54 protein-coding genes and 1 tRNA gene (2 of these 55 only partly in view) are annotated in these 56642 nt (G+C 75.5%); 19 read left to right on the top strand and 36 right to left on the bottom strand.

Annotated elements, in window-relative coordinates; genetic code table 11:
- The 22 genes from trpA to GWJ10_RS11215 form a co-directional block, all read right to left on the bottom strand.
- Positions 1-92, bottom strand: partial view of a tryptophan synthase subunit alpha gene (trpA, locus tag GWJ10_RS11320; protein ID WP_241005780.1) — the 5' end (the start) only. 739 nt of this gene lie to the left of the window's left edge; 92 of the gene's 831 nt are visible here — the first part of the coding sequence; the start codon lies at positions 90-92; its stop codon lies off the left edge, out of view.
- A 68-nt stretch (positions 93-160) separates the two neighbouring features.
- Positions 161-1417, bottom strand: a complete 1257-nt coding sequence (gene trpB / locus GWJ10_RS11315) for a tryptophan synthase subunit beta (RefSeq protein ID WP_144683841.1) — start codon at positions 1415-1417, stop codon at positions 161-163.
- Between the two features lie 139 nt (positions 1418-1556).
- A complete protein-coding gene (trpC, locus tag GWJ10_RS11310) occupies positions 1557-2369 on the bottom strand; it encodes an indole-3-glycerol phosphate synthase TrpC (RefSeq protein ID WP_043651188.1) in 813 nt (270 codons plus the stop codon).
- A gap of 186 nt (positions 2370-2555) precedes the next feature.
- A complete protein-coding gene (locus GWJ10_RS11305) occupies positions 2556-2987 on the bottom strand; it encodes a DUF2752 domain-containing protein (protein ID WP_163187504.1) in 432 nt (143 codons plus the stop codon).
- Positions 2988-2999: 12 nt separating this feature from the next.
- Positions 3000-3524, bottom strand: coding sequence for a DUF4190 domain-containing protein (locus GWJ10_RS11300; protein WP_163187502.1), 525 nt, complete (start codon positions 3522-3524; stop codon positions 3000-3002).
- Positions 3521-3796 carry an HGxxPAAW family protein gene (locus GWJ10_RS11295; RefSeq protein ID WP_228075274.1) on the bottom strand — a complete coding sequence of 92 codons (276 nt, stop codon included), beginning with the start codon at positions 3794-3796 and terminating at the stop codon, positions 3521-3523. Before GWJ10_RS11295 ends, GWJ10_RS11300 begins: the two co-directional genes overlap by 4 nt.
- Positions 3797-3882: 86 nt before the next feature.
- Complete coding sequence (locus GWJ10_RS11290; protein WP_083711766.1) at positions 3883-4524, bottom strand: Trp biosynthesis-associated membrane protein; 642 nt, start codon at positions 4522-4524, stop codon at positions 3883-3885.
- Complete coding sequence (locus tag GWJ10_RS11285; protein ID WP_163187500.1) at positions 4521-6098, bottom strand: anthranilate synthase component I; 1578 nt, start codon at positions 6096-6098, stop codon at positions 4521-4523. The genes GWJ10_RS11290 and GWJ10_RS11285 overlap by 4 nt, the downstream gene beginning before the upstream one ends.
- Positions 6095-6562, bottom strand: a complete 468-nt coding sequence (hisI, locus tag GWJ10_RS11280) for a phosphoribosyl-AMP cyclohydrolase (protein WP_076404777.1) — start codon at positions 6560-6562, stop codon at positions 6095-6097. The genes GWJ10_RS11285 and hisI overlap by 4 nt, the downstream gene beginning before the upstream one ends.
- 85 nt (positions 6563-6647) lie before the next feature.
- Positions 6648-8537, bottom strand: coding sequence for an ABC transporter ATP-binding protein (locus GWJ10_RS11275; RefSeq protein WP_163187498.1), 1890 nt, complete (start codon positions 8535-8537; stop codon positions 6648-6650).
- Entirely contained in the window at positions 8534-10441 is a 1908-nt protein-coding gene (locus GWJ10_RS11270; protein ID WP_163187681.1) for an ABC transporter ATP-binding protein, read from the bottom strand. The genes GWJ10_RS11275 and GWJ10_RS11270 overlap by 4 nt, the downstream gene beginning before the upstream one ends.
- Positions 10442-10693: 252 nt before the next feature.
- On the bottom strand, positions 10694-11464 hold the full coding sequence (gene hisF, locus GWJ10_RS11265; protein WP_061267737.1) for an imidazole glycerol phosphate synthase subunit HisF: 771 nt from the start codon (positions 11462-11464) through the stop codon (positions 10694-10696).
- A complete protein-coding gene (locus GWJ10_RS11260; RefSeq protein ID WP_240696589.1) occupies positions 11461-12531 on the bottom strand; it encodes an FKBP-type peptidyl-prolyl cis-trans isomerase in 1071 nt (356 codons plus the stop codon). Before GWJ10_RS11260 ends, hisF begins: the two co-directional genes overlap by 4 nt.
- Positions 12532-12544: 13 nt before the next feature.
- Entirely contained in the window at positions 12545-13906 is a 1362-nt protein-coding gene (gene pafA / locus GWJ10_RS11255; RefSeq protein WP_021479769.1) for a Pup--protein ligase, read from the bottom strand.
- A 6-nt stretch (positions 13907-13912) separates the two neighbouring features.
- Entirely contained in the window at positions 13913-14689 is a 777-nt protein-coding gene (gene prcA, locus GWJ10_RS11250) for a proteasome subunit alpha (protein WP_082774449.1), read from the bottom strand.
- Positions 14686-15609, bottom strand: a complete 924-nt coding sequence (gene prcB, locus GWJ10_RS11245; protein ID WP_082774448.1) for a proteasome subunit beta — start codon at positions 15607-15609, stop codon at positions 14686-14688. The genes prcA and prcB overlap by 4 nt, the downstream gene beginning before the upstream one ends.
- A 19-nt stretch (positions 15610-15628) precedes the next feature.
- Positions 15629-15829, bottom strand: a complete 201-nt coding sequence (locus GWJ10_RS11240) for a ubiquitin-like protein Pup (protein WP_021479766.1) — start codon at positions 15827-15829, stop codon at positions 15629-15631.
- Positions 15830-15979: 150 nt separating this feature from the next.
- Positions 15980-17617, bottom strand: coding sequence for a depupylase/deamidase Dop (gene dop / locus GWJ10_RS11235; protein ID WP_114552772.1), 1638 nt, complete (start codon positions 17615-17617; stop codon positions 15980-15982).
- 87 nt (positions 17618-17704) lie between these two features.
- The gene (gene arc, locus GWJ10_RS11230) at positions 17705-19363 is read right to left on the bottom strand and encodes a proteasome ATPase (protein WP_021479740.1); all 1659 of its coding nucleotides are present in this window, start codon (positions 19361-19363) and stop codon (positions 17705-17707) included.
- Positions 19364-19543: 180 nt separating this feature from the next.
- Entirely contained in the window at positions 19544-20575 is a 1032-nt protein-coding gene (locus GWJ10_RS11225; RefSeq protein WP_241005779.1) for a tRNA (adenine-N1)-methyltransferase, read from the bottom strand.
- 206 nt (positions 20576-20781) lie between these two features.
- Positions 20782-21960, bottom strand: a complete 1179-nt coding sequence (locus GWJ10_RS11220) for a site-2 protease family protein (RefSeq protein ID WP_241005764.1) — start codon at positions 21958-21960, stop codon at positions 20782-20784.
- Between the two features lie 72 nt (positions 21961-22032).
- Positions 22033-22713, bottom strand: a complete 681-nt coding sequence (locus tag GWJ10_RS11215) for an HAD family phosphatase (RefSeq protein WP_277394951.1) — start codon at positions 22711-22713, stop codon at positions 22033-22035.
- Positions 22714-22996: 283 nt separating this feature from the next.
- Here GWJ10_RS11215 and GWJ10_RS11210 point away from each other — a divergent pair, with 283 nt between their 5' ends.
- Together GWJ10_RS11210 and GWJ10_RS11205 are read left to right on the top strand one after the other, a co-directional pair.
- Entirely contained in the window at positions 22997-24919 is a 1923-nt protein-coding gene (locus GWJ10_RS11210; RefSeq protein WP_163187492.1) for an alpha/beta hydrolase domain-containing protein, read from the top strand.
- A 63-nt stretch (positions 24920-24982) separates the two neighbouring features.
- The gene (locus tag GWJ10_RS11205; RefSeq protein ID WP_021482086.1) at positions 24983-25849 is read left to right on the top strand and encodes a PAC2 family protein; all 867 of its coding nucleotides are present in this window, start codon (positions 24983-24985) and stop codon (positions 25847-25849) included.
- A gap of 46 nt (positions 25850-25895) precedes the next feature.
- On the opposite strand, the gene mshC is transcribed toward GWJ10_RS11205, so the two are convergent.
- On the bottom strand, positions 25896-27170 hold the full coding sequence (gene mshC / locus GWJ10_RS11200) for a cysteine--1-D-myo-inosityl 2-amino-2-deoxy-alpha-D-glucopyranoside ligase (RefSeq protein WP_085387864.1): 1275 nt from the start codon (positions 27168-27170) through the stop codon (positions 25896-25898).
- Between the two features lie 119 nt (positions 27171-27289).
- On the opposite strand from mshC, the gene GWJ10_RS11195 reads away from it, so the two are divergent.
- Complete coding sequence (locus tag GWJ10_RS11195; RefSeq protein ID WP_163187490.1) at positions 27290-28354, top strand: CorA family divalent cation transporter; 1065 nt, start codon at positions 27290-27292, stop codon at positions 28352-28354.
- Between the two features lie 16 nt (positions 28355-28370).
- On the opposite strand, the gene GWJ10_RS11190 is transcribed toward GWJ10_RS11195, so the two are convergent.
- On the bottom strand, positions 28371-29246 hold the full coding sequence (locus tag GWJ10_RS11190; RefSeq protein ID WP_061267730.1) for an undecaprenyl-diphosphate phosphatase: 876 nt from the start codon (positions 29244-29246) through the stop codon (positions 28371-28373).
- Between the two features lie 141 nt (positions 29247-29387).
- Between GWJ10_RS11190 and GWJ10_RS11185 the strand changes: the two genes are divergently transcribed.
- A complete protein-coding gene (locus tag GWJ10_RS11185) occupies positions 29388-30356 on the top strand; it encodes an aldo/keto reductase (RefSeq protein ID WP_061267729.1) in 969 nt (322 codons plus the stop codon).
- Between the two features lie 31 nt (positions 30357-30387).
- On the opposite strand, the gene GWJ10_RS11180 is transcribed toward GWJ10_RS11185, so the two are convergent.
- Positions 30388-30699 carry a hypothetical protein gene (locus GWJ10_RS11180; RefSeq protein ID WP_034651396.1) on the bottom strand — a complete coding sequence of 104 codons (312 nt, stop codon included), beginning with the start codon at positions 30697-30699 and terminating at the stop codon, positions 30388-30390.
- 101 nt (positions 30700-30800) lie between these two features.
- Between GWJ10_RS11180 and GWJ10_RS11175 the strand changes: the two genes are divergently transcribed.
- Both GWJ10_RS11175 and GWJ10_RS11170 read left to right on the top strand, forming a co-directional pair.
- Positions 30801-31034 (top strand): DUF5703 family protein, encoded by a 234-nt coding sequence (locus tag GWJ10_RS11175; RefSeq protein ID WP_009861400.1) that lies wholly within the window; start codon positions 30801-30803, stop codon positions 31032-31034.
- 24 nt (positions 31035-31058) lie between these two features.
- On the top strand, positions 31059-31907 hold the full coding sequence (locus GWJ10_RS11170; protein ID WP_061267728.1) for a fructosamine kinase family protein: 849 nt from the start codon (positions 31059-31061) through the stop codon (positions 31905-31907).
- An 18-nt stretch (positions 31908-31925) separates the two neighbouring features.
- On the opposite strand, the gene GWJ10_RS11165 is transcribed toward GWJ10_RS11170, so the two are convergent.
- From GWJ10_RS11165 to GWJ10_RS11155, 3 genes are all read right to left on the bottom strand, one after another.
- Positions 31926-33305 (bottom strand): M20/M25/M40 family metallo-hydrolase, encoded by a 1380-nt coding sequence (locus GWJ10_RS11165; RefSeq protein ID WP_163187488.1) that lies wholly within the window; start codon positions 33303-33305, stop codon positions 31926-31928.
- A 142-nt stretch (positions 33306-33447) separates the two neighbouring features.
- Complete coding sequence (locus GWJ10_RS11160) at positions 33448-35157, bottom strand: multicopper oxidase domain-containing protein (RefSeq protein WP_163187486.1); 1710 nt, start codon at positions 35155-35157, stop codon at positions 33448-33450.
- 241 nt (positions 35158-35398) lie between these two features.
- Positions 35399-35818 carry a hypothetical protein gene (locus GWJ10_RS11155; RefSeq protein WP_163187484.1) on the bottom strand — a complete coding sequence of 140 codons (420 nt, stop codon included), beginning with the start codon at positions 35816-35818 and terminating at the stop codon, positions 35399-35401.
- A gap of 166 nt (positions 35819-35984) precedes the next feature.
- Here GWJ10_RS11155 and GWJ10_RS11150 point away from each other — a divergent pair, with 166 nt between their 5' ends.
- Both GWJ10_RS11150 and GWJ10_RS11145 read left to right on the top strand, forming a co-directional pair.
- Positions 35985-37313 (top strand): histidine kinase, encoded by a 1329-nt coding sequence (locus GWJ10_RS11150; RefSeq protein ID WP_206158396.1) that lies wholly within the window; start codon positions 35985-35987, stop codon positions 37311-37313.
- Complete coding sequence (locus GWJ10_RS11145) at positions 37310-38029, top strand: response regulator transcription factor (protein ID WP_163187481.1); 720 nt, start codon at positions 37310-37312, stop codon at positions 38027-38029. Before GWJ10_RS11150 ends, GWJ10_RS11145 begins: the two co-directional genes overlap by 4 nt.
- A 90-nt stretch (positions 38030-38119) precedes the next feature.
- On the opposite strand, the gene GWJ10_RS11140 is transcribed toward GWJ10_RS11145, so the two are convergent.
- The 3 genes from GWJ10_RS11140 to ald form a co-directional block, all read right to left on the bottom strand.
- On the bottom strand, positions 38120-40261 hold the full coding sequence (locus tag GWJ10_RS11140) for a M3 family metallopeptidase (RefSeq protein WP_163187479.1): 2142 nt from the start codon (positions 40259-40261) through the stop codon (positions 38120-38122).
- A gap of 77 nt (positions 40262-40338) precedes the next feature.
- Positions 40339-40974 carry a GNAT family protein gene (locus GWJ10_RS11135; RefSeq protein WP_163187477.1) on the bottom strand — a complete coding sequence of 212 codons (636 nt, stop codon included), beginning with the start codon at positions 40972-40974 and terminating at the stop codon, positions 40339-40341.
- 101 nt (positions 40975-41075) lie between these two features.
- Complete coding sequence (gene ald / locus GWJ10_RS11130) at positions 41076-42191, bottom strand: alanine dehydrogenase (protein ID WP_163187475.1); 1116 nt, start codon at positions 42189-42191, stop codon at positions 41076-41078.
- 108 nt (positions 42192-42299) lie between these two features.
- Here ald and GWJ10_RS11125 point away from each other — a divergent pair, with 108 nt between their 5' ends.
- Both GWJ10_RS11125 and GWJ10_RS11120 read left to right on the top strand, forming a co-directional pair.
- Positions 42300-43682, top strand: coding sequence for an amino acid permease (locus GWJ10_RS11125; RefSeq protein WP_163187473.1), 1383 nt, complete (start codon positions 42300-42302; stop codon positions 43680-43682).
- 68 nt (positions 43683-43750) lie between these two features.
- On the top strand, positions 43751-44053 hold the full coding sequence (locus GWJ10_RS11120; protein ID WP_076404766.1) for a DUF1905 domain-containing protein: 303 nt from the start codon (positions 43751-43753) through the stop codon (positions 44051-44053).
- A 77-nt stretch (positions 44054-44130) separates the two neighbouring features.
- On the opposite strand, the gene GWJ10_RS11115 is transcribed toward GWJ10_RS11120, so the two are convergent.
- Positions 44131-45426, bottom strand: coding sequence for an AI-2E family transporter (locus GWJ10_RS11115; protein ID WP_241005763.1), 1296 nt, complete (start codon positions 45424-45426; stop codon positions 44131-44133).
- A gap of 218 nt (positions 45427-45644) precedes the next feature.
- On the opposite strand from GWJ10_RS11115, the gene GWJ10_RS11110 reads away from it, so the two are divergent.
- Positions 45645-45732 (top strand) — tRNA-Leu (locus tag GWJ10_RS11110).
- Positions 45733-45819: 87 nt separating this feature from the next.
- Here GWJ10_RS11110 and GWJ10_RS11105 read toward each other — a convergent pair.
- From GWJ10_RS11105 to GWJ10_RS11090, 4 genes are all read right to left on the bottom strand, one after another.
- The gene (locus GWJ10_RS11105; protein WP_163187471.1) at positions 45820-46311 is read right to left on the bottom strand and encodes a hypothetical protein; all 492 of its coding nucleotides are present in this window, start codon (positions 46309-46311) and stop codon (positions 45820-45822) included.
- Positions 46312-46458: 147 nt separating this feature from the next.
- Positions 46459-47313, bottom strand: coding sequence for an SDR family NAD(P)-dependent oxidoreductase (locus GWJ10_RS11100; RefSeq protein ID WP_061267720.1), 855 nt, complete (start codon positions 47311-47313; stop codon positions 46459-46461).
- Positions 47314-47411: 98 nt separating this feature from the next.
- Positions 47412-48101: a YoaK family protein gene (locus GWJ10_RS11095; protein WP_163187469.1), complete on the bottom strand. Its 690-nt coding sequence runs from the start codon at positions 48099-48101 to the stop codon at positions 47412-47414.
- Between the two features lie 69 nt (positions 48102-48170).
- A complete protein-coding gene (locus GWJ10_RS11090) occupies positions 48171-49436 on the bottom strand; it encodes an MFS transporter (RefSeq protein ID WP_163187467.1) in 1266 nt (421 codons plus the stop codon).
- Positions 49437-49511: 75 nt separating this feature from the next.
- On the opposite strand from GWJ10_RS11090, the gene GWJ10_RS11085 reads away from it, so the two are divergent.
- The 8 genes from GWJ10_RS11085 to GWJ10_RS11050 all read left to right on the top strand — a co-directional run.
- On the top strand, positions 49512-50189 hold the full coding sequence (locus GWJ10_RS11085; RefSeq protein ID WP_163187465.1) for a GntR family transcriptional regulator: 678 nt from the start codon (positions 49512-49514) through the stop codon (positions 50187-50189).
- Positions 50190-50365: 176 nt separating this feature from the next.
- Positions 50366-50956 (top strand): hypothetical protein, encoded by a 591-nt coding sequence (locus tag GWJ10_RS11080; RefSeq protein WP_163187463.1) that lies wholly within the window; start codon positions 50366-50368, stop codon positions 50954-50956.
- A gap of 201 nt (positions 50957-51157) precedes the next feature.
- Positions 51158-51916 (top strand): ATP-binding cassette domain-containing protein, encoded by a 759-nt coding sequence (locus GWJ10_RS11075; RefSeq protein ID WP_061267715.1) that lies wholly within the window; start codon positions 51158-51160, stop codon positions 51914-51916.
- The gene (locus GWJ10_RS11070; protein ID WP_163187461.1) at positions 51913-52794 is read left to right on the top strand and encodes an ABC transporter permease subunit; all 882 of its coding nucleotides are present in this window, start codon (positions 51913-51915) and stop codon (positions 52792-52794) included. The genes GWJ10_RS11075 and GWJ10_RS11070 overlap by 4 nt, the downstream gene beginning before the upstream one ends.
- A gap of 1 nt (position 52795) precedes the next feature.
- Positions 52796-53638, top strand: coding sequence for a hypothetical protein (locus GWJ10_RS11065; protein WP_241005762.1), 843 nt, complete (start codon positions 52796-52798; stop codon positions 53636-53638).
- Between the two features lie 34 nt (positions 53639-53672).
- Positions 53673-55133: a histidine kinase gene (locus GWJ10_RS11060; protein ID WP_241005761.1), complete on the top strand. Its 1461-nt coding sequence runs from the start codon at positions 53673-53675 to the stop codon at positions 55131-55133.
- Positions 55130-55804 carry a response regulator transcription factor gene (locus GWJ10_RS11055; protein WP_163187457.1) on the top strand — a complete coding sequence of 225 codons (675 nt, stop codon included), beginning with the start codon at positions 55130-55132 and terminating at the stop codon, positions 55802-55804. Before GWJ10_RS11060 ends, GWJ10_RS11055 begins: the two co-directional genes overlap by 4 nt.
- A 147-nt stretch (positions 55805-55951) precedes the next feature.
- Positions 55952-56642 carry the 5' portion of an HAD-IC family P-type ATPase gene (locus GWJ10_RS11050; protein WP_163187455.1) on the top strand. 2021 nt of this gene lie beyond the right edge of the window, so 691 of the gene's 2712 nt are visible here — the first part of the coding sequence; the start codon lies at positions 55952-55954; its stop codon lies beyond the right edge, outside the window.

The raw sequence follows: 56642 nt of genomic DNA, 5'->3' as shown, positions 1-56642 counted from the left end.
AGCGCCGCCTCGACGGAGCGGTCGACCGTCGGGAAGCCGACCGGCAGGTAGCCGACGAGCCCCGCGCGACCCTCCGCGCGCAGCTCGAGCAGGCGGCGTGCGGTGGCCGACGCCGTCCCCGGCGTCGACGCCCCGGGTGCGTCCTGGGTCTGGGCGGCGCTCACAGCTGTCCCTCCGTGCCCGTCGCCGTCTCGGCGATCGCGTCGTCGTCCACGAGGTCGAACCACCGGGCGGCGGTCGCCACGTCCTTGTCCCCGCGCCCCGAGAGGTTCACGAGGATCACGTGGTCGGTGCGGCCCGCGGCCGCGGCCTCGCGCCCGACCCGCAGCGCGCCCGCGAGGGCGTGGGCCGACTCGATCGCCGGGATGATCCCCTCGGTGCGGCACAGCAGCCGGAACGCGTCCATCGCCTCGGCGTCGGTCACGGGCAGGTACGTCGCGCGGCCGAGGTCGTGGAGCCACGAGTGGGCGGGCCCGACGCTCGGGTAGTCGAGACCTGCGGACACCGAGTGGCTCGGCAGGGTCTGGCCGTCCTCGTCCTGGAGGAGGTACGAGCGCGCGCCGTGCAGGACGCCCGGCGCGCCGCCGCTGAAGCGGGCCGCGTGGCGGCCCGTCTCGATGCCCTCGCCCCCCGCCTCGAAGCCGAAGAGCTCGACGCCCTCGTCGTCGAGGAAGGCGTTGAAGAGCCCGAGCGCGTTCGAGCCGCCGCCCACGCACGCGGCGAGCGCGTCGGGCAGGCGCCCGATGCGGTCGAGGATCTGCGTGCGCGCCTCCTCGCCGATGACGCGGTGGAACTCGCGCACCATCTCGGGGAACGGGTGGGGCCCGGTCACGGTGCCGAGCAGGTAGTGCGTCGTGTCGACGTTGGCGACCCAGTCGCGCAGCGCCTCGTTGATCGCGTCCTTGAGGGTGCGCTGGCCGATCGTCACGGGGACGACCTCGGCGCCGAGGAGGCGCATGCGCGCGACGTTCAGCGCCTGGCGCCGCGTGTCCTCCTCGCCCATGTACACGACGCACTCGAGGTCGAGCAGGGCCGCGGCCGTCGCCGTCGCGACGCCGTGCTGGCCGGCGCCCGTCTCGGCGATCACGCGCTTCTTGCCCATGCGCTTGACGAGCAGCGCCTGGCCGAGGACGTTGTTGATCTTGTGCGAGCCGGTGTGGTTGAGGTCCTCGCGCTTGAGGAACACGCGCGAGGCGCCGGCGTGCTCCGCGAAGCGGGGCACCTCCGTGAGCGGGCTCGGGCGGCCGGTGTACTCGCGCTGCAGGCGCGCGAGCTCGGTCACGAACGCCGGGTCGTCGAGCGCCTTGCGGTACTCGGTCTCGAGCTCGTCGAGCGCGGCGACGAGCGCCTCGGGCACGTAGCGCCCGCCGAACTCGCCGAAGTAGGGGCCCTCCTGGGTCGCGAGGGAGCGCGTCAGGTCGGCGCGGACGGAGTGCGCGCCGCTCGGAGGGGTGGTCGATGGTGTCGAGTCGGGCACGGGGCCGGTCCTCCTGCGTGGTGGGGTGTGCTGGGCCGGGGCGCGGCGCCTGCGACGTGACGGACGGTGCCGTCGTGCCTCAGGGCCGCACGGACCACAGCGACGGGTGCGACCCGGCCGCGACGAGGTCGGCGACGGACGAGCGCGGCGCGTCGTCGGTCACGAGCGCCTCGCCGACCAGCACGGCGTGCGCGCCGGAGCGGGCGTAGTCCATGACGTCGTGCGGCCCGCGCACGCCGGACTCGGCTACGCGGACGACCTCGTCGGGGATCGCGGGCGCCAGGCGCGCGAAGGTCGTGCGGTCGACGTCGAGCGTCTTGAGGTCGCGCGAGTTCACGCCGACGACCCGCGCCCCGGCGTCGAGCGCGCGCGTGACCTCGTCGAGCGTGTGGACCTCGACGAGCGCGGTCATGCCGAGCGAGTGCACGCGCTCGACGAGCGACGTGAGCACCGTCTGCTCGAGCGCCGCGACGATGAGGAGCACGATGTCCGCGCCGTGGGCGCGCGCCTCCCACACCTGGTACGGCGTCACGACGAAGTCCTTGCGGAGCACGGGGACGTCGACCCGCGCCCGGACGGCGTCGAGGTCGGCGAGGCTCCCGTTGAACCGCCGCTGCTCGGTGAGCACCGAGATCGCGGCCGCGCCGCCCTTCTCGTACTCCCCCGCGAGCTCGGCCGGGTCGGAGATGGACGCGAGCGCGCCCTTGCTGGGGCTCGACCGCTTCACCTCGGCGATGACGGCCACGGCGTCGTCCGCCTTGAGGCGGCTCACGCACTCGAGCGCACCGGGGACGCGGGCGGCTCGTTCCTTGAGCTCGTCGAGCGAGGTCGTCGCCTGGCGTGCCGCGAGGTCCTCGCGCACACCCGCGACGATGTCGTCCAGCACCGTCATCGTCCCACCACTCCCCGTGTCGTCCCGCCCCCTGCCGGGCCGGTCGGCCGGCGTGCACCCACAGGTTCGGGCCGACCCGTTGACAGGGAGGTACCTGCCATCGTAGAGCCGCCCCCGAGTGACGATGACCACGGCCCAGCCCCCGAGACGCGCGCGGCGCGGCCGGTCGCAGTCACGGCCGCCGGCTCAGGCGGCCACCGGGCCGAGCCACGGGACCAGAGCGGGCACGTTGCGCAGCACCCCGAAGAGCACGAGCACGGCGAGCGACGTCCACGCCACCCCCGCGGGCACACGCGGCGCGGGGCGGCCGCGCCACGCACGGGCGAGCCACAGGCCCCACAGCACGACGAGCAGGGGGGCGACGACGACCCACAGCGGGTTCATGGACCAGGCCGCGGCCAGGTCGAGGTGCACGAGGGCGTGCGTGGCGCGCAGGCCTCCGCACCCGGGGCACGCGAGGCCCGTCAGGGCGAGCAGCGGGCACGTGACGTAGTGGCCCGGGCGGTTCGGGTCGACTGCGCCCACGTACGCCGTCGCGGCCGCGACGAGCGCACCGACGGCGAGCGGCGCCACGGCCTCGCGCGGCACCAGCCGTCGGCGCACCGCCTCGGACGTCACGTGACCGCCCCGTCAGTACTGGTCGGGGATCGTGCCGACCCAGGCGAGGACCGCGGGGAAGAACACCAGCAGTAGCAGCAGACCGATCGCGGACAGGCCGATCGCGACCCAGCCGAGGATGATCCCCGCCGTCGCCATGCCGTCGTTGTCCGCCTGGCCCTCCGCGACGGCACGCTTCGCCGCGTTGCCCACGATGACCGCGGGGATGCCCGTGAAGAAGCCGCAGCTGAGCACGAACGCGGCGATGCCCAGGACGAGGGACCAGATCGCGAGGTTGTTCTTCGGGTAGTACGGCGGCGGCGCGTAGGCGCCTGCCGGGTACTGCTGACCCGGGTACTGCTGGCCGGGGTACGGCTGCCCGGGGTACTGCTGGCCCGGGTACGGGTGACCGGGCTGCTGCTGCCCGGCGTAGCCCTGGTCCGGGTCCTGCGGGCCGGGGTGCTGCGCGCCGCCGGGCACCGACGAGCCGTACGGCGCCTGCGACCCGTCCTGCGGGGGCGTGCCGTCGTGCGGGCCCGGTCCCGGCGGCTGCGTCACCGCGCGTCCTGCTTCTTCTGCCCGTAGCCCATGTTGCGGAGCACGAGGCCGCCGACGAGCGCCACGGCCACGACGCCCATGCCGACCCAGAACAGCCAGACGGCGGCGACCACGACACCGATCGCGGCCACGAGGGCGCCGACCATGATGCCGATCATGGTGAACCACGCGGCGACGGTGTGGCCGTGGTTCGTGGGCGGTGCCGCGGGCGGCAGGTAGGCGATTTCGGTGGTCTGCTGGTTCTCGGCCATGAGGGTCGTGCCTTTCGTCAAGATGTGGTCAGAGCCTATCGGACCGGGCCGGGGCCCGTCCCGTCGCGGGACGTCGGCGGACGTCGCGTGGGACACGTCCGCGCTGCTCAGCGGTCCGTGGGGTCCTCGCCGCGGGAGAGCGCGTCCCACGCGTCGTGGTCGGAGACGTCCTCGGCGTCGGCGGGGCCGGCCGCGCCCTTGGCCTCGGGCGTCCCGTCCGCGGGCGTGCCGGCTGCCGTCGCGGGCGCCGCCCCGGCCCGCTCGTGCCGCGTCGAGGCGCTCGCCCACGACCGCGCGCCGCGCGCCACCCACACCACCACGAGCACGGTGAGCACGCCGAGCACGGCCGCCACCCAGGGCGCCGCGGTGAGCTCGACCGGTGCGATCAGCTCCGTCACGCCCGTCGCCTCGGCCACCGCCGACCGGGCGGTCGGTTCCGGGTCGATCGCGACGCTCAGCGCCGACACCGTCGCGACGACGCCGCTCGCCGCCGCGACCGCCAGAACGACCCACCGGCCGACACGTCCCACGAGGCCGAGCGCGAGCGCGGCCGCGACGAGCACGAGCGCGGCCGCGCTCACGCCGGGTGCGGCCGACGTGCCGGCCACCGCGACGTCGACCTGCGGGTCGAGCGCGGTGGCCCCCGTCGTGCGCAGCCACGTGGGCACGGCCGCCGCGAGGGTCGCGCCCCCGAGGAGCAGCAGGACCCAGATGGCCGTGCGGCGGGCCGGGCCGCCCGGGCGGCTCACGCGAGCCCCCGCAGCCGCGCCGCGACCTGCACGGCGCGGACCGCCGCGGCCGCCTTGTTGCGCGACTCCGCGTACTCGAGCGCCGGCACGGAGTCGGCGACGATCCCGCCCCCGGCCTGGACGCTCGCGCGCCCGTCGCGGATCAGCGCCGTGCGGATGGCGATCGCCATGTCCATGTTCCCGTCGAAGTCGAAGTACCCGGCCGTCCCACCGTAGATCCCGCGCGAGGCGGGCTCGAGCTCGTCGATGAGGGCGATCGCGCGCGGCTTGGGCGCGCCCGAGAGCGTCCCCGCGGGGAACGTGGCCCGGAAGGCGTCGAGCGCGGTCGCGCCGTCGCGCAGCGTGCCGACGACCGTCGAGCACAGGTGCATGATGTGGCTGAACCGCTTGGTCGCCATGAACTCCACGACCTCGACCGACGTCGGCTCGCAGACCTTGACGAGGTCGTTGCGCGAGAGGTCGACGAGCATGATGTGCTCCGCGAGCTCCTTGGGGTCCTCGCGCAGCTCCTCCCCGAGCGCGACGTCCTCCTCGGGCGTGGCGCCGCGCGGCCGCGAGCCCGCGATGGGGAACGTCGTGACCCGCCCGTCCTCGACCTTGACCAGCGTCTCCGGGCTCGACCCGACGACCGCGAAGTCGCGCCCGTCCGCGTCCGTGAGCTGGAAGTAGTACATGTACGGGCTCGGGTTGATCGTGCGCAGCGCCCGGTAGACGTCCAGCGGGTCCGCCGGGCAGTCGAGGTCCAGGCGCTGCGAGAGGACGACCTGGAAGACCTCGCCCTCGCGGATCGCGTCCTTGCCCGCCACGACGGACGCCTCGAACTCGTCGCGCGTCGAGCGGAACTCGAGCTCCGGCTCGACGGCGTCGGCGGCCACGACCGACGCGACGTGCGCACCGCCGGCGACGAGGCGCGCCTGCATCGCGTCCAGGCGCCGCACCGCGTCGGCGTACGCCTCGTCGACCCGCTCGTCCGTGTCGTCGAAGTTGATCGCGTTCGCCACGAGCCACACGCTGCCCTCCGCGTGGTCGACGACCGCGAGGTCCGTCGCGAGGCACAGCGTGAGCTCCGGGACGCCCAGCTCGTCGGGCGCGTGCGCGGGCAGCGTCGGCTCCCAGTGCCGGATGACGTCCCACCCGATCGCCCCGGCGAGCCCGCCAGTCAGCGGCGGGAGGCCGTCGACCGCGGGCGTGCGCAGCACGTCGAGCGTCGCCTCCAGCACGTCGACCACGTCGCCCTCGCGCGGGACGCCCGCGGGCACGTCGCCCGACCACACCGCCCGGCCGTCGCGCGCCGTGAGGGTCGCGCGGGACGCGACGCCGACGAACGAGTAGCGGGCCCAGCGCCCGTCCGACTCCGCGGACTCCAGCACGAAGGTGCCCGGCCGCCCCTGCGCGAGGGTGCGGTAGAGCCCGACGGGCGTGACGTCGTCGGCCAGGAGGCGCCGCACGACCGGGACGACCCGGCGGGAGCGGGCGAGCGCGCGGAAGCCGTCGAGCACGGGCCACGTCGTGCCCCACGCGGGCCCGCCCGCGGGAACGGTGGTGGTTCCGGCCGGGTCGACGGTCGTGCTCACTGGTTCTCCTCCTCGGGGTCCGGTCCGACGGCGGGCGCGGCCCCGGCGTCCGGGGCACCCGGCGCGGACGGCAGCTCGCCGACGACGGCGCCCAGGTCTCCGCCGGCCTCGAAGCACGTGCGGGTGCCCGTGTGGCACGCGGCGCCGACCTGGTGCACGCGCACGAGGAGCGCGTCGCCGTCGCAGTCGAGCGCGACCGAGCGCACCACCTGGACGTGGCCCGACGTGTCGCCCTTGCGCCAGTACTCCTGGCGCGACCGGCTCCAGAACGTCACCCGCCCGGTGGTCAGGGTGCGGTGGAGCGCCTCGTCGTCCATCCAGCCGAGCATGAGCACCTCGCCCGTGTCGTGCTGCTGGACGATCGCGGCGACCAGTCCGGCGTCGTCGCGCTTGAGCCGCGCGGCGACCTCGGGGTCGAGCGCGGACGGGGTCGTGGTCTGCGGGCCGGTCGTGGAGTCGGGCACCCGAGAATCCTGCCAGACGCCGGGCCGCCGCCGGTCCCCCGTCTCGCCCGACCCGGCGTGACGTCGGTCGCCCGGCCCGGGCGGGTCAGCGGGTCTGGGAGACCCACGCGTCGTGCATGCGGGCGTAGACCCCGCCCGCGCGGGCGAGGTCGTCGTGGTGGCCCACCTCCACGACGTGCCCGGCGTCGACGACGACGACGAGGTCGGCCGCCTCGGCCGTGGAGAGGCGGTGCGCGATCGTCAGCGTCGACCGGCCCGCGGTGAGCGACGCGAGCGCCCGCGCGATCCGGACCTCGGTCGCCGGGTCGACGGCGGACGTCGCCTCGTCGAGGACGAGCAGGTCCGCCTCGGCCAGGTAGGCCCGGACGAGCGCGACGAGCTGCCGCTCGCCCGCGGAGAGGGACTCGCCCCGCTGGCCGACCGAGGAGTCGAGCCCGTCCGGCAGGTCCGCGACCCAGTCGGTGAGGCCGAGCCGCTCGACGGCCGCCTCGATCCGGGCGCGACGCGCGGCGGCCGGCTCCTCCTCGGCGGCGCCCTGGAGCCCGTAGGCGACGTTGTCGGCGAGCGTCCCGTCGAACAGGAAGCCCTCCTGGGGCACGAGCACGACGCGCTCGCGCAGGGACGCCACGGACAGGTCGCGCAGGTCCGTGCCGTCCAGGAGCACGCGCCCGCCCGTCGGGTCCATGAGCCGCGTGACGAGCTTCGCGATCGTCGTCTTGCCCGAGCCGGTCGCGCCGACGACGGCGACCGAGGCACGCGCCGGCAGGTCGAGGTCGACGCCATGCAGCACCTCGGGCCCGTCGGGGTAGGCGAACCGGACGCCCTCGAGGCGTACGTGGGCCGGGCCGCGCAGGCTGCGCACGCCGTCGGGGCCCTTGTCGACGACCTCGACCGGCGTCTCCAGGACCGCAAGGACGCGGCGCCAGCCCGCCACGGCGTTCTGCAGCTCGTTGAGGATCTCCGTCGCCATCTGGACGGGGCCGGTGAAGAGCTGGACGAGGAACAGGAAGGCGAGGAGCTGCCCCACCGAGATGTCGCCCGCCACGCCGAGCAGCGACCCGACGACCACGACGACCGCGAGCACGAGGTTCGCCACGAGCACGCCGCTCGAGAACACGACGGCGACGAGCTTCTGCGCCCGGACCATCGCGCGCCGCGTCGCGTCGACCGCGGCGTCGATGCGGCGGGCCGTCCGGGCCCCGGCGCCGTACGCGCGGATGGTCTCCGCGCCGACGACGGACTCCGAGATCGCGCCGAGCATCGCGCCGACCCGCGCGCGGACCTGGGTGTACGCGTCGTTGACCCGCGCCTGCGCGGGGCGCAGGACGAGGAACAGCGGCACGAAGCACGCCCACACCACGAGCGTGAGCTGCCACGAGTAGACCGCCATGAGCACCGTCGCGACGCCGATCTGCAGCACCGAGACGAGCAGCATGATGCCGCCCCACTGCACGAACAGGGAGATCGTGTCGACGTCGCTCGTGACGCGCGAGACGAGCGACCCGCGCCGCTCGGAGTTCTGGGTGAGCACCGACAGGTCGTGCACGTGCCGGAACGCGCGCACGCGCAGCGCGGCGAGGCCCGCCTCGGTCGACCGGAACAGGCGCACGTTGACGAGGGCCGAGCACAGCCCGGCGAGGACGAGGATCCCGGCGGCGACGCCCACGAGCACCGCGACGCGCGTCGTGTCCGGACCGCCGTCGGCGAGCACGCCCGTGTCGATGGTCTGCTGCACGGTCACGGGCACGACGACCCGGCCCAGCGCCGCGGCGACGGCGAGGCCGAGGGTCACCCAGATGCCGGCGAGGATCTGCGGCGACACCTGCACGCCGCGACGCAGCGTCGCGAGGACGCCCAGGGAGCTCGCCGAGGCGATGCGCGCGTCGCCGGTGCGGACGTCCGCGCCGCCGTCGACGGCGGGACCCGCGCCCCGGCGGGGCGACCGTCCGGGTCGTTCGGTCGTGGTCCGGGTCATTCCTCCAGCGCCCCCGTCTCGACGTGCCGCACGACGTCGTCCTCCTCCGTCTCCTCCTGGCGCGCGAGGTCGTCGTCCCGGTGACCGTCGCGGACCTGCTCGTCCTCGCCCGCCTCGCGCACGGAGTCGTCCGTCGCGTCGGCGCGCTCGTTCTCCCGGCGCTCCGCCTCGCGCGCGTACGCGGTCGCGAGCTCGCGGTACCCCGGGTCGCGGGCGAGCAGCTCGTCGTGCGTCCCGACGTCCACCACCCGCCCGGACTCCACGTGCACGACGACGTCCGCGAGCGCGACGCTCGACATGCGGTAGGCGACCATCACGACCGTCGGGCGGTCGTCGCCGCCCCGCGCGACGCCCGCGAGGATCTCCTGCTCGACCCGCGGGTCGACGGCCGAGGTCGCGTCGTCGAGGACGAGGAGGCGAGGACGCCGGACGAGCGCGCGCGCGATCGCGAGACGCTGGCGCTGGCCACCGGACAGGTTGGCCCCCCGCTCCCCGAGCGGGGCGTCGAGGCCCTCCGGGAGCCGCTCGACGACGTCGTCCACGCGCGCGAGCCGCAGGGCCGCCCAGACCTCCGCGTCGTCCGGGCCGGGGTCGCCGTCGTCGACGAGCGTGACGTTCGCGCGCACGGTGTCCTCGAACACGAACGCCTGCTGCGCGACGAGGGCGACCTGCGTCGTGAGGTCCGCCTCGCGCACGTCGCGCACGTCGGTGCCGTCGAGGAGCACGCGCCCGCGCGTCGGGTCCGAGAGCCGCGCGAGGAGCGAGACGAGCGTCGTCTTGCCGGCGCCCGTCGGGCCCACGACGGCGACCGTCGTCCCCGGCGCCACGGTGAGGTCCACGCCGTCGAGCAGCGTGAGCTCGCGGCCGCCCGCCCGGACGTCGACACCGACGCCCTCGAGCCGCACGCCCAGCCCGGCACCCGTCCCGCTCAGGGCCGACGTCCCGGGACGCAGCACGCCCCCGGCGTCGACAACGCGGCTGATGCGCTCGTACCCGACGAGCGCGCGCGGGAGCTCGCCGAGGACCCAGCCGAACGCGCGGACCGGCACGGCCATGACGGTCAGGAGGTACGCGGCGGTGATGATGTCGCCGGGCGCGACGTCGCCCGCGGTGAGGCGCACGGTCCCGACGCCCAGCACGAGGAGCGTGCCGAGCGACGGCAGGAGCTCGATGACGGGGTCGAAGAACGCGCGCACGACGCCGACCCGCACGTTCGCGGCGCGCAGCTCGTCGGTGCGCTGGGCGAAGCGGCGCTCCTCGCGGTCCGCGGTGCCGAGCGACGTGACGAGGAGCGCGGCCTCGAAGCTCTCGTGCGCGACGTCGGACACCTCGGCGCGCAGCTGCTGCGCCCGCGTGATGGCGGGCGACATGTAGCGCTGGAACACGATGTTCACGGCGACGGCGACCGGGATGACCACGAGCGCCGCGCACGCGAGCCAGACGTCCACCCGGAAGAGCATCACGGCGGCGACGCCGATCATGACGACGACGCCCAGCGCGAACGGCAGCGGGTTGAAGACGCCCGTCGCGGCCTCGACGTCGGAGTTCGCGTTCGACAGGAGCTGCCCGGCCGGGTGCGAGCGGTGCCACGACATCGGCAGGCGCAGGTACTGGCGGGTCACCGCGGTGCGGTGGCGTGCCTGCAGCGCGGCGTACCCGTTGCCCGCGAAGATGCGCCGCGCGGCGACGCTCACCGCGAGCGAGAGCGCGATCCCGGCGAGCACGAGGCCCGCGACCCAGATGCGGCCGCGCGCAGCCTCGTCGCCCGCGAGCGCGGGCACCACGACGTCGTCGGTGACCTGGCCGACCGCGCTGCTCACGGCGACGGTCAGCGCGCCGAACAGCGCGGAGGACCCGATCGCCAGCACGTAGGTGCGCGGCTCGTCGCGGATGCCGCGCCCCATGAGCGCGAGCGAGCGGCGGACCCGGGAGCCGGTGAGCGCGTGCGGTCGGCGGACCGACGGCTCGGCGGGGAGCCGGTCGCGGGAGCGGTCGTGCCGGGCGGCGGTGGCCGGCGGGTCGGTCGGGGCGGGCGGGGCGTCGGCGCCGGTGGGGCGCGTCCTGCTGCCGGGCACGGGACGGTCCTCGTCTTTCGTTCAGGGGGTGGCCCGATCCTCTCACGGGCTCCCGACACCGCCGCCGGGCGTCCGCGCCGGTCAGCGCACCCGCACGCCCTCGGCCCGCATCGCGTCCTTCACCTGGCCGACGGTGAGGGCGCCGAAGTGGAAGACGCTCGCGGCGAGCACCGCGTCCGCCCCGGCGCGCGCCGCCGCCACGAAGTGCTCGGGCGCGCCCGCCCCGCCGCTCGCGATCAGCGGCACACGCACCTCGGAGCGCACCGCGGCGAGCATCTCGAGGTCGAAACCGGCGGTCGTGCCGTCCGCGTCCATCGAGTTGAGCAGGATCTCGCCCGCGCCCAGCCCCGCTGCGCGCGACGCCCACTCCACGGCGTCGATCCCCGTGCCGCGACGCCCGCCGTGGGTCGTCACCTCGTAGCCGGACTCCGTCCGCACGTCGCCGGTCGTGCGGCGCGCGTCCACCGAGAGCACGAGCACCTGGCTGCCGAAACGGTCCGCGATCTCCGCGATGAGCTCCGGACGGGCGATCGCCGCCGTGTTCACGCCGACCTTGTCCGCGCCCGCGCGCAGGAGACGGTCCACGTCGTCCGCCGAGCGGACCCCGCCACCGACGGTGAGCGGGACGAAGACCTGCTCGGCGGTCCGCCGCACGACGTCGTACGTCGTCTCCCGGTTGCCGGACGACGCCGAGACGTCGAGGAACGTCAGCTCGTCGGCGCCCTCGGTGTCGTAGCGGGCGGCGAGCTCGACGGGGTCGCCCGCGTCGCGCAGGTTCTCGAAGTTCACGCCCTTGACGACGCGTCCCGCGTCGACGTCGAGGCACGGGATCACGCGGATCGCGACGGTCATGGGGAGTCTCCTCGGTCGGCCGGCGCTCCGCCGGTCGTGTCGGTGCCGGCCGTGCCGGTCGTGTCGGTGCCGGTGTCGGTGCCGGCTGTGTCGTCGGCCGTTCCGGTGTCGCCCGCGCTCTCCTCGGTCACGGGGAACTGGGCGTCGAGGATGTCGACGACGTAGACGAGCGTCTCGCCGGCCAGCGGGTTGGCGGTCGCGCCGTAGGCCAGGTCGGGCGGCACGACGAGGAGCACCTGGCTCCCCACCGACTGCTCGAGGAGCCCCTGCTCCCACCCCTCGATGACCTCGCCGATGCCGATCATCACCGACAGGGGCGCCGCGCCGTCCGTCCACGTCGAGTCGAAGACCTCGCCGTCGGACCAGCGCACGCCCGAGTACCGGACGGTGACCACCTGACCGACCTCGACCTGGCGCCCGTCGCCGCGGACGAGCGGCTGCACCACGAGGCCCGCGGGCGCCGCGGCCTCCGACGGGACGGTGACGCTCGGTGCGCCCTGCTCGTCGAGCGTCACCGTGGGCAGGCCGTCGACCGGCTCGACCGGCTCCCCGGACGCACGCGTCGGCAGGACGTCGACGACCAGGGCGACGGGGACGCCGTCGTCCACCTCGAGGCGCAGCAGGCGCGCCCCCACGCGCTGGCCCCGCAGAAGGTCACGCAGCTCGCGGCCGACGGACTCGTCGGTCAGCGTGCGCCAGCGCGGCGCGTCCGTGTACGTGTTCTGCAGGACGGTGCCGTCGCGCAGGTCCTCCGCGTAGAGGTTGAGCAGCAGCGGGCCGCCGTCGACGAGCTCCGCCCCGGCGCCCGGCCACACCACCTCCGACCGCGCGTCCGGCACGTCGAGCGGCGCGCGGTACTCCAGCGCCGGCGGGGCGCCGGACGACCCGGCGACCGTGAGGTCGGTGTTGAGCGGCGTCTCCGTCGCGTCCTCCGGCTCCGTGCACGCACCGAGCACGAGCGCCGCGAGGAGCGCCACGAGCAGCACGAGCGCGGCCCGGGACGCGGGCGCACGACGAGCGCGCCGGACGCCCCGAGGGCGCCCGGCCGCGAGGGCCAGGTTCGTCACATCACGTCCTGCATCACATCGACTCGATGAGGCGCTCCACGCGCTCGTCGACGTTCCGGAACGGGTCCTTGCACAGCACGGTGCGCTGCGCCTGGTCGTTGAGCTTGAGGTGCACCCAGTCCACCGTGTAGTCCCGGCGGGCCTCCTGGGCGGCGCGCACGAAGTCGCCGCGCAGCTTCGCGCGCGTGGTCTGCGGCGGGACGGCCGTCGACTCGAACACCTCGAGGTCCGTGGTCACCCGCTCGACCATGCCGCGCGCCGCGAGCAGGTTGTACAGCCCCTCGGTGCGCGAGATGTCGTGGTAGGCGAGGTCGAGGCGCGCGATCCGCGGGTCGTCGAGCTCGAGACCGTGCTTGGCCTGGTAGCGCTGGATCAGGCGGTACTTGATGACCCAGTCCAGCTCGCGGTCGACGAGCGAGAGGTCGCCCGTCTCGAGGGCGCGCAGCCCGCGCTCCCACAGGTCGAGCACCTGCTTGACGACGGGCGTCGGCGCGACGTCCTGCTCGACGAACTCGCGCACGCGCTGCAGGTACTCGCCCTGGAGGTCGATCGCGGTGACCGTCCGGCCGCTCGCGAGCTGGACGGGCTGCTTGCCCGTCATGTCGTGGCTGATCTCGCGGATCGACCGGATGGGGTTCTCGAGCGCCAGGTCCCGCATGGGGACCCCCGCCTCGACCATGCGCAGGATGAGGTCGGTCGAGCCGACCTTGAGCATGGTCGTCGTCTCCGCCATCGAGGAGTCCCCGACGATGACGTGCAGGCGCCGATAGCTCTCGGCGTCGGCGTGCGGCTCGTCGCGCGTGTTGATGATCGGGCGCGACCTGGTCGTCGCGCTCGACACCGCCTCCCAGATGTGATCGGCGCGCTGGGACAGGCAGTACACGGCGCCGCGCGGCGTCGCGAGGACCTTGCCGGCGCCAGTGAGGACCTGGCGCGTGATGAGGAACGGCACGAGGACGTCCGACAGGCGAGCGAAGTCGCCCTGGCGTCGCACGAGGTAGTTCTCGTGGCAGCCGTACGAGTTGCCCGCCGAGTCGGTGTTGTTCTTGAACAGGTGGATCCGGCCGGGCAGTCCCTCGTGCTCGAGCCGCTGCTGCGCGTCCGCGACGAGGCCCTCGAGGATCCGCTCGCCGCCACGGTCGTACGCGACGAGCTGACGGACGTCGTCGCACTCCGCCGTCGCGTACTCGGGGTGCGAGCCGACGTCCAGGTACAGCCGGGAGCCGTTGCGCAGGAACACGTTCGACGAGCGGCCCCAGGCGACCACCTTGCGGAAGAGGTACCGCGCGACCTCGTCCGCCGAGAGCCCGCGCCCGTCGTCGGACGCGCACGTCACGCCGTACTCGGTCTCCAGCCCGAAGATCCTGCGGTCCATGCGGCGCTACCCCTCGTCCGTCGGGCCGGTGCCCGTCGTGTCGTCGGGCGCGCCCTCGGCGGTCCCGTCGGTGGTGGTCGCCGCGTCGTCGTCCGCGAGGAGGCCCTCGAGGACGGAGCCCGTGAGACGGCGGAACGCGCGTCGGGGCCGCGTGCGGTCCAGGACGGCCACCTCGAGCTGCGCGGCCGGGATGGTGCGGGCGTCGTCCGCCTCGCCGCCGGACGCGAGCGCGTGCACCGCCAGGCGCAGCACCTCGGCGAGCCCGAGACCGGGCCGCCACGCGTCCTGGAGCACTCGACCGAGCTGGTCGGCCTGGCCGCCCATGACGACCACGCCCTGCTCGTCGGCGACGGAGCCGTCGTAGGAGATGCGGTAGAGCTGGTCCTGCTCCGCCGTGCGACCGACCTCCGCGACGACGAGCTCGACCTCGAGCGGCTTCGACTCCGTGGTGAACACCGTGCCGAGCGTCTGCGCGTACGCGTTCGCGAGACCGCGCGCGTTGACGTCCGTGCGGTCGTAGGAGTAGCCGCGCAGGTCGGCGTACCGCACCCCGGCGACGCGCAGGTTCTCGAACTCGTTGTACTTGCCCACCGCGGCGAACGCGATGCGGTCGTAGATCTCCGAGATCTTGTGCAGCGCGCGCGACGGGTTCTCCGTCGCGAACGCGATGCCGTCCTCGTAGGCGAGGACCACGACCGACCGGCCGCGCGCGATGCCCTTGCGCGCGAAGTCCGCCCGGTCCTTCATCAGCTGCTCGGGCGAGACGTAGAAAGGCATGTTCACGCGTCGTCACCTCCGGTCGGGCCGTCCTGCGGGCGGTCGTGCGGGACGGCCTCGGCGTTCGTCACCGGGGGACGGCCGCGCTCCACGCCCGCCCCGGAGCGCTCCGCCACGATCTGCTCGACGACCGCCGCGAGCTCGTCGTCCGGCACGCGCTCGTAGCCGTCGGCCGTGACGACCGCGACCACCGGCCAGATCCGGCGGACCGGGTCCGGGCCGCCGGTGGCCGAGTCGTCGTCCGCCGCGTCGTAGAGCGCCTCGACCGCGACGCGCACGGAGGCCGCCCGGTCGAGACCGGTGCGCCACAGCTTCTTCAGTGAGCCGCGCGCGAAGACCGAGCCCGATCCCACCGAGTGGTACGCCCGCTCCTCGTACCGCCCGCCCGTGACGTCGTACGAGAAGATCCGGCCGGCGCCGCGGTCGAGGTCGAACCCGGCGAAGAGCGGCACGACCGCGAGGCCCTGCATGGCGAGGCCGAGGTTCTGGCGGATCATCGTCGACAGGCGGTTCGCCTTGCCGTCGAGCGAGAGCAGCGCGCCCTCGATCTTCTCGTAGTGCTCGAGCTCGAGCTGGAACAGGCGCACGAGCTCGACGGCGATCCCCGCCGTCCCGGCGATACCCACGGCCGAGTACTCGTCGGCCGGGAAGACCTTCTCGATCTCCCGGTTCGCGATCATCGAGCCCATCGTCGCGCGGCGGTCCCCCGCCATCACGACGCCCGCGCCCACGCCCTCGGCGCCGAACGTCAGCGCCACGATCGTGGTGGCGTGCGGCGCGTCCGGAAGCGTGCCGGACGCCGCGTGCCCGGCCACGCGGTGCGACGGCAGCAGGTCGGGGGCGTGCCCGGACAGGAACTCCAGGAAGGACGACGACCCGGGGGTCGTGAACGCGTCGGGCAGGCGCCCGGGCTGGTCCGTGCTCATCGGGTTGCCGTCACCCTTCCTACTCGCCGCCCTTCTGCACGAAGCCCCGGACGAAGGACTCCGCGTTCGTCTCCAGGACCTCGTCGATCTCCTCGAGGAGCGCGTCCACCTCGGCGTCGCGCGACTGCGCCTGCGGCGCGACCGGGGTCGCCGGGGCCTCGGGCTCGTCGTCGGGACGCCGGTCCTCGTGCGACGCGTGCGTGCGTTCGGTACCCGCCATGGCTGCCTCCTCGTCCGTCGGCCGGCCTCGCGCCGACGCTCTGTCCGTTCCAACCCCGTCCGGGCTCGCGCCCTTCCCGGCTCTGCTCGCACGCGGCGCCCCTCCCACGGAGGGCGGGCGCCGTCGTGCGTCCAGCCTAGTCGCCGCCGGTCACGACGGGCCTGCCAGACCCGCCAGCAGCGCGGCGGCGTCCGGGCTCGCGTCGAGCAGCGCCCCGATGTGGGCGCGCGTCCCGCGCAGCGGGTCCATCATCGGGACGCGCTGGAGCGACGGCGCGCCCGGCACGTCGAAGATCACCGAGTCCCAGCTCGCCGCGGAGACCTCGTCGCCGTAGCGCGCCATGACCTCGCCGCGGAAGAACGCGCGCGTGTCCTCGGGCGCGTGGTGCACCGCCGCGCCGACCTCGCGCTCGGTGACCACGCGGTCCACGGCGTCGGCGGCGAGGAGGCGGTGGTAGATGCCGCGCTCGGGCCGCACGTCGGACCACTGGAGGTCCATCGCCGCGAGGCGCGAGTGGCCCCAGTCGAGACCGTCACGCTCGCGCAGGCGGTCGAGGAGCCGCAGCTTCGCGACCCACTCGACGTCGCGCCCGCACGCGTCGCGGTCGGTCGCCAGACGGTCGAGCACCGAGCGCCACCGCGCGAGCACGTCACGCGTCGGGGCGTCGACCCCGTCCGGTCCCGCGAGGCGCTCCGCCGCGTCGGCGGCGACCTCCAGGTACTCGCGCTGGATCTCGAGCGCCGTCAGCTCGCGCCCGTCGGCGAGGGCGAGACGACGCGTCAGGTCGAGGTCGCGGCTCACGCGCTGGACGTCCGCGACCGGGTCCGCGAGGCGCAGCCCGGCCAGGCGGGCGCGCACCTCCGGGCCGAGCTCTTCCAGGTGCTCGACGACGAAGAGCACGAGCGACGTCGTGCCCGTCTTGAGGTAGGTCGCGGTCTCGAACATGTTCGCGTCGCCGATGATGAGGTGCAGCCGGCGCCAGCGCTGCCGGTCCGCGTGCGGCTCGTCGCGCGTGTTGACGATAGGGCGGCGCAGCGTCGTCTCCAGCCCGACCTCCGCCTCGACGTAGTCGGCGCGCTGGGAGATCTGGAACCCGTGCTCCTCCCCCGCCGGGCCGAGCCCCACGCGCCCCGAGCCGGCGAACACCTGCCGGGTCACGAGGAACGGCGTGAGCATCTCCACGAGGACGCCGAACGGCACCTCGCGGTCGACGAGGAAGTTCTCGTGGGTCCCGTAGCTCGCGCCCTTGCCGTCGACGTTGTTCTTGTAGAGCACGACGCCGCCGCCCGGCACCTGGGCCAGCTCGCGCGACGCGGCGAGCATGACCCGCTCCCCCGCGACGTCCCAGCACACGACGTCGTGCGGCACCGTGACCTCGGGCGAGGAGTACTCGGGGTGCGCGTGGTCGACGTAGAGCCGGGCTCCGTTGGTGAGGATGACGTTCGCCGCGCTCGGGTCGTCGTACTCCTCCGTCGTCGGTCGCGCGACCTCTTGGAGGGAGGCCCCGGCGGCGCCGCCCTCCGCGGCCCGGTCGACCGGCCCCGACGGCGCGGGGCGCGACGGGTCGTCCGTCAGGAGGGACGGGTGCGCCGACGCGCGCGGCACGTGGAACCCCCGCGCGTCCTGCAGCGGGTCCTCGTCGTCGTAGTCCCAGCGCGCCCGACCCCGGGCGCCGTCGCTGCGCGCGGCGAGCGCCCGGTACGTGGTGACGACCTGGCTCGACATGAGCATCGGGTTCGCCATCGGTTTCCCCGGCTGCAGGACGCCGTACTCCGTCTCGATCCCCATGACCCGTCGTACGCTCACGCGCTCACCCTATGTCCGCCCTCCGACGCCGCGCCGCGCCGTCCACGGGGCGGCGCGACCACCCCCTGCTTACAGGTACTGGCCGGTGTTGGTGACCGTGTCGATGGTGCGCGGCGAGCCGCCCTCGCCCTTCTTCTGGACGATCGTGCGGATGAAGACGATGCGCTCGCCCTTCTTCCCGCTGATGCGCGCCCAGTCGTCGGGGTTGGTGGTGTTCGGCAGGTCCTCGTTCTCCTTGAACTCGTCGACGCACGCGGCGAGCAGATGGTCGACGCGGATGCCGCGCTGGCCCGTGGCCAGGAGGTCCTTGATCGCCGACTTCTTCGCGCGGTCCACGACGTTCTGGATCATCGCGCCCGAGTTGAAGTCCTTGAAGTACAGGATCTCCTTGTCGCCGCTGGCGTAGGTGACCTCGAGGAACTGGTTCTCCTCCTCCTCGGAGTACATGCGCTCCACGACCGAGCGGATCATCGCGTCGAGGGCCTCGCGCTGGTTGCCGCCGTGCTCGGCGAGGTCGGCCGCGTGGATCGGCAGGTCCTCCGTGAGGTACTTGGCGAAGATCTCCTTGGCGCCCTCGGCGTCGGGCCGCTCGATCTTGATCTTCACGTCGAGACGCCCGGGCCGCAGGATGGCAGGGTCGATCATGTCCTCGCGGTTCGACGCCCCGATGACGATGACGTTGTCCAGCCGCTCGACGCCGTCGATCTCGGCGAGGAGCTGGGGCACGATCGTCGTCTCGACGTCCGACGACAGGCCCGTCCCGCGGGTGCGGAACAGCGACTCCATCTCGTCGAAGAACACGACGACGGGCGTCCCCTGCGACGCCTTCTCCCGAGCGCGGGCGAAGATCAGCCGGATGTGCCGCTCGGTCTCGCCCACGTACTTGTTGAGCAGCTCGGGGCCCTTGACGTTGAGGAAGTAGCTGCGCGCCGCGCCCGAGCCGTCCTCCACCTGCTCGCCGCGCGCCCGCGCCACGGTGTGCGCGAGCGAGTTGGCGACGGCCTTGGCGATGAGCGTCTTGCCGCACCCGGGCGGCCCGTACAGCAGGACGCCCTTGGGCGGGTGCAGGCCGTGCTCGCGGAACAGGTCGGGGTGCGTGAACGGCAGCTCGACGGCGTCGCGGATCTGCTCGATCTGCGGGCCGAGACCGCCGATGTCCTCGTACTCGATGTCCGGGACCTCTTCGAGGACGAGCTCCTCGACCTCGGACTTCGGGATGACCTCGAACACGAAGCCGCTGCGCGTGTCGATGGTGAGCGAGTCGCCGACGCGGAGCGTCGTGCGCGCGACCGACCCGGCGAGCCGCACGACCCGCTCCTCGTCGGCCCGGCCGACGACGAGCACGCGGTCGGCGTCGAGGATCTCCTTGACCGTGACGATCTCGCCCGTGCGCTCGTAACCGCCCGCGGCGACGACGGTCATCGCCTCGTTGAGCTTGACCTCCTGGCCCGGGCGCAGGCGCTGGACGTCGAGGCTGGGGCTCGCGCCGACGTGCATCTTGCGCCCGGCGGCGGACACGTCGACCGACCCGTCCGGGTGCGCGGCGAGGAACACCGCGTACGTGCCCGGCGGCTTGGCGAGGTCGTCGATCTGCCGCTTGAGGTCGAGGATCTGGTCCCGGGCCGCGCGCAGCGCCTCGGCGAGCCTCTCGTTCTTCGCGGACAGCAGCGCGAGCTCGCGCGCGCCGTCCTGCGGGGCCTGGTCGCTACGGCCGAATGTCTCGCTCATCGGGTGTCCCTCTCGCCGCCGGCTCGCCCGACCACGGGTGGACGGCGGACGACGGGCCTCGCGAGGCGCCCGTGCCGACCATCGTCCGGCGGTCGGGTGTAGACCTTAGGCACAAGTCTCGCCCGTGCACACGGACGACACCCAGGGTGAGACGGCGGCGCCCCGATCGTTACCGGACCGTCACGCGCCCGACACGTCGGGCGCCCCGCCGGCCTCGTCCGCGCCCTGCTGCACGCCGTGCTCCGCGCCACGGTCCGTGCTCTGCTCGGCGCCCGGACCGGTCGTCTGCTCGGGGCCCTGGCCGACGTCGCGCCGCACGCGCCGGATCTTCTTCTCGGAGACCGGGCGCTCGCCCAGCTCCTCGGGCGACCACTGCTCCGCGTCGGTCGGGTACGCGCCCTTGGCCGGGCGGCGCTTGCGCTCGGGCGGCGCGACGCCGTCCGCGAGGCGCCGTGCGGTGAGCAGGAACCCGGTGTGCCCGATCATGCGGTGCTGCGGCCGCACCGCAAGACCCTCGAGGTGCCAGCCGCGCACCATCGACTCCCACGCGACGGGCTCCGCGTAGCGGCCGTCGGCCCGCAGGTCCTCCGCGAGGCGCGAGAGCTGGGTCGTCGTGGCGACGTAGCACACGAGGACGCCGCCGGGCACGAGCGCGCGCGCGACGACGTCGAGGTTCTCCCAGGGCGCGAGCATGTCGAGCACGACGCGGTCGACCGTGCCGTCCTCGGCGACGGTCGGGAGCACGTCGGCGAGGTCGCCCACGGACAGCGACCAGGCCGGGTGCTCGCCGCCGAAGAACGTCTCGACGTTGCCGCGCGCGATCGCGGCGAAGTCCTCGCGCCGCTCGATCGAGTGCAGCTCGCCCGCGTCGCCGACGGCGCGCAGCAGCGACATCGTCAGCGCGCCCGACCCGACGCCCGCCTCGACGACGCGCGCGCCCGGGAAGATGTCCGCCATCGCGACGATCTGGCCGGCGTCCTTCGGGTAGACGACCGCCGCGCCGCGGGGCATCGAGAGCACGTAGTCCGCGAGGAGCGGGCGCATCGCGAGGTACTCGATCTCGGCGGTGTTGCGCACGACGCTGCCCTCGGTGCGGCCGATGAGGTCGTCGTGCCGCAGGTAGCCCTTGTGCGTGTGGAACGTCGCGCCCGGCGCGAGCGTGATGGTGTGCAGGCGACCGCGCGGGTCCGTGAGCTGGACCTTGTCCCCCACGCGGAGCGGGCCGCGGCGCTCGTCCGCGCCCGTCGCGCCGGGGCGGTCGGACGCGCCGTGCGCGGGGGCGGCTGCGCCGTCCCCACCGGGCTGCGGGGTCGGGTGGCCGGGCGTGGTGGCGGGCTCGGAGGTCACGGGCGACCATCCTACGGGCCGCCCGCCCCGCGCCCGACGCCGGTCGGTCGCGCGCGCGGACGACGCGCCGGTCACCGTCCGCGTCGGGCGTCCCGCAGTGCCGCGACGACCCGGGCGACCTCGAGCGCGCCGACGACGCGGCCGCCGTCGGTCACGACGACGACCGCCGCGTCCCGCCCGACGCGCGAGAGCTCGGCGAGCATGTCCTGCCCCGCACCGTGGGCGTCGATCGTCGCGGCCCCGGGCAGGGGCACGGCGACGGCGCCGACCGGGGTCGTCTCCGCGGCGTCGGGCGGCACGGCCGCAGCCGCGGCGGGATCCACGTACCCGAGGGGCCGGCCTGCGCCGTCCACCAGGACGGCCACCACGTGCGGACCGCCCGCGAGCGCCACCGAGCGCCCGACCGCGCCGACCGTCGCCGTGGACGGCACGGCGACCGCGGGGCGCGCGAGGCTGCGGACGGTGAGCCCGGACACCGCCTCGCGGGTGCGCCCGACGGTGATGGCCTGCCCCGCGCCGCTCCACAGGAACGCCCCGATGAGCGCCGCCCAGGCGACGGTCCACAGGTCCGGCCGTCCGCCGTAGGTCAGCGGCCACACGAGCGCCCACGCGACGACCCCGACGGCGACCGCGCGCCCGACCCATCCCGCTGCGACCGTGCCCTTCGTCCGCGACCCGGTCGCGGCCCACACGGCGGACTCGAGGATCTGGCCGCCGTCGAGCGGGAGGCCGGGCAGGAGGTTGAAGAAGCCGACGAACGCGTTGGAGAACGCGGCCGCGTACAGCAGGAGGGCGGGCACGGAGAAGGTCGGCTGCGCCTGGAACGTCACCCAGAACACGACCGCGAGCGCCAGGTTGGTCAGCGGTCCGACGACCGAGATGAGGAAGCCGTCGAGCGGGCGCGCCGACGTCCCGGAGTACGCCGTGTGGCCGCCCCAGAGCGTCACCGCGAGCTCGGTCACGTGCTGGCCCCGGGCGCGCGCGACGAGCGCGTGGGCGACCTCGTGCAGGAAGACGGACGCGAAGAGCAACAGCACGAACGCGAAGGACACGAGGTAGATCTCGGGGCCGAGGTGCGGGGCGAGCCGCTGCACCGTCGGCGCGAAGAGGACCGTGAGGATCGCCGCGGCGAGGAACCACGACGGCGTGAGGATCACCGGTGCGCCGACGACGCGGCCGATCACCCAGCCCTTCGTGCGCGGGCCTGCCGGTGCGGGCGTGCGGGGTGCTCGAGGTTCGGGTCCGTCCACCCTGAGAGCCTATGCGCTCGGCAGGTCCGTCCCCGACGGCCCGCGCACCGTCGGGCAGGCCGTCCGGGCGCCTCAGGCGGCGTCGTCCCCCATGAGGTCGACGACGTCGCCCGCGACGAGACGCGACAGGAGCGCGACGTCGACGAGCTCGAGCGACGGCGTCCGGCTCAGGCCCGGCGCCGGGAGCACCGGGACCACGGCCTCGACGCCCAGCGTCGCGGCCCCTGCGGCGCGGGCCGAGGCGATTCCCGCCGGCGAGTCCTCGATCGCGACGCAACGCGTGACGTCGACGCCCAGGCGCTGCGCGGCGAGGAGGTAGGGCTCCGGGTCGGGCTTGCCGCGCTCGACCTCGTCGCCGCAGACCAGCACCTGGAACGCGTCCGGCGGCGCCATCTCGGCGACGGGCTGGGCGAGCTCGCGGTAGGACATCGTGACGAGCGCGCAGGGCACGCCCGCCTCGCCCAGCGCCGTGAGGAGCTCGCGCGCGCCGGGTTGCCACGGCACCTCGACCCGCACCTGCTCGATCACGCGCCCGATGAGGAACGCCACGATCTCGTCCACCGGCAGGTCGACGCCGCCGCGCTCGCGCAGGATGCGCGCCGACTCGCGCAGCGGGTTCCCGACGAGCGACATCGCGTCCTCGTGCGTCCACGTGCCGCCGTGCGCGGCGACGAGCTCGTGCTCCGCCGCGATCCAGTAGGGCTCGGTGTCGACGAGCGTCCCGTCCATGTCCCACAGGACTGCCTCGGGCAACGCCGGGGCGTCGGGACGCTCGGCAGAGCGCTGACCTGCGGACGTGCTGTCAGGGCGAAAAGGCAAAGCGGTCTCCATCAACGGTCGTACGACGAACCCCTGCACCCTCGACCCTAACCGGGCGGCTCCGCCGCGGGCGCGCCGCCGTTCCTGGGCGCGCGGTCGCGCGCGACGGCTTCTGGCGACGCCGCTCCCGAACTCGCGCGCCGGTCGACAGAAGCGTGCGGCATCCCTAGGCTGCTGAACGCCCGCCACCGCCGTCGGGCCCGACGAAGGAGTCGCCATGTCCGCACCCCCCGTCCGCCGCCCGCTCGCGCTCGCCCTCGCCGGGGTGCTCGTGCTCGCCGGGACCGCGCTCCCCGCGAGCGCCGCCGTCCCCGACCCCGTGGTGACCGGCCCGGTGCCCGCGACGACGGCGCCCGGCGATCCCGCCCATGGATATCCCTTCCTCGCGACCGACTACGACCTGGCCGCGCGCGGCTACGTCGAGGAGGAGTTCTTCGTCGAGGGCGAGGCGACCCGCTACCAGGCGGACGGCGTGACGGACGCGACGGTCCTCAGCACCGGGCACGCGTTCCGGACCCGCGTCGTGGTGCGCCGGCCCGTCGACCCCGCGACGTTCAACGGCACGGTGATCGCCGAGTGGTACAACGTCTCGAACCAGTGGGACCAGGAGGTCGACTGGTTCCAGACGCACGAGCACCTGGTGCGCGAGGGCTACGCGTGGGTCGGGGTGTCGGCGCAGCGGGCGGGCGTGCACTCGCCCACCGGCCTACGGGCCTGGAGCCCCGAGCGCTACGGCACGCTCGACCTCACCGACGGCGGCACCGTGACCGACGACACCCTCTCGTGGGACGTCTTCAGCCAGGCCGTGGCCGCGGTGCGCGACCCCGCGGGCACGGCGCCGCTCGGTCCGCTCGAGGCGGAGCGCGTCGTCGCGACCGGGCACTCGCAGTCGGCGGGGCGGCTGTGGTCGTACGTGAACTCGGTCGACCCGCTCGCGGGGGTCGTCGACGCCGTCGTGCTGCACGGCGGGGGCGGGCTGCTGCGCGACGGCCTCGAGACGCCGGTGTTCAAGATCAACAGCGAGACCGACGTCGCGATCGACCTCCTCGGGGCGGCGCAGCGCCAGCCCGACACCGACCTGCGGCGCACGTGGGAGGTCGCGGGCGCGTCGCACGGCGACTGGAAGCTCATCACCGACTACGGGCGGCTGCGGATCCGCGACGTCGGCTCCGCGCCCGGCGGCTACCCCGGGACGCCGCAGACGTGCGAGGAGCCGTCCGGCTCCCGGGTACCTCAGCACCTCGTCCAGGCGTCGGTGTACGACCACGTGGCCGCGTGGGTCGCGGACGGGACGACCCCGCCGTCGGCGGCCCCCATCACGCTGTCCGACCAGGCGCCGCGCCAGGTGGTGCGCGACGAGCGCGGCCTGGGCCTGGGCGGCGTCCGGCTCGCTCAGCAGGACGTCCCGACGCGGATCAACTCCGGCGCCAACGCCGGGCCCGGGTTCTGCTTCCTCGACGGCGGCTCGCGCCCGGTCGACGACGCCACGCTCGCGGCCTGGTACCCGGACGTCGAGGACTACCGCGACGCCGTCGTCGCGTCGACCCGTGCCGCGGTGGAGGCGGGCTTCGTGGGTGCCGACGTCGCGGCCGACCCCTCCTGGTACACCGACGTCGTCGACCTCGTCGACGAGCGCGTCGCCGCGGGCACGGTCGAGCCGGAGGCCGGGGCGCAGGTCCAGGTCCGGATGCGGCGCGCGCTCGAGGCCGCGGACCGGCGTGACTGGGACGCGGCGCAGACCCTGGTCCAGGACGCGCTCGCTCTCGGCTCCACGGCGATCGAGGACGCCGGCGCGTCGGCGAGCGTCGTGCGGTCGACCACGGCCGTGCTCGGCGTCCTCGCGCTGTCCGCCGCCCTCGACGGCCCCGACGTCTCCGCGACCGCCGCCCCGCGGTGCCTGGCCGGGCGGGCGTACGTCGCGGTCCGCGCGACGAACGACGGCGCGGTGCCCGCGGACGTCACGCTGAGCACGCCGTTCGGTGAGCGCACCGTGGCGGGCGTCGCGCCCGGCGCGTCCGCGTACCAGTCGTTCTCGGCGCGCTCGGCCACGCTCGACGCGGGCAGCGCGCTGGTGACGGCCACGGGAGACGGGCGGTCGTCGTCGGACGACGTCGCCTACCCGGCGCTCGACTGCGGCTGAGGCGGCTACGCCGGGCGCGAACCCGCCCCGACGCCGTCGGGCCCGGCCGCATAGGCTGGGGTGATGACCGAGAACGCGACCGAGGGCACCCGCCAGACCGTGATGATCGCGGCGTTCGAGGGCTGGAACGACGCCGGGAGCGCCGCCACGGCCGCCCTCCAGCACCTGCACGAGGTGTGGGGCGCCGAGGACGTCGACGAGCTGGACCCGGAGGAGTACCACGACTTCCAGGTGAACCGCCCGGTCGTCACGACCGACGACGACGGCCGCCGCGAGATCACGTGGCCCACGACGACGATCGCGTCGGCGGTCCTGTCGCCGACGGGTCGCCGCGTGGTGCTCGTGCACGGCATCGAGCCGTCCATGCGCTGGCGCCGGTACTGCCGCGAGCTGCTCGACGTCGCGGAGGAGCACGGCGTGCGCACGGTCGTCACGCTCGGCGCGCTGCTCGCGGACGTGCCGCACACGCGGCCGATCCCCATGACGGCGACGTCGGAGAGCGTGGGCCTGCAGGCCGTGCTCGACGTCGAGCCGAGCACGTACGAGGGTCCGACGGGCATCGTCGGCGTCCTCCAGCACGCCGCGGCGGAGCGCGGGATGCAGTCCGTTTCGCTCTGGGCGGCCGTGCCGCACTACGTGGCGCACCCGCCGTCGCCCAAGGCGACGCTCGCGATCCTCGCGCGCATCGAGGAGCTGCTGTCCGAGCCGATCCCGCTGGGCGACCTGCCGGAGGACGCCGAGGCGTGGCAGCACGGCGTCGACGAGCTCGCCGCGGAGGACGCGGAGATCGCGGAGTACGTCCAGCAGCTCGAGGAGGCGAAGGACACGGCCGAGCTCCCCGAGGCGAGCGGCGAGGCCATCGCGCGCGAGTTCGAGCGCTACCTGCGCCGCCGCGACCGCGGCAACCCGGGCAAGGGCCCGACCGTCTGACGCACGGCCCGCCTCGCGGGCGGCGGTGTCAGCGCGGGGCGGCTCGTCAGAGCCGGACGCCCAGCAGGGCGTTCACCGCGCGCGCGACGACGCCCGGGGCGCCCTCCTCGTCGCGAGAGGTGTCACGACCGGGGCGCAGCGACTCCGCGGCCCAGGCGTCCACGGCGGCGAGCGCCGTCGGGGCGTCGAGGTCGTCGGCGAGCGCGGCGCGCACGGCCGCGAGCGTCGCGGTCGCGTCCGGGCCACCGTTGCCGGACACGGCGTCGCGCCACGTCTCGAGACGTCGCACGCCCGCGGGCAGGTCGTCGTCGGTCCACTCCCACTCGCCGCGGTAGTGGTGCGCGAGCAGCGCGAGGCGGATCGCCATCGGGTCGACGCCCGTGGCCCGCAGGTTCGACACGAGCACGAGGTTGCCGCGCGACTTGCTCATCTTCTCGCCCTCGTACGCGACGAGTCCGGCGTGCACGTGCGCGCGGGGCGCACCGCCGCCCGCGAGCATGCGGTCGTGCGACGACGACATCTCGTGGTGCGGGAACAGCAGGTCCGCTCCCCCGCCCTGCACGTCGAACGGCAGGCCGAGCCCGTCGCGCGAGATGACCGCGCACTCCACGTGCCAGCCGGGGCGGCCGGTGCCGAGCGCGCCGCCGTCCCACGCGGGCTCCCCCGGGCGCTCGCGGCGCCACAGCAGCGGGTCGAGCGCGTCCTTCTTGCCCTCGCGGTCGGGGTCGCCGCCGCGCTCGGCGAAGAGGTGCTCCATGACGTCGCGCGCGAGCCGTGAGACCGAGCCGAACGCGCGGTCGGCCGAGAGGTCGGCGTAGACGTCGCCCAGGCCGGGGTCGGTACCGCCCGCACCGGGCTCGACCGGGACGCGGTACGCGAGGCCCGCGTCGAGGAGCTGGGTCACCGCGTCCACGACGGCGGGGATCGTCTCCACCGCGCCCTCGTAGACGTCGGGCGGGACGACGCCGAGCGCCGTCATGTCCTCGGCGAACAGCGCGGTCTGCTCGACGGCGAGCGCGCGCCAGTCGACGCCGGTCGCGGCGGCACGCTCCAGCAGCGGGTCGTCGACGTCGGTAACGTTCGACGCGTAGCGCACGCGGTGCCCGGCGTCCGTCCACGCGCGCACGAGCAGGTCGAACGCGACGTAGGTGGCCGCGTGGCCGATGTGCGTCGCGTCGTAGGGCGTGATGCCGCACACGTACAGGGTGGCGTCCTCGCCCGCGGCGGCGACGACGAGCTCACGGGTCGACGAGTCGTGCACCCGGACCGGGAGGCCTCGTCCGGGGAGCTCGGGGATCTGCGGGGCGGGCCAGCTGTGCACGCGTCAACCTTAGCCGCCGGGGCGCCGCCGTCGGACCGCCGTCCGGCACGCGGGCGAGGCGCGGCGCCGCGCCCGACGGCGACCGGGCAGGTCCGTGCGGGGCGCGGGACAATGCGGACGTGACGAACCCCACCGAGCCGCGGACGGGCACCCCGCCCGACGGCGCGCCCGCCCCCGCGCCCCGACGACCGACCGTGCGCGCCGTCGCGGCGTGGACGGTCGAGCCCGGCGCCGACGGCGTGCACCCGGCCGATCCCGGCACCCTGGACACGCCTGGCGACCGGCACGCCGCCCGCGCCACGGTGACCTGGGCGCGTCTGGAGGACCTCGACGCCGTGCTCGACGCCGCGGCCCAGGTCACGACCGGGGTGGGCCCGACGCGGCAGGACCTCGCGCGGCACAACCGCCACCCCTTGGCGCACGTGCGCCGCGTCGCGGCGGACTGGCTCCTCCTGGTGACCCCGACGGCATGGTTCACCGAGTCGGACCGCCAGGTGCACACGGGCCAGTTCGCCGCGCTGCTCGGCCCGGGCCTCGTCCTCACCGCCGAGGAGGGCGACGCGGACGTGCACGCGATCATGCTCGACAAGGTCGCCGCGCCCGGCGACCCCCACGGCTCGCCCGTCCAGCGGATCGTCTCCGCCGCGGTCCTCGCCATCGTCGGCGGCGCCTCGCAGGTCGAGCTGGGCCTGGGCGACGCCGTCGCCGACACCGAGCGCGTGGTGTTCGACCAGCAGCGCGAGGACCCGGTCGAGCGCATCTACGACCTCAAGCGCGAGATCACCGAGGCGCGGCGCGCCCTGATGCCCGTCACGGCGGAGCTGCCCGAGCTGCTCGACCCGGACGTCCCCGACCACCTCGGGGTGAACCGGCGCATGCTCGAGCGCGTCGTGACGACGGTCGAACGGATCGACCGGCACCTCGACGCGCACGACGACCTGCTCTCGGACATGCTCCAGGTCCACATGACCCAGGTCTCGGTGCGGCAGAACGAGGACATGCGCAAGATCTCGGCGTGGGCGGCGATCCTCGTGTACCCGACGATCGTCGCGGGCGTGTACGGGATGAACTTCCGCAACATGCCGGAGCTGCACTGGGCGTTCGGCTACCCCTTCGCGCTCGCCGTCATGGCGGGCGGCTGCGTCGTGCTCTACCGCGTCTTCAAGCGCGTCGGCTGGCTCTGACCGCGGCCCGAGAGGGTCACGGCGTCGAGACGGCCGTCCCGCCCGGCTCCAGCACGCCCACGAGCAGGAGCAGCACGACGAGCGCCGCGAGCACGAGGCGGTAGACCACGAACGGCGTGTAGCTGAAGGTCGAGACGATCTTGAGGAACGCGATGATGACGAAGTACCCGACGACGAACGCGACGAGCGTCGCGATGAGGGTCGCCCCGGCGCCGGGGGCCCCGGGGGCCGGCTCGTCCGCGGACTTGAAGAGCTGGTAGAAGCCCGAGCCCATGACGGCCGGGATCGCGAGGAGGAACGAGTAGCGCGCCGCCGCCTCGCGCGTGAAGCCCATGAGCAGGCCGGCGGTGATCGTGCCGCCCGAGCGCGAGACGCCGGGGACGAGCGCGAGCGCCTGCGCGAAGCCGAACGCGACCGCCTGCCCGGCCGAGAGCTCGCGCAGCGTGCGCCGCTTGGCGCCGATGCGGTCGGCCCAGCCGAGCAGGAGCGCGAACACCGCGAGCATGAGCGCCGTGAGGTAGAGGTTCCGGAACGTGTTCTCGATCGCGTCCTGGAACAGCAGGCCGAGCAGCACGATGGGCACCGAGCCGAGCGCGATGTACCAGGCCATCGCGGCGTCGTGGTCGTGCCGGCCGAGCCGCGCCCGCCAGTCCGTGCCGTGGTCGCCGCGCACCGAGCGCCACCACGCGGAGCAGATGCGCGCGATGTCCCGCCGGAAGTACAGCAGCACCGCCGTCTCGGTCCCGATCTGCGTGATCGCCGTGAAGGCGGCACCCGGGTCCTGCGACCCGATCAGCTCGCCGACGATGCGCAGGTGGGCGCTCGACGAGATCGGGAGGAACTCGGTCAGGCCCTGGACGAGGCCGAGGAGGACGGCTTCCCACGCGTTCACGAGCGGTCACGATACCCGCTCGGGGCGCGGCAGCCGCGCACGTGCGGGCCCGAGGCCGAGCGGGTGAACCTGGGCCGACCAGGTCCCCGACCGCGCGCCCCGACGGTCGCCCGCGGGCCCCCGCCGGTACCCTCGGCAACCATGGAGAACCGCCACCTCGGCAGCACCGGCCTGCGCGTGTCCGAGCTCGGGCTCGGCACCATGACGTGGGCCCGGGACACGGACGAGCTCGACGCGGCCGAGCAGCTGCGGGACTTCGTGGACGCCGGCGGCACCCTCGTGGACACGGCCGCCTCCTACGCCGACGGCGACGCCGAGTCGCTCCTCGGGTCGCTGCTCGGGGCGAAGGTCGACCGGCGCGACGTCCTGCTGTGCACCAAGGCGGGGGTGCGCCACACGCCGTCGGGCCCCGTGGTCGACGCGTCCCGCGGCGCGCTCCTCGACTCGCTCGACGACTCGCTCGCGCGCCTGGGCACCGACCACGTCGACCTGTTCCTCGTGCACGCGCCCGACCCGCGCACGCCGTTCACCGAGACGCTGTCGGCGCTGCGCCACGCGGTGACCTCCGGGCGCGCGCGCTACGTCGGGCTGTCCAACCACCCGGGGTGGGCGACCGCGCGCGCCGCGACCCTGCTCGGCGGGACCGACGACGTCGGCCTCGCCGCCGTGCAGCTCGAGTACTCGCTGCTCCAACGCGGTGCCGAGCGCGAGGTCGTCCCGGCCGCCGAGTCGCTGGGCCTGGGCCTGCTCGCGTGGTCCCCGCTCGGGCGCGGCGTCCTCACCGGCAAGTACCGGCGGTCGCTCCCCGCCGACTCGCGGGGCGCGTCCCCGCACCTCGCCGGGTTCGTCGAGCCGTACCTCGACCACGCGTCGTCGGGGATCGTCGAGGCCGTCGTCACCGCCGCGGAGGGCCTGGGCCGCGCGCCGCTCGACGTCGCGCTCTCCTGGCTGCTGGGGCGCCCCGCGGTCGCGAGCGCGGTCGTCGGTGCGCGCACCCCTGCGCAGCTGCGCACGTCGCTCGCCGCGACCGACCTCGTGCTGCCCGACGCCGTGCGCGCCGCGCTCGACGACGTGAGCGCGCTCGACGTCGGCTATCCCGAGCGGTGGTGACCCCGCCCCTCCCTCGCCGGCCTCGGTCGGCTCAGCGCGCGCCGTCGGTCTCGAGCTCGCCGGAGAGGACGTCGTCGTCGAGCGTGTCGTCGAGGTCGTCGTCCTCCTCCGCGTCGTCGTCCTCGTCGTCCTCGTCGTCGTCCTCCTCCGCGAGGTAGAACGGCGTCGCCTCCCCGTGCACCTGTCCCAGCGCCTCGTCGTACACCTCGAAGGCGTCCCCGAGGACGTAGTAGGCGTCGTCGACCGCGGGGTCGTCCTCCCCGCGACGTGCGGCGACGGCGTTGTAGTGGGCTTCGAGCGCGGCGATGAACCGGTCGAGCGCGGCACGCGGGTCAGCGGTCATACCCTGACGGTAGCGCCGAGAGGGGCACAATGGCACTCGTTGGCCGGGTCGGTCCCACCACCCGGCCCGCGACCGAGACAGGCGAGAGAGGACGGTGGCACGTGGAGGAGAGGCCGACGTCACGCCGGAGGTCCGGATGGGCCGCGCACGGCGGGCAGTACGAGTACCGCGTCCTGACGATCGACCGCTCCACGAGCCGGTCGGACGCGAGCAGGCTCCTCACCGACGAGGCGGAGTACGGGCGCTGGGAGCTGGCCCGCACCCGGCTGTACGTCGGGGGCGAGCGCCGGGTCTGGCTGCGGCGCAAGATCATCCGGGTCAGCTCGACGCTGTGAGCACGATCCGGTGAGAGCGGCGCGGTGAGCGGCGAGCACGCGGAGGCGTCGGACGTCTTCACGAAGTCGCGCGCCGCGGCTCCGGCGGGGTTCTTCCGCTGCGAGGCCGCCGGGCTGGCGTGGCTCGACGTCCCGAGCGGGCCGCGCGTCGCCCGGGTCCTCGACGTCGCCCCCGACCACCTCGACCTGGAGCGCGTGCCGACGACCGCACCGACCCGCGAGGCGGCTCGGGCGTTCGGGCGGGCGCTCGCCGTCGTGCACGACGCCGGGGCGCCGGCCTGGGGCGCGGCTCCGCCCGGGTGGTCGGGCGAGGCGTTCTTCGGCCCGCTCGACGACCCGCTGCCGCTGCCCACGGGTGCGTGGCCGGACTGGCCGACGTTCTACGCCGAGGCGCGCCTCCTGCCGGTCGCGCGGCAGGGACGCGACCGGGGCGCGCTCGACGCCGAGGACGCGCGGCTGCTCGACCGCCTCGCCGAACGCCTGCCCGACCTCGCCCGCCCCGCGCTCGACGACGCGCCCGCGCGCGTGCACGGCGACCTGTGGTCGGGCAACGTGCTGTGGGCGCCTCGCCGTCCCGGTCCCGGGGGTGGGCCCGACCGCGGCACGTCCGGCGCCGTGGAGGCGGTGCTCATCGACCCGGCCGCGCACGGCGGGCATCGCGAGGCCGACCTCGCGATGCTCGCGCTGTTCGGCGCGCCGTTCCTCGACGAGATCCTCGCCGCGTACGACGCCGCCCACCCGCTCGCGCGCGGGTGGCGCCACCGCGTCGCGCTGCACCAGGTGTACCCGGTCGCGGTGCACGCGGTGCTGTTCGGCGGCGGGTACCGCGCGCAGCTGCGCTCCTCCGTCCGGGCGCTGCTCGGCGAGACCTGACCGCGGTACGCCCGCCGGTCAGCAGGTGCGCAGGAGCCGGTCCAGGACACGCACGCCGAACCGCAGCGAGTCGACGGGCACGCGCTCGTCGACGCCGTGGAACATGCCGGCGAAGTCGAGGTCCGCGGGCAGGCGCAGCGGGGCGAAGCCGTAGCCCGTGATCCCGAGCCGGGCCAGCGACTTGTTGTCCGTGCCGCCGGACAGCGTGTACGGCAGCACCGTCGCCTCCGGGTCCTCCGCGAGCAGCGAGTCGACCATCGCGTCCACGAGGTCGCCCTCGAACGGCACCTCGAGCGCGATGTCGCGGTGGATCTCCTCGACCCGCACGTGCTCGCCCGCGAGCGCGCGGAGCGTCGCGAACCCGTCCTCCTCGTGGCCCGGGAGGAGGCGCGCGTCGATCGCGGCCTCGGCGCGGCCGGGGATGACGTTCGCCTTGTAGCCCGCGGAGAGCTGCGTCGGGTTCGACGTGTGCCGCACGGTGGCCCCGACGAACCGCGACGCCGGGCCGAGCGCGGCCACGAGGGCCTCGATCGTCCGGGAGTCCTCGGGGTCGTAGCGCAGGCCCGTGAGGTCCGCGACGCCGCGCAGCAGCTTGTCGACCGTCGGCGTGAGCGTGTTCGGCCAGTGGTGCGCCCCGATGCGCGCGACGGCCTCGGCGAGCCGCGTCACCGCGTTGTCGTCGTTCACCTGCGACCCGTGCCCGGCGCGGCCCTCCGCCACGAGGCGCAGCCAGGCGATGCCCTTCTCCGCCGTCTGGAGCAGGTAGGCCCGCCGCCCCCCGACCTCGACCGAGAACCCGCCGACCTCGCTGATCGCCTCGGTCGCGCCCTCGAACAGCTCGGGCCGGTGGTCGACGGCGTAGCGAGCCCCGTAGGCGCCGCCTGCCTCCTCGTCCGCGAAGAACGCGACGACGACGTCGCGCGCGGGCTTGCGGCCCTCGCGCACCATCTGGCGCACGACCGCGAGGATCATCGCGTCCATGTCCTTCATGTCGACGGCGCCGCGCCCCCACAGCAGGCCGTCGATCTCCTCTCCCGCGAACGGGTCCACCGACCAGTCCTCCGCCTGCGCGGGGACGACGTCGAGGTGCCCGTGGAGCACGAGCGCCGGTCGCGTCGGGTCCGCGCCCTCGAGCCGCACGACGACGCTCGCCCGGCCGGGCTCCGACTCGAACAGCTCCGGCTCGAGCCCGACCTCGTGCAGCAGCCCCATGACGTACTCCGCGGCGGCCCGCTCCCCCGGGCCCGACCCGTCGCCGAAGTTCGACGTGTCGATCCGCAGCAGCTCGCGGCAGATCCGCACCACCTCGTCCTCCGCCCGCGGCACCGTGCCGGAGGTGACGTCGACGGTCGCCGGGGTGCGGGCGCTGGCCAGGGAGTCCGGGTGCGGAGCGGTCATGGCGACACGCTACCCGCCGCCGTCGGCCCGGCCGACCGACCCCGCCGCCCGCTCACATCCCGGACGTCCGTCGCCGGCCGAGCACGGGTCGCCGCTCGTCCGGCGCTCGGATCGGGCGGTAGCCGCATGCTCGGCCCCCGGGTCAGTGGCCGCCGTGGGAGTCGTGGGCGAGGCGGCGTGGGCCGGTGCCGTCGCCCGGGAGCGCGTCGGCGTCGTGGTCGGGATGGGTGCCGCCGTCGGGGACGTCGATACGGGACGGCGCCTGCTCGCCCGGGGCGACGACGGCGAGCTGGCCCATCATGCCGCGGTCCTCGTGCGTGAGGAGGTGGCAGTGGAACATGTACGGGGTGGTCGGGTCGGTCGTGCCCTCGGCGGCGTCGAACCGGACGAGCAGGCGCGTCACGTGCCCCGGCCGGACGTAGACCGTGTCCTGCCACCCGGCGAGGTCCGGCCCGGGCGGCTGCCCGGCGACGTCGAGGACGCGGAACTGGACGTCGTGCACGTGGAAGTTGTGCGGGGTGTCGTCGAGCCCGGTGACCTCCCACACCTCGGTCTCGCCGACCGTGACGACCTCGTCGATCCGCGCCATGTCCATGGAGCGTCCGTTGATCGCGGCCCCGGCGAGCTGGAAGCGGCGGGTGCGCACGGCGTCGGACTCGTCGAGTGCACCCGCGGGGTCGGCGGCGCCGAGCGTGCCCGGGACGTCGGGGCTCGGCTCGAGCGTGCCGGCCGCGCGAAGCTCGAGGAGGTCGAGGGTGTCGTCGCCGCCCGAGAAGCGCTCGAACAGCGGGTTGACGCCCAGCTCGGGCGGGAAGCTGCGCAGGACCGCGCGCTGCCCCGGGGCCATGGTCACGACGACCTCCGCCCGGTCGCCCGGGGAGAGGCGCACGCGCTCGACAGACTGCGGGACGGGTAGCAGCCCACCGTCGGTCCCGACGAGCTGGACCGTGCCGCCGTCGGCGAGGCCGACGTCGTAGACGCGCGAGTCGGAGCCGTTGAGCAGGCGCAGGCGGACGCGCTCGGTCGTGACGTCGAGGTAGGGCCCCGGTGTGCCGTTGACGAGCACCCTGTCGCCGAGCGGGCCGACCGGCGAGAGGAAGGAGACGGCGTCGTCGAGCCGCCCGTCGGCGTGAAAGCTCTTGTCCTGGAGGATGACGGGGACGTCGTCGACGCCGTACTCGTGCGGCAGGTCGGCGGCCGGGCCGTCGGCGGCGGCAGGGTCGTCGAGGAGGAACATCCCCGCGAGCCCGCGGTACACCTGGCTCGCGGTCTGCCCGTGCAGGTGCGGGTGATACCAGAGGGTCGCGGCGGGCTGGTCGATCGTCCACGTGGGCGACCACGTCTCGCCCGGCTCGACCATCTGGTGGGGGCCGCCGTCCATCGCGGACGGCAGGTGCATGCCGTGCCAGTGGAGCGTCGTCGTCTCGTCGAGGGCGTTCGTCACGTCGACGCGCACGCGCTCCCCGCGCGCGGCCCGCAGGGTGGGGCCCAGGTAGTCGCCGTTCAGCCCGATCGTCGGGGTCGGGGCGGACGCGCCGAGGTCGGCGACGCCCTCGCGCGCCTCGAGCTCGAAGACGCGCACGCCGTCCTCCACGCGTGACTCCGCGAGCGGCGGGACGGCGAGCGGCCGCGTGAACTCCACGGCTCCCGCCGTGCTCGTCGCGGCGCGCGCCCACGCGACGCCCACGACCGCGGCGACGGCTCCGACGAACAGGACGACGACGAGCCCGAGCACGAGGAGGACGCGGGCGAGCGGGCCACGCCGCCGTCGCGGGCGACGCCCGGGCGGTCCGACGGGTGCCCCGGGGGTCGGGGGGACGGCGGGCGGCGGGGTGGTGTACGTGGTCGTCATCGGGTCTTCTCCAGGGTGGACGACGGCGGGCGGCGGGTGCGGTTCGACGGCGGCCCGGCGGTGCGGGCGACGCTGTCGACGCTAGGGACCGGGCGGTGCCGGGCGCGTCCGCTCGGAAGCGTACGCGCGCCCGGAACCGACCCCGAGCGCGCGCGGTCGCGGCTCGGGGTGGTGCCAGGGACGGGGCGGTCGCGGAGTCGGGGAGGCGGGGTGGCGCCGCGAGACGTCGGCTGGTCGGGCCTCAACGACGTCGGGTCGCGAGGAGACCGAGCGCCACGGCCCCCGCGAGCGCGCCCCAGGCCGAGTTGGTGAGCAGCATCGGGACGATCGCGACGGGGTGCGCGACGGGGCCCTGGAGCTCGCCGGTGAGGATCGGCGACAGCACGGCGCTGAGGATCAGCGCGAGGACGCCGTAGGCGAGCCCGACGGCCACGCCGGTCGCGAGCGGGTGCGCCGGGTGGGCGACGACGATCGCGCCGACCCACACGACCGTGAGCACGAGGGTCGTGAGCAGGGGCGCGGCGGGCCTGCCGATCGCGTCGTCGAGGCCTGTGACGCTCAGGAGCGGTCGGACGAGCGCGAGCGCGCCGAGCCCGAGGACGAGCGGCCAGCTCAGCGAGGAGACGATCTCGCCGAGCGTGGAGCGGGGAGTCGGGTTCATGGCGTCGACGCTAGGGAGCCGCGGTGCGGCGCCGCGTCCGCCCCGGCGCGCGACGCGATGCGTCGTCCCGCGCCCCGCGCGTACGCGTCTCGACGTAGTCGACCCTGACGTGGACCCGCCCCACGACGGACGCGCGTCGGGGTGCGTCTTCCTAGACTCGGTGGTCGTGACGTCCCGCGATCTCCCGCACGACCGGCCCGCCGGGTCGCCTCCCGCGACCCGGCCGTCGCGCCCGTCGCCCCCGCCGTGGCTCATCGACGCCCTGCTGGGGTTCGCGGTGTTCGACGTCGTCGCGTTCGCCATCGCCGCCGACGTCGGGGGCACGCGGGCCGACCCGTGGGTCGCGTACCCGATCGCCCTCGTGCTGGGTCTCCTCGTGCTCGGCCGGCGCCGCTTCCCCGTCGGGGTCCTCGTCGCGACCGCGCTGGTCATCTGCGCCTACTACACGCTCGACCTGCCCGCGATCGGCCTCGCCCTGCCCGTCTCGGTCGCCCTGTACTCGGCGGCCGTCGCGGGCCGGCTCGGCTGGGCCGTCGGGGTCGCGGCGGCGCTCGTCGTCGCCTCGACGTACTTCCGGCTCGCCGAGGGCGACGACGTCCGGTACGTCGTCGGCTACGAGCTGGCGACGACCGTGGCGCTCATGGCCGCGGCGATCGCCCTCGGGCATGGGTCGTTCACCCGCCGGCAGCGCGACGAGCAGCGGCGCCACGCGGACGCGCTGCGCGAGCAGACGCTCGAGCTCGAGTCCGCCGACCGGCTCGCGCACGACCGGGAGGCCGTCGCCCGCGACCTGCACGACGTCGTCGGGCACCACCTCGCCGTCGTCTCCCTGCACACGAACGTCGCCCGCGAGGCACTCGACGACGTGGAGGCCGTCGGTGCCGCACAGTCGGACGCGCTCGCGGCCGCGCGGGCCGAGCTCGAGCTCGTCCGGACGGCCACGACGACGGCCCTGGCGGACCTGCGCGCCACGGTGCGCGCGCTGCGCGGGACGGCCGCGCCCGCGGGGCTCGCGGACCAGGCGCGCATCGACCGGCTCGACGACCTCGCGCGCACGGCCCGGGCGGCCGGGCTCGACGTCACCCTCGACGTCGACCTGCCCTCGGGGACCGCGGAGGGCACCGCCGCGGGCGCGGCGGCGTACCGGGTCGTCCAGGAGGGCCTGACCAACGTGCTGCGGCACGCGGGGGCGCGCGCCGCCGTCGTCCGCGTGGCGCTGGAGCGCTCGCCCGGTGCACCGGGCGACGTGCTCGCGGTCGAGGTGCGCGACGACGGCCCCGGGGCTCGGGGCGAGGGGGACGCCACGGACCGTGGCGGGTTCGGGCTGCGCGGCCTGCGCGAGCGCGTCGGGGTCCTGGGCGGCACCGTCGAGGCCACCACGCCCGACAGCGGTGGGTTCCGGCTGCGGGCACGCGTGCCGCTCACGCCCGGCGCCGCGGTGAGCGGGGCGGCTTCCGCCCGGCGACCGCAGTCCTCGGGCGGGGGTGCCCCGTGATCCGCGTCGTGCTGGTCGACGACCAGCCCCTCGTCCGGACGGGCATCCGCGCGCTGCTCGAGCGGGCGGACGACGTCGAGGTCGTCGGCGAGGCGCCCGACGGTCGCGAGGGCGTCGCGCTCGTGCGCCGCGTGCGCCCCGACGTCGTCCTCATGGACCTCCAGATGCCCGTGGTCGACGGGATCGCGGCCACGCGTCAGATCGTCGACGATGCGGCCCCCGGCTCGGGGCTGCCGGGCGGCGCGACGGGGGCGGACGGTGCGGTGCCCGGACCGCGCGTCGTGGTCCTCACGACGTTCGACGACGACGCGAACCTCTTCGCGGCGCTGCGGGCCGGGGCGTCGGGCTTCCTGCTCAAGGACGCGAGCCCGGACGAGCTGCGCGGCGCGGTGCGCACGGCCGCCGCGGGCGACGCGCTGCTCTCCCCCGCGGTGACGGCGCGCGTGGTCGCGCAGGCGGTGGACGCCGGGCGGCGTGACGACGCGCTCGCCGCCGCGGTCGCCGACCGGCTCACGGACCGCGAGCGCGAGGTGCTCGCGCACGTCGGCCGCGGACTGACGAACGACGAGATCGGCGCGGCCCTGTTCATGAGCCCGGCGACGGCGCGCACGCACGTGGGCCGCATCCTCGCCAAGCTGGGGGTGCGGGACCGGGCCGGTCTCGTCGTCGTCGCCTACGAGACCGGCCTGGTCCGCCCGGGCACCCCGCCCAGGTAGAGCCGAGGTCCGCGAGGTAGAGGCGTGGTCACCACCACACCTCTACCTCGCGCTACCACGGCTCTACCTCGCGACGGGAGTGGCCCCACCTCAGGCGTCGAGACCGCGACGCGCGAGGAGCGGCGCGATGTCGGCGTCGCGGCCGCGCAGCTCGCGGAACGAGAGGAGCGGGTCCTGCGACCCGCCGCGCGCGAGCAGCACGCGACGGAAGCGCTCGCCGTTCTCGCGCGACAGGCCGCCGTTCTCGCGGTACCACTCGACGGTGTCGGCGTCGAGGACCTCGGACCAGATGTACGAGTAGTACCCGGCCGCGTACCCGCCCCCGAACACGTGGTTGTAGTACGTCGTGCGGTAGCGCGGCGGGACGGGCGCGAACGCGACGCCCGCCGCCTCGAGCGCGGCGGCCTCGAACGGTACGACGTCGGCCTCCGACGCGGGGACGCCGTCGGGCCCGACCTGGTGCCAGGCCTGGTCGAGCAGCGCAGCGGCGAGGTACTCGGTCGTGCCGAAGCCCTCGTTGAACTGGCGCGAGGCGAGCATCGTGTCGACCCACTCGGCGGGCATCGGCTCGCCCGTGACGTGGTGCACCGCGTAGGAGCGCAGGACCGTCGGCTCCCACGCCCACATCTCGTTGACCTGCGAGGGGTACTCGACGAAGTCGCGCGGCACCTCGGTGCCGGACTGCGACGGGTAGCGCACGTCGGAGAACAGGCCGTGCAGCGCGTGCCCGAACTCGTGGAAGAGCGTGATGACCTCGTCCCAGACGAGCAGCGTGGGCTGGCCGGCCGGCGGCTTGACGATGTTGAGGTTGTTGACGACGACCGGCTTCTGCCCGAGCAGGTGGTTCTGGTCGACGAGGTTGTTCATCCAGGCGCCGCCGCGCTTGGACTCACGCGTGTACCAGTCGGCGAGGAAGAGACCCAGGCCCTGGCCCGGCTCCCCCGGCGTCTCGGCGTCGAACACCTCGAAGACGCGCACGTCCGGGTGGTACCCGACGAGGTCGTGGCGCTCGGCGAAAGAGATGCCGAACAGGCGGTTCGCGGCCAGGAACACGCCGTCGTGCACGACGCGCTCGAGCTCGAGGTACGGGCGCAGCAGCGCGTCGTCGAGCGCGTAGCGGTCCTTGCGCACGCGCTCGGCGTAGAACGACCAGTCGGACGCGCGCAGCGTCGCGCCCGGCTCGTCGGCCCGCAGCGCCGTCTCGAGGTCGGCCGCCTCGCGGCGCGCGTTCGCGACGGCAGCGGGAGCGAGCCGTGCGAGCATCGCGTTCACGGCCTCGGTCGTCTTGGCGGTCGCGTCCTCGGCGACGTACGCGGCGTGGTGCTCGTAGCCGAGCAGGCGCGCACGCTCGGCGCGCAGGCGCACGGTCTCGAGCACGATCTCGCGCGTGTCGTGGTCGTCGCCGGTCGCACCGCGAGACTCCGACGCCTGCTGCACGCGCTCGCGCACGTCGCGGCGCGCGAGCGAGGCGAGGACGCCCTGCTGGGTGGGGAGCTGCATCTCCAGCAGCCACGCGCCCTCGTGCCCCCGCGCGGCGGCGGCCGCCGCCGCGCCCGCGACGGCGTCCTCGGCCAGGCCGTCGAGCTCCGCGCGGTCGGTGACGAGCACGCTCGCGGCGTTCGCGCCGGCGAGCAGCTTGCGGCCGAACGCGGCCTCGAGCGTGGTCAGGCGGCCGTTGAGCGCGCGCAGGCGCTCCTGCTGCTCCGCGTCGAGCTCCACGCCCGAACGGCGGAACCGGACGAGCAGCGTGCGGAGCAGCCACGCGGCGTCCGGCTCGAGGGTCTGCTCGCCGGCGTCCACCGCGTCCTGGAGCGCGCGGGCGCGGGCGTAGAGGCGCGCGTCCATGTAGATCGCGTCGTGGTGCGCGGCGAGCTCGGGCGCGAACTCCTCCTCGATCTGCTCCAGGCCCGGCGTCGCGTCGGCCGAGAGCTGGTTGTAGAACGCGTTGAGCACGCGCGCGAGGTCGCGGCCCGACCGCTCGAGCGCCTCGAGCACGCTCGCGGCGGTGGGCGGCGCGTCGTCGGTCGCGACCGCCTCGATCGCCGCGCGCTGCGCGGCCGTCGCGGCCCGCAGCGCCGGGAGGTAGTGCTCCTCACGGATGGCGTCGTAGTCGGGCAGCTCGTACGGCAGCACCGACGGCGCCGCGAACGGGTTGGCGGGGTCGAGGTCGAGAAGGGCCGGCGCGGTGGTGGGCGCGGGCGCGGCGGCGCGCGTCGTGGGCTCGGAGGTCATGGTGCCCATCTTGGCCCGCGGGCGGGCACGACGGAAACGGATACCTCGCCGCCCGGGAGCGCCGTGGCGGTACGGCGTCAGGCCGTGCGGCCCGACGGCGGCGCGTCCGCCGGCCACGGCTCCGCCGGCTCGCGCGGGTCGTCGGGCAGGAGCGTGCCGAGCCACGCGTCACGTCGCTCGCCGCGCTGCAGCGCGAAGCCGCGCACCGTGCCCTCGACCCGGAAGCCGAGGCGCCACGCGGTCCGGCGCGAGGGCCAGTTGCCGACGTACGCCTGCCAGAAGAGCCGCGCGAGACCCGCCCCCTCGGGGTCGAAAGCCCAGTCGACGACGAGGCGGCCCGCAGCCGTCATGAGGCCCCGGCCCCGGGCACCGGGGGCGGTCCAGTAGCCGATCTCGGCCGACCGCCGGCCCTCGGGCGCGTCGTCGAGGCTCAGGCCGATCATGCCGAGGAGCGGGCCCACGCCGTCAGGGCCGGGGATGCCCGAGCGGCCCGCGCTCTCGCGCACGCCCCACGTGAGGACATCCCCGCGCTCCCACCCGGGACCGACGTACTCCTGGACGAACTGCACCGCGTTCGCGCGCGTGTACGGCGACGGCACCACCGTCCATGCGGCGACGTCGGGGTCCTGGCACGCGGACGTGATCGCGTCGACGTCGTCGAGGGTCGGGATGGACAGGTGGACGTGGCCGTCGTCGAGGGCGAAGGGGTGCACCCGCCCGAGCCTGGCACGCCGTGCCGCGCGGCGTCACCCGGATTCGCCGCCCTGGTGATGGCAGCGACGGCCGTTCTCGACCGTGCCCCGACCCGGGTGGGTCACCGGCGCAGGGCGTCCTCCACGGGGGTCCACGGCAGGTCGTGCGCGGCGGCCACCGCCGCGTTGAGGAGCGTGCCGCGGTGGGTGGACGCCCCCGACCGCAGGAGCGGGGCCTCCCGCAGCGCGTCGACCCCGCCGTCCGCGAGCGCCGCGAGGTACGGGAGCGTCGCGCTGGTCAGCGCGAGCGTGCTCGTCACGGGGACCGCGCCGGGCATGTTCGCGACGCAGTAGAACGTGGTGCCGTGGACGGCGAAGGTCGGGTCGTCGTGGGTCGTGGGCCGCGACCCCTCGAAGCACCCGCCCTGGTCCACGGCGACGTCCACGAGCACGGCGCCGGGCCGCATCCGCGCGACGAGGTCGTCGGTGACGAGGCGCGGGGCGCGCGCCCCCGCGACGAGCACGGCGCCGACGACGAGGTCGGCCTCCAGCACCTCGCGCTCGATCGCGTACGCGCTCGACACGACGGTGCGCACGTGCCCGGAGAACTCCCGGTCGACGGCGCGCAGCACGGGCAGCGCGAGGTCGACGACCGTGACCTCGGCGCGCATGCCGACGGCGATCTCGGCGGCGTGGCGCCCCGCGGTGCCGCCCCCGAGCACGACGACCCGGCCGGGTCGCGTCCCGGGCACGCCGCCGAGCAGGACGCCGCGGCCGCCTGCCGGGCGCTGGAGGAGCCACGCGCCGACCTGGGTCGCCATGCGTCCGGCGACCTCGCTCATGGGCGCCAGGAGCGGGAGGGTGCCGTCCGGGGCCCGGGCGGTCTCGTAGGCGACCGCGGTGGTGCCGGCGTCGAGCAGGGCGCGCGTGCACGCCGCGTCGGCCGCGAGGTGGAGGTAGGCGAAGAGCAGGAGGTCGTCGCGCAGGAAGCGGTGCTCGCTCGCGACCGGCTCCTTGACCTTGCAGACGAGCTCCGCCTCGCCCCAGACCTCCTCGGCGGTCGGCACGATGCGCGCTCCCGCGCTCTCGAACTCCGCGTCGGGCAGGTGGGAGCCGGTCCCGGCCCCGGACTGGACGAGCACGTCGTGCCCGGCCCGTACGAGGTGGTGCGCGCCGGCGGGGGTGAGCGCGACGCGGTCCTCGTGGTTCTTGACCTCGGTGGGTATCCCGATCCTCATGGTCCAGTGTGGCCGCAGGCTGCCGTCGTGCGCAGGGTGGCAGGATCTTGTGCCTGCGTGTCCTGCCTGCCACTCGTCCGGCCCCGCCGTCGTTGCCAGGGTGGGCGGGTGGACCCGACGACCTCCCGCACAGCCCGGCCCGCCCCGACGGGCGGCCCGGTCTCCCCCTCCGGACGGGATCTGCCCGCCAGCCCGCTCGACCGGTCCCCGACGGGCACGCTGGGCCTCGCGCGCGGCAGCGCGCTCTACGTCGCGAGCGTCCTCGGGACCGGCGTCCTCGCGCTGCCGGGCCTCGCGACGCGCGTCGCCGGGCCCGCGTCCGTGCTCGCCGTCGCGCTCGTCCTCGTGGCGAGCGTGCCGCTCGCGGGGACGTTCGCCGCGCTCGCCGCACGGCACCCCGACCGGGGCGGGGTCGCGAGCGCGGTGCGTGCGGCGCTCGGCCCGACGGCGGCCCGCGCCACCGGGTACTGGTTCTCCTTCGGCGTGTGCGCGGGCGTCCCCGTCGTCGCGGTGCTCGGGGCCGAGTACGTCGTCGCCGTCGTCGGGGCGGACCGCGCGGTCGTCCCGGTCGTGGCGGTCGCGCTCGTCGTCGTGCCGGCGCTCGCCGTCGCGCTCGGGGTGCGCGTGGCGGGCGCCGTCCAGCTCGGCCTGACGACGCTCCTGCTCGCGGCCGTCGTCGTGGTGGTCGCCGCGGCGGCACCGGCGGCGAGCGCCGAGCGCTTCACGCCGTTCCTCAGCGAGGGGTGGTCCGGCGTGGGCTCCGCGGTGAGCCTGTTCGTGTGGGCGTTCGCGGGGTGGGAGGTCGGCACGCACGTCTCGGCCGACTTCCGCGACCCGCGGCGCACGATCCCCGCCGCGACGGGCGTGGCGCTCGTGGTGGTGGGCGTCGCGTACCTCGCGCTCCAGGTCACGACGGTCGGGGTGCTCGGGACGGACGCGGGGACGGGGACGGTCGCGCTCCTCGACCTCGCGCGCGTGGGCGCGCCCGGCGCGGGTCCGGTGCTCGTGGGCGTCGTCGCCGCGGTCGTCACGTCCGGGGTGCTCACCGCGTACCTCGCCGCGTTCGCGAACCTCGGGCAGGCGCTCGCCCGGGACGGCGACCTCCCGCGCCCCCTCGCCGCGCTCTCGGGCCGTGCCGGGGTGCCGCGCCGCGCGCTGGCCGTCACGCTCGCTCTCGCTGCGGGCTACCTCGCGGTGCTCGTCGCCACGGGGCTCGACCTCGAGCCGTTCGTCCGCGTCCACACGAGCAGCATGGTGGCCGTCTACGCGCTGGGCATGGTGGCGGCGCTGCGCCTGCTCCCCCGACGTTCTCCCGGTTGGTGGCTCGCCGCGGTCGCGACCGCCCTGACGGCGGTGCTGCTGCTCCTCGCGGGGGCGTCGCTCGTCGCACCGGCGCTGCTCGCCGCGGCCGCGGCCGTGGTGACGCTCGTCCGTCGTGGCGCCGCGCGGGCACGGGCCGACGACCGGTCGGCCGGGTCAGAGGGCGGCTGACAGGGCCGCACGGAAATCGCCCGGGCGGCCCGTTCCCCGCGCCCTTGCTCTCCGCTACGGTCGACGCCATGCCCACGTGGACGGACCCCGGCCCGGTGGAGTTCGACGCCGTGGTGGTCGCCGCCGGGACACGGTCGGGAGCGTTCGTCACGCTCCCCGTCGACGTCCTCGACCTGTTCGGGACGCGCGGCCGGGTCCCCGTGCTCGCAGCGGTCGACGACGTCGCGTACCACGCGTCCCTCGTCGCCTACGGCGGCCCGCACCTGCTCGCCGTGCTCCGGTCCGTGCGGGCCGCGACGGGCAAGGACGTCGGGGACACCGTGCACGTCTCGGTCCGGCTCGACGCGGGGGTGTCCGCCGTCCCGCGGTGATCCCGGTCGCCTCCCCGCGACGCGGCACCGCACGGGTCGACGCGCCTCGGCCGCGCGCCGCCCCGGAGGCGCGGCGGTCAGCTCGTCGCGCCCTCCGGGGGCGGCGGCGTGACGCCCGGGCCGACGTCCCCGAGGGCGATCTCCTTCGCCGTCGGCAGCTCGTCCTCCATCGGTGGGTCCTTGTGCCGCAGGTGCGAGAACACCGACCACGCGACCGCGACGAGCGGCACCGACACGACCGCGCCGAGGATCCCGGCGAGCAGGGTGCCGGCCGTCACGGCGATCGCGACCACCACCGGGTGGAGCGACACCTGCTTGCCCATGACGAGCGGCTGCAGCACGTGACCCTCGAACTGCCCGATGAGCGCGATGCCGATCGTCACGATCAGCGCGATGAGGAAGCCCTTGGCCGCGAGCGCGACGATCGCGGCGATGATCATCGCGAGCGGGGCGCCGATGATCGGGATGAACGCCCCGATGAACACCAGGACGGCGAGCGGCGCCGCGAGCGGGACGCCGAGGATCGCGAGGAAGATCCCCGCGAGGATGCCGTCGACGAGCGCGATGATCACCGTGCCGCGCGCGTAGCCGGAGAAGGTGTACCAGCCGGCGCCGCCCGCGATCTTCCAGCTGTCGCGCGAGCGCGACGGGAGCTGGTTGAGGAACCACGTCCACATGTCCTTGCCGCGGGCGAGGAAGAAGACCGTGCAGAAGATCGCGAGCGCGATGGCCGCGAACGCCTCGAAGACCGAGCCCGCGCTCGCCGCGGCCTGGCTCGCGATGTCACCGCCGTGCTCCGTGAGCCACTGACGCCCGTTGTCGATCCAGCCGTTGACGTCGTCCGCGGTGATCGTGACCGGCAGCGGGCCGTTCTCGAGGAAGTCGAAGATCTGCTCGATGCCCTGGTCGAACTGCTCCGCGAGGCTCTGCCACTGGCCCGCGACCGACGTGATGACGTACGTCAGCAGGCCGGCGAAGAAGAGCAGGGCCGTGAGGATCGCGAGCCCTGTGGCGAGGCCGCGCGGCATGATCCTGCTGTAGAAGTCGGTCACCGGCCGCAGGACGGACGTGATGACGAGCGCGAGGAAGACCGCCACGAACACGAGCTGCACCTGCGCGGTCGCGAAGAAGACGAGCGCGACCGCCGCGACGATCATGAGCAGGCGCCACGACCAGCCGGCCGTCGTGCGCAGCCAGGCGGGGACCGTCTCGTCGTACCCCACCACCGACGGGTTGCGGCGCGCCCCGGCGACCTTGCGCGCCGCGCTCGACGCCCCGGCGAGGTGCTTGACCGACGCCGCCGAGCGGTCAGCGCCGGTGCCCGGCCGTGGCGTCGGTGCCGGGCCTGCCGCGGGTCGCTGCTCGTCCGTCACGCGTGCCTCCGTCGCGTCGTGGCCACCATCCGCCCAGTCTGCCCCAGGTCCTCCCCGCACGCCGGGCGCCGCGCACGGCCCTGGCCGGGGTCGTGGACGAGGTCGCGGTCGAGGTCGCGGCCCTGGTCCGGGGCGTGACGGCGATGTGAGAACCAGCCCCGAACCGTGCTATGTTTTTCCCCGCACCGGAACGGCGGAAACGCCGGGAAGGTCCACTCGTCCGGGTGGCGGAATGGCAGACGCGCTAGCTTGAGGTGCTAGTGCCCTTTATCGGGCGTGGGGGTTCAAGTCCCCCTCCGGACACCATGATCGAGGCCCCTGGCCTGCGGAGACGCAGACCAGGGGCCTTTGTCGTCCCCGGGCCACGCACCAGTCCCCGGTGCGCACGTCGTGTCAGCGCTCCGGCGGGAGGACGACGTCGTCGCCCGAGGTGAGGATCGTCACGGACTCGTCCGCGGGGAGGCCTGGCACGACGACGACGCTCGTCGACGGCGCGGTGTCGAGCGTGCAGGGGCGCTCGTCGGTGCCCGCCCGGCGACCGAGGCGGAAGCTCAGCGCGCGCTCCTCGGCGTCCCACGTGTAGTCGACCGGGACGAGCGGGCACGAGCTCGACCCGAACGTCACGACGTTCACGGTCTGCGGCTCGCCGCCGCGCGCGTAGCCGACGGCCGGGGTCTCGGCGTCGGACCACGGGTGCACCTCGCCGCCCTCGGCGGGCAGCCCGAGATACGTGTGGTCCGCGACGGACGGGTCGATGGGGTCGGTGGCCGCCGCGCACGCGACGAGGACGACCGTCGCACCGATGCTCAGCACCGAGGTGCCGACGAGACGGGCCGTGCGGACGAGGACGGGCAGCTGCGGGTCGATGGCGGGCATGGTGCTCACGCTCGTCCTGAGGCACCCCGTCCCGGATCGGCCGAACGCGCCGTCCCGACCGCCCCGGGGCCTCAGCGCGTGCCGCACCTCCTCAGGACCGGCCGCTCCGAGCGTGAGGTGCCCGAGCACCGGAGGCGCCGCGCCCCGCTCGTCGGCTCACGCCGTGACGTTGGCGCTGTCGCCGCCGGTGACCGCGAGGCTCGTGCCGCTGATCATGGACGCCTCCGGCGAGGCGAGGAAGACGACGGCCGGGGCGACGTCGTCCGGCGCGAGCCACGGCACCCCGAGGGGGAGCTTGCTCGCCAGCCCGGCGGCGGCCGCCTGCTCGTCGTGGGCGACGTCGCCGGTGGGCGCCTTCCCCGACGACTCCAGGGCCTGGGCGTACCGCTCCTCGTGGCGCGTCAGGGCGGTGTCGATCAGGCCGGGGATCACGGCGTTGACGGTGATCCCGTGGGGGCCGAGGTCGAGCGCCGCGGACTTCATCAGGCCGATGAGCGCCCACTTGGACGCCGAGTACGCGCTGCCCTCGAGGGTGCCGTGCTGCCCCTGGGTCGACGAGGTGAGGACGATCCGCCCGCCGCCGCGCTCGACGAGGAGCGGCGCCGCGGCGCGCAGCACGTTCGCGGTGCCGGTGAGGTTGACGTCGATCGTGTCGTGCCAGAGCTCGTCGCTCATGTCGAGGACCGAGGCGAAGCCCTGGATCCCGGCGTTGGCGAACACGACGTCGAGGCCGCCGAACCGCTCGACGACCTCCCCGAGCGCCGCGCGCACGGCAGCAAGGTCACGCTGGTCGGCGACCAGCGGCAGCCACGACGCCCCGGCCTCCGCCACGAGCTCGCCGGTCCGCGCGAGGTCGGCCGGGCTCGCGGGCTCGTACTCGAGCGCGCGGCTCGCGACGGCCGCGATGTCGAGGCCGGCGACCCGGTAGCCCGCCCGCGCGAACGCGACCGCCGTCGCGCGCCCGATCCCGCGCGCCGCGCCGGTGACCACGACCACTCGTCCCTGGCTCATCCCGCTCTCCCTCCGAGGGTGCCGTCCCGCGAGGCTAGCCGCGGGACCGCGGGCTGGCAGCCGGAGCCGCCGACCGCCCGGCGAGCCCGTCGGGCGCGTCAGCGCGGCGCCACGGCGTCGTGGCGGCGGGCCAGGGCGAGCGTCGTCGTGCCGACCGCGACGAGGACGCCCGCCAGCAGCAGGCCGGCCGCACCGGACCACGACCGCACGACGACGGCGCCGACGGCCGCGCCCGTGCCCATCGCGAGCACGGCGCCCGCGCGTCGGGCCGCGCCCTCTCCGGACCCGCCCGCGAGCGGGCTGCTGAGAGCGAGGTTCACGAGCGTCGTGGTGACGACGACGGTCGAGACGTCCTGGACGTGGGCGCCCCGCGCGGCGACCGCCTGGGCGCCCATCACGAGCGCGAGGGCGGCGGTGAGGGCCAGCACCCCGGGCGTGGGCAGGCGCCCGACGGCGAGCCACAGCGCGCCGCCCGCGACCACGAGCACCGCTCCCCCGGCGAGCACGCCGAGCGCGCGCCGCGGCATTCGCGCGTCGTCGGCGCGCCCGCGGAGCAGCACCCCGCACAGGGCGGCGCCGAGGACGAAGGCGACGAGCGCGACGACGTTGTTGAGCAGCGGGATCCCGCCCGCACCGGCGGCGGCGAACCCGACGAAGAGCACGTTGCCCGTCATGTTGCCGGCGAACACCTGGTCGAGCGCGAGGTAGCTCACCGCGTCGACGACGCCCGTCGCCACGGTCAGGACGAGCAGGCCGGCCACGTACGGCCGGTCGCGCGGGTCGGTCATCGTCCGACCGTACGGGCCGGGACCTGGCGCGGCGCGTCGCCGGGCACCGCCCCGAGCCCGCGCGCGGCGTCACGCGCCGGCCGCGCGGTCCTCCACGTCGTCCGCCGGGCGGTCGGCGACGACGACGGCGTCGTCGACGAAGCGGGGTCGGCAGGCGAACCAGCCGCCCACGACCCCGGGGACGGCGGTCGCGGCGAGCACGACGAGCGGGACGGACCACGAGCCGGTCGCCTCGCGCAGCAGGCCGAGCCCGAGGGGCCCGCAGCAGGCGATCCCGTACCCGATGCCCTGGACGAAGCCGGACACGGCCGACGCCGCCTGGGCCGTCCGCGTGCGCCGGTTGATGAGCGTCATGCACAGGGGGAAAGTGCTCACCCCGATGCCGAGGGCGCACACCCATACCACCGTGCCGTCGAGCGGGGAGAGCAGGAGGCCCAGGTACCCGGCGACGAGCACCACCGAGCACGCGACCACGACGACGAACGGGTTGGTCATCCGGGTGGCGACCTGGGGCACCACCAGCGCCGCGAGCACTCCCCACGCCGAGTACAGCGCGACCATGGAACCACCGAGCGCCGCGCTGCCTCCGGCGTCGGTGAGGACCGCCGGCACCCACGTGATGATCGCGTAGTTCGACAACGACATCATGGCGAAGAGGCCGACGAGGCCCCACGCGGTGGACGACCGGCCGACCCGGAGGCGCGCACCGGCCGCCGCGACGGGTGCGGGCGCGTGGTGGGCGGCGGGCAGCCGGAGCGCGAGCAGGAGCCAGACGACGGCGGCCACGGCGGCGGGCCCGGCCCAGAGCCCCACGGACAGGCGCCAGCTGCTCGCCTCGGCGACCGGCACCGCGAGCAGCGGGGCGACGAACTGCCCCGTCTGCAGGAGGAGGAGGTAGAGCGAGGTCCACAGCGCGAGTCGGTCGGAGAACCAGGCCTTCACCAGCGGCACGATGACGACGTTCGCCGCCCCGATGCCCGCGAGCGCGAGCACCGTCGACAGGACGAGCACGGTCGTCGTCGGGGAGGACGCGCGCAGCACGAGGGACAGCGCGGTGAGAGCGAGGGCCACGGTCGCCGTGCGCTCGAGCCCGAACCGCCGCGTGACCGCGGGCGCGAGGAAGCCGAACACGGCGAACGACGCCGCGGGGACCGTGCCGAGCAGCCCCGCGACGGCGACCCCGAACCCGAGGTCGGCGCCCACCATCTCCAGCAGCGGGGTGAACCCGGTGACCGCCGTCCGGAGGTTGAGGGCCGTCAGCGCGACGGCGAAGCCCGCCCAGAGCGTGAGGCGTCCGGGGCGCATGCGGGGTCGGGAGGGAGAGAGGGTGGTCACGCTACACTCCACACTGAGGTCGGCGGATGATGGGATCATGGGATGAATCTGGAGCAGTCTGGCACAGGCGGACCGATGCGTCGAGTAGGCCTCATCGACCAGGCCGCGGCGCGCTTCCGGGACGAGATCGTCTCGGGTCGCTGGGCGGTCGGCGAACGGATCCCCACGGAGGCCGCGCTCGTGGCGGAGTTCGGCGTCGGGCGCAACACCGTGCGCGAGGCGCTGCAGTCGCTCGTCCACGCGGGGCTGCTGCGCCGCGAGCAGGGCCGCGGCACGTTCGTCATCTCGAGCTCCGAGCTGACCGGCACCCTGGAGCGCCAGCTCGCGGGCGGCAGCCGCCGCCACTACCTCGAGCTCCGCCTCGCCCTCGACAGCACCGCCGCCTCGCTCGCCGCGGCGAGCCGCTCGGACGACGACGTCGAGCACCTGCGCGAGCTGCGCGACCGGCGGGAGGCGGCCTGGGAGGCCGACGACCGCGACGCCCGCGCGCGCGCCGACCTCGACCTGCACCGCGCGATCGTCGCCGCGACGCACAACCCGCTCTACGTCACGCTCTACTCGAGCATGCTCGACGTCTTCACCGTGCACATGCGCGACGAGGAGAACGAGGACGACGAGGCGGCGCACCGCCACCACCACGAGCTGGTCGAGGCCGTCGCGCGGCAGGACGCCGCCGGGGCCGCCGCCGCGGTCGCCGCCATCTTCGGCCCGTTCCTGCCGGGAGCGGACGCCGCGCACTCCCCTGTCCGGTGAGGCACGGCACCCGGCCGGGCGGCAGAACGCGCCGGGACAGCGAGAGGCCCCGTCGTGTGGAGCGACGGGGCCTCTCGATCCGCTGTCTCATTCGGATCCCGCCGGCGCTCTCACGCCGGAAGCATGCCCCCGAGCCTACCGCTCCCGCGCGGACCCGGGTGCCGTAGCGTCGGGGCGTGACCGCGACCACGCCCGGCGACGACCGGGCGGAGCTCCTCTGGCTGCCCGTCGGGGCGGGGGGCCACGTCGTCCGCCGCACGAGCGCCGCGTGGGAGCGCGCCGCCGCGCTGCTCGCGCGGCGGCGTCCCCGCCCGCTGTTCCACGCGGCGCTGGGACTGCGGTGCGACGGGGTGCCGTACGTCGTCGAGATGACTCCTGCGTGGGGCGGCCCGCCGTGCGACCGGGGCGTCGTCGCGACCGGCCCCGTGGGCCTGCGGCCGCTGGGCCGCTCCCGCTGGTTCCGGTACGAGGTGCGCTGCTGGGCGCACGGCGCGATCCCCGACCGCGAGCACGCCGTCGGGCCACCCGTCGTCGTCACGCGCGACGCCGCCGCAGTCGCGCGGATCCTGCGGGCGGTGCGTGGCGTCCCGCCGCTCACGTGGGGTCGGCGGCCCTCCGGCGGGAACGGGATGTGGAACTCGAACTCGCTCGTCGCGTGGTCCCTCGCCCGGGCAGGGCTCGCGACCGACCACGTCCCCCCGGGCGGCGGGCGCGCACCGGGATGGGACGCGGGCGTCCGGGTGGCCGCGAGGACCGCCACGGCCTGACCGTCGTCGTGCCCGCAGGGGCCGCGCCCCCCGTCCCGCCCGGCCGCACCGTCCCACCCGGGCACGACCTCCTCCTCCCCGAGGAGGAGGCGGGAGGGTCGCGGATCTCGGCCGACCGCCCGAGCCGGGGTTCCCGCAAGCGTCCGTAGCGTCGACGACGGCGGTGCCCGACGACCGGGCCCGCGGACGACGGGAGGACCGATGATCCAGGTGGAGGCGCTGACGAAGCGCTACGGACCCACGACGGCGGTGGACGGGCTGACGTTCACGGCGCGGCCCGGGACCGTGACGGGCTTCCTCGGCCCGAACGGTGCCGGGAAGTCCACGACGATGCGCGTCGTCGTCGGGCTGGAGCGCCCGACCTCCGGCACGGCGACCGTCGACGGTCGCCGGTACGCGGACCTGCCGGCGCCCCTGCGCGCGGTCGGGGTCATGCTCGACGCGCGCTCCGTGCACCCGGGCCGCACGGCGTTCCGCCACCTGACGGCGCTCGCCCGCACCCACGGGATCGGGCGGGCGCGCGTGGACGAGGTGATCGGGATGACCGGCCTCGAGAGCGTCGCAGGGCGACGCGCGGGCACGTTCTCGCTCGGGATGGGCCAGCGTCTCGGCATCGCGGGCGCGCTCCTCGGCGACCCCGGCACGCTCGTCCTCGACGAGCCCGTCAACGGCCTCGACCCCGACGGCGTGCTGTGGGTGCGCGGGCTCGTGCGCGGTCTCGCGGCGGAGGGCCGCGCGGTGCTGCTGTCGTCCCACCTCATGCACGAGCTCGCGCTGTGCGCCGACCGCGTCGTCGTCATCGGCCAGGGCCGGCTGCTCGCCGACGCGCCGGTGCAGGAGCTCGCGGGCGCGGCGGGCTCGCTCGAGGAGGCGTACCTGCGGCTCACCGCCGACGCCGTCCAGTACCGCGGCCGTGCCGCGGGCGAGACCGGTCTGGCGTCGGCCGGAGGTGCCCGATGACCGCCCCCACCGCACCGACCGCGTCGTCACGGCGTGCGCACCCGGCGGCGCCCCGGCCCGCGAGCGCCGGTGACCCCACGCTCCCCCGCGCCGTCGCCGCGGAGTGGACGAGGCTGACGAGCCTGCGCTCGTCGTGGTGGGCGGCCGCTCTCACCGTCGTCGTCTCGGCCGTGCTGACGTACCTCTCGGCCCAGGCGTCGTCCGTGGACCCGGGGTTCGACCCGCTCGGCTCCCTCACGTCGGGCCTGCTGCTGGCCCAGGTGCCGCCGCTCGTCCTCGGCGTCCTCGTCGGGACGGGCGAGTACAGCACGGGCACGTTCCGCACGACGTTCGTCGCCGAGCCGCGGCGCTGGCCCGTGCTCGTCGGGCAGACGGCGGCGACCGCCGCGTTCGCGCTGCTCACCGCGGTGCTCGCGGTCGGGGCGGCGGTGCTCGCGCTGCTGCCGTCGGCCCGTGCGCGCGGCCTCGCGCTCGACCTCGGCCGGGACGGCACGCCGCAGGTCCTCGTCGGGATGACGCTCCTGCTCGCCGGCATGGCGCTGCTCGGCCTCGCGCTCGGCGCGCTCGTGCGGCGGCCCGTCCCCGCCCTCACCGCGGCGGTGCTCGTCGTGCTCGTGCTGCCGGTCGCGCTCGTGCTGGCGGCCGATCTGTCGGGCGACCCGCTCGCGGCACCCGCCGGCGTCTCGTCCGCGCAGGCGGCGGTGAACACCGTCGTCACGTTCCTGCCCACCGGGGCGGCGTCCCTGCTCACGGGCGAGGGCGCGGTCGAGGGCGCACCCGACCTGGGTGCCGTCGGCGGAGGGCTCGTCCTCGCGGCGTGGGTCCTCGTCCCGCTCGCCCTGGCCGCCGTCCGCCTGCGCACGCGGGACGTGGTCTGACGTGGCCGCCACGATCCCCCCGACGGCCCCGGCGCCGACCCGCACCGCGCCCGCGCCCGACCGGCCGCAGGTGACCCTGCCCCGGGTGCTCGCGGCGGAGTGGGACAAGCTGACGAGCCTGCGCTCGACGGCCTGGCTCGCGCTCGCGACCGTCGCCGCGGCGGCGGGGACGGCGTGGGCGCTGGGCGCGTTCGCCCGGCCCGACGCCGGGTCCTCCGGGGCGCCGCTCGCCGTCGCGGGGTCCGTGCTCGCCCAGCTCGGCTTCCTCGTGCTCGGCGCGGGCGTCGGCGCCGGAGAGTTCCGGAACGGCACCGCGCGCGTGACGTTCGCCGCGGTCCCCCGCCGCCTGCCCGTGCTCGCGGCGCAGGCGCTCGTGACGACGGCGGCCGCGCTCGCCGTCGCGGTGCTCGCGCTGGGTGCGGCGCTCGCCGCGACCGCCGGGCAGCGCGCGGACGCCGCGCTCGTGCTCGATCTCGCGGACCGCGAGACGCTGCGCGTGCTGGCGGGCTTCGTGCTCTACCTGACCGGGGTCGCCCTCGTGGGCCTGGGCCTGGGGGCGCTCGTGCGGCGGCCGGACGGGGCGCTCGTCGGCGGGGTCGTGCTGCTCGTCGTGCTCGACCACGTGCTCGCGACGAACCCGGGACGCGTCGCGGACACGGCGCGCGCCCTCCTGCCCGGTGCGGGGGCGCGCCTGCTGCAGGACGACGCCCGGCTCGCCGCCCTCGACGCGACGACCCTGGGACCACACCTCGGCACGTGGGGCGGGGGTCTCGTCCTCGCGGCGTGGGCCGCCGCGCTGCTCGCGGCGGCGGCGTACCGGTTGCGGCGCCATGACGTTGTCTGACGCGCCGCGCGACGGCCGGTGGGAGAGTAGGCCCGTGCCCTCGTCGCCCCTCGCCCTCCCGTCCGCACCCGGGGCGCACGACGGCGGCCCGCGCGCCGAGCCCGACGTGCGGCGGCGCGGCGCCGTCGGCCGCGTGCTCGCGCGGCACCCGTGGGCGACCGACCTCGCGCTCGCGGGCGCGGTCGCGCTGCTCGGGCTCGTCACCGCGGCGGTCGCGCTCACGACGGTCGAGGGGTCCACCGGGCTGGGGCTGTTCCGCCCCGACGAGCCCGTCGCCCAGGTGGTCGTCGCGGCCTGGCTCGTCGGGGCCGCCCTCGGGGCGGGCCTGCTCCTGGTCCGGCGGTCGCGCCCGCTGACCGTGACGGCGGCCCTCACCGTGCTGGCCGTCGCGTCGCTCGCGACGGCGGGCGTGCTCGGGGTGCTCGGCGTGTGCCTGGCGTGCGCGGTGCACACCGTGGCCGCCGAGCGCGCGCCCCGCACGGCGTGGATCGTGTGCGGAGCGGTGCTCGCCGTCGTCGTGGCGGCGCTGTGGTGGTGGCAGGACATCGGCCTCGCCGAGATGCTGCTGTGGAGCGACCCGATCGTCCTGCCGGACGGCGACCCGGTGCGCGACCTCGCGCAGCCGCCCTTCTCCCCGGGCCGGCGCTCCGTGTCGGTCCTCCTCCTGCTCGCGCTCCTGCTGCTGGGGATGGCGACAGGATCGGGCGCGCGCGCACGACGGCTGCACGACGAGGACCTCGTCGCGCGCTACCGCGCCATGGCGCGCGACCGCGACCAGAGCGCGGCGCTCGCCCGGGCCGCCGAGCGGGCGCGGATCGCGCGCGAGATGCACGACGTCGTCGCGCACAGCGTGTCCGTGATGGTCGCGCTGTCCGACGGCGCGGGCGCGGCGCTCGACCGGGCGCCGGACCGCTCGCGCGAGGCCCTGCACGAGCTGTCCCGCACGGGACGGGACGCGCTGGCCGACATGCAGCGCGTCCTCGGCGCGCTCGACCCCGAGGAGGGCGGCGACGGGGCGGGCACCCCGGTCGAGCCGACCGGGACGGACCTCGCGGCCGTCGTCGCACGGTTCCGCGCGGCGGGCGTGCCCGTCGCCGCGAGCGGCCTCGACGTCGCGCTGCCTGCGGACACGTCGCTGCGGCTCGGGGCCGTGCGCATCGTGCAGGAGGCCCTGACCAACGTGCTGCGGCACGCGCCCGGGACGCCCGCGGCCGAGGTCGTGGTGCGGCGCACCGCGCGCGCGGTCGAGATCGACGTCCGCGACGAGGGCGGCACGCGTCCGGCCGCCGGCGGAGGGACCGGCCGCGGGATCGTGGGCATGCGCGAGCGCGCCGCGCTGCTCGGCGGCGTCGTCGAGGCGGGGCCGCGACCGGGCGGCGGCTGGGCGGTGCACGTGGTCCTGCCCTGCGACCCGGGCGAGGACGGGGCCCGGACCGCCCCGGAGCAGGAGCACCCGGACAGGGACCTGCACGTCGACGAGGGAGGACGACCGTGACGACCGTGCTGCTCGTCGACGACCAGGCGCTGCTGCGGATGGGCTTCCGGCTCGTCATCGAGTCCGAGCCCGACCTCGAGGTGGTGGGCGAGGCTTCCGACGGGCGCGTCGCGCTCGACCAGGTCGCGGCCCTCGCCCCCGACGTCGTCGTCATGGACGTCCGGATGCCCGGCATGGACGGCATCGAGGCGACCCGGCGCGTCGTCGCCGAGCACCCCGGGACGCGCGTGCTCGTGCTCACGACGTTCGACGTGGACGAGTACGCGTTCGCGGCGTTGCGCGTCGGGGCGAGCGGGTTCCTGCTGAAGAACGCGCGCCCGCACGAGCTCGTCGAGGCGATCCGCACCGTCGCGGCAGGGAGCTCGGTCGTCGCGCCCCGCGTGCTGCGCCGCATGCTCGACCTCTTCGCGCCGCACCTGCCCGCGGGCGAGCAGCCGGCCGTCGACGACGGCCTCGACCCCCGGCTGCGCTCCCTCACGCCGCGCGAGCTCGACGTCCTGCGGTGCGTGGCCGAGGGGATGTCGAACGCCGAGATCGCCGACCGCCTCGTACTGTCCGCGACGACCGTGAAGACGCACGTCGGCAACCTGCTGGCCAAGCTGGGCGTGCGCGACCGGGTGCAGGCCGTGATCGTCGCGTACGAGAGCGGGCTCGTGGGGTCACGCGGCTGAGGCCCGGACGGCACGCGCGTCGAGCGCGGGCGTCGGCGGCACGTCGCGCACCGGTGCCGCGCCGCCGCGGGGCGTTCACCCCCGCCGGGTGAGGACCCCGCCCGAGCCCGCTGCGACGGTGGGACGAGCGCCCGAGAGGAGCCGAGGATGACGGCTGCACCGATCCCCCGACAGCAGGCACCGGCCCCCACGGGCCCCTGGCACACGGCACCGCCCGAGGCGGTGTGCGCGGCGCTCGACGTCGACCCGGCCGTCGGGCTGACGTCCGCGCAGGTCGCCGAGCGGCGCGCGCGCTACGGGCCGAACGCGCTCGCGCAGGAGCGCAAGGAACGGCCGTGGCAGGCGTTCCTGCGCCAGTACCGCGACCTCATGCAGCTCGTCCTCGTCGGCGCGGCCGTCGTGAGCATCATCGCGCTCGGGGACGTGACGACCGGCGTCGTCGTGCTCGCCCTCACCGTCCTCAACGCGCTCATGGGCCTGCACCAGGAGGGCAAGGCGGCCCAGAGCGTCGCCGCGCTCCAGCAGATGCTCGTCATGACGGCCACCGTGCGCCGCGACGGGCGCCAGGAGCAGGTTCCCGCCGAGGAGCTCGTGCCGGGCGACGTCGTCGGGTTCGAGGCGGGCGGCAAGATCCCCGCGGACGGGCGGCTGCTCGTCGCCGCCTCGCTCGAGATCGAGGAGGCCGGGCTCACGGGCGAGAGCACGCCCGTCGCGAAGGGCGTCGCGGCGGTCACGGCCGACGACGCCCCGCTCGGCGACCGCACCGACATGGCGTACATGAACTCCCAGGTCACGCGCGGCCGCGGCGAGATGGTCGTCACCGCGACGGGCATGACGA

Source organism: Cellulosimicrobium sp. SL-1 (genome assembly GCF_011033075.1).
In the GTDB taxonomy this organism is placed as follows: domain Bacteria; phylum Actinomycetota; class Actinomycetes; order Actinomycetales; family Cellulomonadaceae; genus Cellulosimicrobium; species Cellulosimicrobium funkei.
This window is presented reverse-complemented; position numbering and strand designations above follow the sequence as displayed.

What these genes read in the sequence shown, in the direction of transcription:
- GWJ10_RS11180 (WP_034651396.1), bottom strand. Translation starts at nt 30,699, where the DNA reads ATGACCGCTGACCCGCGTGCCGCGCTCGACCGGTTCATCGCCGCGCTC.
- arc (WP_021479740.1), bottom strand. Translation starts at nt 19,363, where the DNA reads ATGAGCGAGACATTCGGCCGTAGCGACCAGGCCCCGCAGGACGGCGCG.
- GWJ10_RS11185 (WP_061267729.1), top strand. Translation starts at nt 29,388, where the DNA reads ATGGAGAACCGCCACCTCGGCAGCACCGGCCTGCGCGTGTCCGAGCTC.
- prcB (WP_082774448.1), bottom strand. Translation starts at nt 15,609, where the DNA reads ATGAGCACGGACCAGCCCGGGCGCCTGCCCGACGCGTTCACGACCCCC.
- GWJ10_RS11075 (WP_061267715.1), top strand. Translation starts at nt 51,158, where the DNA reads ATGATCCAGGTGGAGGCGCTGACGAAGCGCTACGGACCCACGACGGCG.
- GWJ10_RS11155 (WP_163187484.1), bottom strand. Translation starts at nt 35,818, where the DNA reads ATGAACCCGACTCCCCGCTCCACGCTCGGCGAGATCGTCTCCTCGCTG.
- GWJ10_RS11095 (WP_163187469.1), bottom strand. Translation starts at nt 48,101, where the DNA reads ATGACCGACCCGCGCGACCGGCCGTACGTGGCCGGCCTGCTCGTCCTG.
- GWJ10_RS11240 (WP_021479766.1), bottom strand. Translation starts at nt 15,829, where the DNA reads ATGGCGGGTACCGAACGCACGCACGCGTCGCACGAGGACCGGCGTCCC.
- dop (WP_114552772.1), bottom strand. Translation starts at nt 17,617, where the DNA reads ATGGGGATCGAGACGGAGTACGGCGTCCTGCAGCCGGGGAAACCGATG.
- GWJ10_RS11270 (WP_163187681.1), bottom strand. Translation starts at nt 10,441, where the DNA reads ATGGGGCGCGGCATCCGCGACGAGCCGCGCACCTACGTGCTGGCGATC.
- GWJ10_RS11070 (WP_163187461.1), top strand. Translation starts at nt 51,913, where the DNA reads ATGACCGCCCCCACCGCACCGACCGCGTCGTCACGGCGTGCGCACCCG.
- GWJ10_RS11275 (WP_163187498.1), bottom strand. Translation starts at nt 8,537, where the DNA reads ATGACCCGGACCACGACCGAACGACCCGGACGGTCGCCCCGCCGGGGC.
- GWJ10_RS11165 (WP_163187488.1), bottom strand. Translation starts at nt 33,305, where the DNA reads ATGACCGCTCCGCACCCGGACTCCCTGGCCAGCGCCCGCACCCCGGCG.
- GWJ10_RS11160 (WP_163187486.1), bottom strand. Translation starts at nt 35,157, where the DNA reads ATGACGACCACGTACACCACCCCGCCGCCCGCCGTCCCCCCGACCCCC.
- trpC (WP_043651188.1), bottom strand. Translation starts at nt 2,369, where the DNA reads ATGACGGTGCTGGACGACATCGTCGCGGGTGTGCGCGAGGACCTCGCG.
- hisF (WP_061267737.1), bottom strand. Translation starts at nt 11,464, where the DNA reads ATGACCGTCGCGATCCGCGTGATCCCGTGCCTCGACGTCGACGCGGGA.
- GWJ10_RS11140 (WP_163187479.1), bottom strand. Translation starts at nt 40,261, where the DNA reads ATGACCTCCGAGCCCACGACGCGCGCCGCCGCGCCCGCGCCCACCACC.
- GWJ10_RS11120 (WP_076404766.1), top strand. Translation starts at nt 43,751, where the DNA reads ATGCCCACGTGGACGGACCCCGGCCCGGTGGAGTTCGACGCCGTGGTG.
- GWJ10_RS11205 (WP_021482086.1), top strand. Translation starts at nt 24,983, where the DNA reads ATGACCGAGAACGCGACCGAGGGCACCCGCCAGACCGTGATGATCGCG.
- ald (WP_163187475.1), bottom strand. Translation starts at nt 42,191, where the DNA reads ATGAGGATCGGGATACCCACCGAGGTCAAGAACCACGAGGACCGCGTC.
- GWJ10_RS11210 (WP_163187492.1), top strand. Translation starts at nt 22,997, where the DNA reads ATGTCCGCACCCCCCGTCCGCCGCCCGCTCGCGCTCGCCCTCGCCGGG.
- pafA (WP_021479769.1), bottom strand. Translation starts at nt 13,906, where the DNA reads ATGGACCGCAGGATCTTCGGGCTGGAGACCGAGTACGGCGTGACGTGC.
- GWJ10_RS11100 (WP_061267720.1), bottom strand. Translation starts at nt 47,313, where the DNA reads ATGAGCCAGGGACGAGTGGTCGTGGTCACCGGCGCGGCGCGCGGGATC.
- GWJ10_RS11085 (WP_163187465.1), top strand. Translation starts at nt 49,512, where the DNA reads ATGCGTCGAGTAGGCCTCATCGACCAGGCCGCGGCGCGCTTCCGGGAC.